The organism is Streptomyces sp. NBC_01233 (assembly GCF_035989305.1).
Lineage (GTDB): Bacteria > Actinomycetota > Actinomycetes > Streptomycetales > Streptomycetaceae > Streptomyces.
This window is the reverse complement of sequence record NZ_CP108514.1, coordinates 7,251,800-7,307,863: the sequence shown is the minus strand read 5'-3', so window position 1 is coordinate 7,307,863 and position 56,064 is coordinate 7,251,800. Positions and strand designations below refer to the sequence as shown.

Below are 56,064 nucleotides of genomic sequence, written 5' to 3'. Positions count from 1 at the left end.
GGCCTGGAGGCGGGCCTCGACGCGCTCGACGCGGTCCAGACCCACCGCACCCCGGTCCGCGAGGTCCTCTTCAAGAAGGTCCTCCCGCCCCTCCTGGCCGTGAGCCTCGTGCTCGTGGTCTGGCAGATCCTCGTCGCCGCGAAGGTCACCGAGGAGACCAAGCTGCCCCCGCTGTCCGCGGTGTGGGACAGCCTGACCGCCATGTGGCTCCAGGGCACCCTGCTGGAGGTGATCTGGACCAGCGTCTCCCGCGGCCTGCTCGGCTTCCTGCTGGCTCTGGCCATCGGCACCCCGCTCGGCCTGCTGGTCGCCCGGGTGAAGTTCGTGCGCGCCGCGATCGGCCCGATCCTCCAGGGCCTGCAGTCGCTGCCGTCGGTGGCCTGGGTGCCGCCGGCCGTCCTGTGGTTCGGCCTGAACGACGCGATGATGTTCACGGTCATCCTGCTGGGCGCCGTCCCGTCCATCGCCAACGGCCTGGTCTCCGGCATCGACCAGATCCCGCCGCTCTACCTGCGGGCCGGCCGCACCCTGGGCGCCACCGGGCTGCGCGGCGCCCGGCACATCGTGATGCCGGCCGCGCTGCCGGGCTACCTGGCGGGCCTGAAGCAGGGCTGGGCCTTCTCCTGGCGCTCGCTGATGGCCGCCGAGATCATCGCCTCCTCGCCCGACCTGGGGCTGGGCCTGGGCCAGCTCCTGGAGAACGGCCGCAACAACATCGACCTGCCCGGCGTGTTCCTCGCGATCATCCTGATCCTGGTGGTCGGCATCGCCATCGACCTGCTGATCTTCAGCCCGGTCGAGCGATGGGTGCTGCGCAGCCGCGGCCTGCTGGTCAAGAGCTGAGTCCGATGTCCCGCGCACCCGCACTCCTGGTCATCGCCCACGGCAGCCGCGACCCGCGGCACGCGGCGACCGTGCACGCCCTCGTCGGGCGGGCGCGGACGCTGCGGCCCGGGCTGCGGGTGGAGACGGCCTTCCTCGACTTCACCACCCCGTCGGTGGGCCAGGCCCTGTCCTCGCTCTACCTGTCGGGCGTACGGGAGGTCGTCGCCCTCCCGCTTCTCCTCACCCGGGCCTTCCACGCGAAGTCCGACATCCCGGCGGCACTGGCCGAGTCGTCGGCCCGCCTGCCGGGGCTGTCGGTGCGGGTGGCCGATGTCCTCGGCCCCTCCCCGCTCCTGCTCTCGGCCCTCGAACGCCGACTAGCCGAAGCCGGCCTCACCCCGGCGGACCGTGCCACCACCGCGGTGGTGCTCGCTTCCGCCGGCTCCACAGACCCGGAGGCGATCGCAGCGATCGCTGAAACCGCGCGGGAGTGGCGGCACACCGGTTGGTGCGCCGTGCGGCCTGCGTTCGCCTCCGGAGCCTTTCCCCCGGGGTTCTCCCGCACCGAAGACGCCGTACGGGCCCTGCGCGCCGAGGGCTTCGCCCGGGTGGCGGTGGCCCCGTACGTCATCGCCCCCGGACGGCTCCCGGACCGCATCGCGGCGGGAGCCGGGGCCGCGGGCGCGGACGTGGTGGCGGGCGTCCTGGGCGCGTCCCCCGAACTGGCCCGCCTCCTCCTCCACCGCTACGACGCCTCGGCCGCGGCCACCCGGGCCGGGCTCCCGGCCCTGACGGCCTGACCCCGGGCCTCCGCCCCGCGCCTCAATGGCCGGCGGGGCTCAAAGCCCCGGGGCTCCGCCCCAGACCCCGCGGCTCAAACGCCGGCGAGGCTGGAATTGCCGCTCCGCGTCAACCCAGCCCACCGGGCGGCACCTTCCAGCACATCCCAACCAACTCCGGCCCCACCACACCGTCCAGCCCTGCCGCACCATCCAGCCCCTCCGGCGTTCGAGGAGCGGGCCCGGGGCGAAGCCCCAGGGGCTTTGAGGCTCGTCGGCGATTGAGGCGGCTAGGCGCGGGCGGTGGCCTCGTCGGCCAGGGTGGTGAGGTCCTCGATGGACATCGCGCCCGGCGGGAGGCCCTCACGGGCGAAGATGTTCGCCGCGTGCCGCAGGACGTCGTTGACGGGGGTCGCGATCCCGTGCAGCCGGCCCAGCAGGGAGATCTCCCCGTTGAGATAGTCCGCCTCCACCGAGCCCGTCCCCCGCGCCAGGCTCTGCCAGGACGACCCGCCCCGGACCCCGGGCGGCTGGTTCACCTTCCCGTCCCGTGCCAGCGACTGCTCCGCGTCCGAGGCGTACGCGATGCCCGCCGCCCCGAAGACGGCCTTCGCCTCGCGCACCGCCCGCAGCAGCAGCGCCGCCTTCGCCGGGTCCGGCTCCGGGCCGGTCGTCGCCTGGAGGGCGTTGCCCAGGTTGCCCAGCAGCTTCGCGTACTTCCACCGCATCACGTCCTCGACCACCGGCGCCTCGAAGCCGGCCTTCCCGAGGTCCGCCGCGACGGCCCGGCACAGGGCGTCCGCGCCGCCCGCCGCCCGGCCCACGTGCAGGATGCCGGTCAGCGGCGCGCACAGCGCCGAGACCACGCCCGGCTCCAGGAAGGTCGCGGGCAGCCATACGCACACCCCGTACACGCGCGCGAAGCGCCGTAGCGCCAGCCGCTCGCTCTCCACTCCGTTCTGCGCGCACAGCACCGGCAGCCGCTGCGCCGCCGTGCCGCCGCCCGCGACCTCCGCGTCGCCCCACGCGTCGAGCGCGGCGACCGCGTGCTGGGTCTTCACCGCCAGCAACAGCACGTCGTCGGGGCGCAGTTCGCCGATCTCGTCCGGTCCGGTGACCACGGGCAGCCGGTCGACCCGCTCCCCGTCGGCCGTGGTCAGGCGCAGCCCGTCGGCCCGCAGGGCCTCCGCGTGCTCGCCGCGCGCGACGAGGACGACCTCGCCGCCCGCCTCCGCGAGCCGTCCGCCGATGGTGGCGCCCACGGCGCCCGCGCCGATGATGATGTAACGCATGCCACGAGCCTGGCACATCCGGGCCCCCGGGTTACCGTCGGGGCATGGTGAAAGAGGGGATCGATCTCGGCGGGGAGCTGCCCGTACGGCGGCTCGGCTTCGGTACGGGCGGCCTGGTCGGCCCCGGCTACTGGGGCCCGCGCGGCGAGCGGGCCGAGGCCCGGGCCCTGCTGCGCACGGCGGTGGAGCGCGGGGTCACCCTCGGCGACGATCCACCTCACGGCGCGGGAGCTGCTGGACGCGCTCGGCTGAGGGCTCCCGCCCTGCCTCGGTCTCGGTCTCGGTCTCGGTCTCAGCCTTCGGTCAGCTCCACGAGTTTGGCGACGGTGTTCCAGTTTCGGGTGGTCACGTCGATGCCCTTGACGACGGCGGGCTTGGCGAGGGACTCGGCCAGTTTGGAGCGGCCCAGGCCGTTGGGGGCGTAGAGGTAGAGGACGCGGTCGCCGAGCCGGTACTCCTCGGGAAGGTACGAGGCCTCGTCGAGCGCGGCGAAGCGCTCCGCGCCCGGCTGTTCGGAGAAGAAGGTCGCGTGGAGCTGTCTGCCCTCCAGCTCCGCGGCCGGGAAGGGGCAGGCGTCGGCGACGGCGCGCAGGTACGCCCCGTCCACCACCAGGCAGGCCACCCGGAAGCCGAAGCGGGCCTCGATGGCCGCCTCCAGTTCCCGGGCGAGCGCCGCCGGGTCCCTCTTCTCACTGCTGAAGACGGCGTTCCCGCTCTGCAGGTACGTCTGTACGTCGCCGTGGCCGAGCTCCTCCAGCACGGAGCGCAGCTCCGCCATCGGGACCTTCTTGCTCCCGCCGACGTTGATGCCGCGCAGCAGCGCCGCGTACTTCGTGGTCGTGGCCTTCTTCGTCATGGCGGCACCTTAGGGGGTGCCTACGACAGTTCGGCCTCGACGAGGTCGGCGGCCTGCCGTGTGCCTCCTTCGGCGGCCATCCCGGCGCGCACGGCCTCGGCGCGGGCGGCGACCTCGGGGTCGGCGACCAGGGCGAGGACCGCTTCCCGCAGGGCCGCGGCGTCCGCGTCCGCCATCGGTACCTGCCGGGCCACGCCGAGCGAGACCAGCATGTCGGCGTTGGCGAACTGGTCTACGGCCTGCGGGACGGCGACCATCGGGGTGGCGGTGGCGAGACCTTCCTGGCTGCCGCCGGCGCCCGCGTGGGTGATGAAGGCGTCGGCCTGTCGCAGGATGTCCAGCTGGGGAACCCAGCGGTGGACCTCGACGTTGGCGGGGACCTCTCCGAGGTCGGCCTCGGCGGTGAACTTGCCGATCTGGAGGACCACGTGCCAGTCCGGCAGGTCCGCGAAGGCGTCGATGCAGGCGCGGTAGAAGGCGGGCTGCTTGGTGAAGGCGGAGCCGAGCGAGACCAGCACGACCTTCTTGCCCTCGGCGGTCGCGGGCCTGTGCCAGCTGCCCTGGGTCGCGCTGCGGTCGCCCTGGCAGGCGCCGACGAAGGTGTAGACGGACTCGTCGACGCGGTCGGCGTGGGGCTGGAGCGCCCGGGGAATCAGGACGAGGCTGCGGCGCGGCCTGCCCTGGAAGCGGTCGACCTGGTCGCCGAGGCCGTTCTCGGTGAGCCAGGCCGCGAAGTCGGCGTAGTACGCCCGGCCGCGCTCGGAGGCCTTCAGCTCGGCGAACATCGGCTCGGCGACCTCCTGCTCGTACCCCTCCCAGGCGACGAGGTTCGGGGAGAGGGAGACGGCGGGGACGCCCCAACGGTGGGCGAGCACGGGTGCCGGGTAGGAGGTGATGTCGTGGAGGACGAGGTCCGGCTCGTCGCCCTCGAAGGCGGCGGCGAGCTGCGGGAGCGCCTGGACGGCGTCCTTCAGGAAGGGCTCCAGGTTGTCGATGAGCTCGGTGCCCCAGGCCTCCGGCTCGTCGTCGGTGGGGAGGGTCGAGGTGTAGATCACGGGTGTGGCGCCGGTCTCCGCGATCTTCTCGGCGAAGGCGGCGGGGACGGCGTAGCTGACGCGGTGGCCGCGGGCAACGAGTTCCCGGATCACTTCGATGCTCGGATTCACGTGGCCGTGGGCGGCGATGGAGAACATGGCGATGTGTGCGGGCTTGGCCGGCTTGGCTGAGGTCATGATCAGACGATAACGAGACGATACGTCTCGTGCAACTCTGATTCAGGCCGTCGTCCCGTCCGACCCGCCGGAACCGCGGGTGGGCGCGGTGATGCGCTCGACGTCGTTGGTCAGCGAGTCCAGCCAGGCCAGGGCGGCATAGAACCGCGGCAGAGCAACCCCGGCCCCCGCGCCGCCGGCGACCGGGCCGGGTGCGGGTGCGGGTGCCGCCTCCGGGCCGGATCCGGGCGCGGGCGCCGGGCCGGGGGTGGGCCCCGGGCCTGGTGCGGGGCTCGGACCGGACGGGGACGGGTGCCCCGGGCCGGGGGCGGGCGGTCCGTTCGACGGTGGGGCGGCTGTCGGCCGGTCCACCGGCACCGGATGATGCGTGCCCACCGGCAGGTCCGTGTCCGCCGGACGGATCGTGTCCGCCGGACGGATCGTGTCCGCCGGACGGATCGTGTCCGCCGGACGGATCGTGCCCGGAGGCGGCCCGGCCGTGGCCGGCGGCCGGTCCCTGTCCGCTGCCACGTCCGTGCCCGCCGGCAGGTCCGCGTGCGCCGGACGGTTCGTGTGCGGTGGTGGGGATGTGGTGGATGCCAGGGACGAGGTGGCGCGCAGGCCGGTGGCCACCTGCGTTGACCGGGCTCGGAGGCGTGTCTGCTGGGACGGCTCCAGGGGTGGGCCTCCGCGGGCGTGGAGGCGGCGCGAACCCCACAGCACGTGGTGGCCCGTCATCAGGGCCGCCTGCCAGTCCGCGGGGACGCCGACGGGGGCCCTCGGCTCGCTCTGGCGCTGCGAGAACGCCGACTCCGCCAGCAGCAGCGCGCGCTGGAGCGGCCCGTCGTCGGGGAGGTGTCCCGGCCCGCCGGCCGCGACGGCGGCGGCGGTGCTCTTGACCGTGTCGGCCGCCTCCGCCAGCAGCAGGGCGACCGCCCGGTGCAGCTCCACCTGCGCCCCCCGCGGCCAGGCGAGCAGTCCGAACACGATGCCGATCAGGCTGCCGATGACCACGTCCAGCATCCTGATCTCGGCCAGCCGCCAGGTCACCGGCGCCAGTTGCGCGAAGACGAAGGACACGACGAGCGTGAACATGCCCTGGGCCCAGCCCACACCGCGCACCGGCCCGACCCGGAAGGCCACGAACATGACGAACGGCAGGGCGACGGCGTAGACGGCGCTGTTCCCCCCGATCAGGGCCAGCAGGCCGCCGGTGGTGAGGGCGCCGAGCAGTGTGCCGGTGAGTGCCTGGCCCACGGTCGCCCGTGTCTGGGAGACCGTGGTCCGGGTCAGGCTGAGCACGGCGAGCATCGCCCAGAAGCCGTGGGGCAGGGAGTCGATGCCCGCGATCGTACGGGCGGCCGCGAGCGCGAGACTGAGCCGGACGGCGTTCTGGAAGTGCACCGACCGCGGCCCTGCGTGGGCGGCCAGCCGGTGCCACCACAGGCTGGGCGCGCGCCGGCCGGCGTACCAGAAGCGGCCCGCGTCGGTCTCGGCCGGGAGTCGCGCGCGGCGGCCCCGTACCGCCAGTTCGGCCGCCGTGGTGAAGGCGACGGCGGCGTCCGCCACCTCCAGCAGCGCGGCCCGCCGCACGCCCAGCGCCTCGCCCGCCGGCTGCTCGTCCACCGCCACGGCCCGTTCCCGTACGCCCCGCAGGGCGCCGGCCGCGTCGGTGGAGTCGCCGGTGCCGCGCAGCAGGGCCGCGCACTCGGCGGCGGCCGCGCCGACCGCTGCCGGCACCCCGGGCGCCTGCTCCGGCGGCGTGCGCTGCGGGGGCGGCGCGGGCAGGTTCACCATGCGGTTCAGGAGCGTGCGGGCGGCCAGGCCCGCATGCGCGAGCCCGCGGTCCCGCAGCCCCGGCCCGGCGGGGCGCTCGGCCTCGGGGAGCCGGAAGGGCCGCAGCGACTCCCCGGCCGCCCGGGCCGCCTGCGCCCCGGCGGCGGACAGCCTGTACGGGGCGCGGCCCAGCTCGCCGGCGCAGCGGGCGGCGGTTTCGGCGGCGTCGGCGGCCAGCTGCCGGTAGGTGGGGCCGCGGAGCTCGGGCAGTACGTAGGCCTCGGCGAGGATCAGCAGTACGAGGCCGCAGGTCAGCCCCATCAGCCGCTCGTCGAGGGTGTCCGGGGCGTAGGGCGGGAAGCACGGCAGGATGTAGAGCAGCTGGAGTCCGGGCGCGGCGCCCGACGCCCGGGGCCCGGCCACGGCCACGAAGGCGAGGAAGAAGCCGATGACCAGCATGCCGGCCACGGCGCTCCAGGTGTGCACCGCGAGGTAGGTGCCGATCGTGACCAGCACCCAGGCCACCGGCATCGTCCGGGCGATGACCTGCGCCCGCTGGGGGCCGGTGCCGGGGATGTGCGAGAGGGCGGCCATCGACACGACCCCGAAGAGGGCGTACGTCGCCGCTACGGGCTGGTCCAGCCCGTACAGGAAGAGGAAGAACCCGGCGCACGCGGCGAGGGTCGTGCGGGCGGCGCGCCGCGCCACGCCGCTGGGGCCGCGGGCGGCGCCTGCGTCACGGTCGGCGCCCATGCCTCCAGCATCGGGCCGCCCTCCCGAAGCCACCACCCACGGGGGCCGGTGGCGGGCGGTGGTAGAACTCGGATACGTCGTGATCACGCCGGTCCGCCGGAGCCGGGACGCGATCGGGAACAGGACCAGGGAGCGGGAAACCAACGGCATGGACGAAGCGCAGGCCAGGCGGACGCTGAAGGCGGCGGGCCTCACGCAGGCGACCCGGGGGGCGGCCCGCGAGCCGGACCTCCTCGCCTTCGGCGAGAACGCCGTCTTCGCCGTCGGCGACCTGGTGGTGAAGGTGGGCCGGGAGGCGGCGCTGCTGGCGCGGGCCGAGCGGGAACTCGCGGTGGCCGGCTGGTTCGCGGCGGCCGGGATCCCGGCGGTCCGCGCGGCCGAGCCGGAGCCGCGGCTGGTGGATGGGCATCCGCTGACGCTGTGGCACCGGCTCCCGGACGCGGTCCGGCCGGCGAACGCCACGGACCTGGCCGTGCTGCTGCGCGCCGTCCACGCCCTGACCGCACCGCCGTTCGCCCTGCCCGCGCGGGACCTGCTGGGCGGGGTCGAGCGCTGGCTGCGGCTGGCGGGGGACGCGATCGACCCGGCGGACGCGGCGTACCTGCGGGCCCGCCGGGACGCCTACGCCGGTGAGGTGGCGGCCCTGACCCCGCACCTCCCGCCGGGCCCGGTCCACGGCGACGCCCTGCCCCGCAACGTCCACGTGGGCCCGGACGGCCCGGCCCTGGTCGACCTGGAGACCGTCTCGAACGATCTGCGCGAGCACGACCTGGTGGTGATGGCCCTCTCGCGCGACCGGTACGGCATGCCCGCCGAGGAGTACGGGGCGTTCGTCTCGGCGTACGGGTGGGACGTCCGCGACTGGGCGGGCTGCGCGGTCCTGCGCGGGGCCCGGGAGACGGCCAGCTGCGCCTGGGTCGCCCAGCACGCCCCGAGCAACCCGGGGGCGCGGGCCGAGTTCCGCCGCCGCGTGAGGTCCCTCAGGGACGGCGATCCCCAGATGCGCTGGCATTCGTTCTAGGACCAGGATGGCAAGTGAACACGCAGGTACACCTACCCGTCACCGTCCATCGGGCCCGCCTCGGCCCGAAGGAGTTCCACGTCATCCGCCCGGCGCGGCCGCCGCGGCGCGCGCTGCTGCTGGACGAGGGCCCGTACCTGAACGCCTACGTCGACCAGGAGGCCGCGCGGCTCCTGGCCGGGCTGTGGAGCCTGGCCGCCACGTCGCCGCGCTCACTGGTCCATGTGCCGCTGCGCCCCACCGGCCCCGGCTCCCCGGAACCGGGATCACGCCCCCTCGACCTCGTCCTGCTGCACCACTCGCTCCAGTTCGCGCCCTCACGCTGGAAGGAACTGCGGGGCCGCCTCGGCCCGGGCCGCCTCCAGAGCGTCAGCGCGCCCGCATCGGAACCGGAGATCGACTACGAGGCCCTGCACCACGCCGAGAACCGCGACCACTTCCACCAGCACCTCCACGCCGAGACGCTCTTCCTGACGGGCAGCGCGAAGGTGTTCCGCGAGACGGCGGGCCCTTTCCGAGAGGTCGCCCGGCACGGTCCTGCCCATGTCCGCGACGCCACGCGCCGCGGCCACTACTGCGCCCGCCTCCGCTCCGGCGACACCCGCGCACGGGAGATCCACATCGAGTACGCCGACTCCTGGCCGGACGTGCCCGCGTGAACGGGTTCGCGTTCACGTTCGCGTTCGCGTTCGGGCGAGGCCGTCGGCCGGTCTAGCTCGCCCTGTGCGGGACCACCGGCCACGCCGGCTCGACTATCGCCTCGGGGTCCGAGGTGCGGCGGAGGTAGCTCTGCAGCGACTGCGCCTGCTGGGCGGCCGCGCGGATCTGGAGCTCGTGCAGGTCCGCCAGCTCGATCGAGCCTATGGACGCGTGCTGCGCGCCCACCCGGCGCGCCGCGCGCGCCGCCGCGAGGGCGTCCGCGGCCGCGTTGTGCGCGTCGTCGAGGGTCACGCCGTAGTGCTCGCAGAGGGCCTGGAGGGTCCGCCTGCCCTTCCTGTACCGGTCCGCGTGCTTGTCGAGGACCAGCGGGTCGATGACGTGCGCGGGCCTGCCCCGCAGCCGGTCGGCCAGCGGTGCGATCCCGTGCCGGCGGCACTCGCGGTCCAGCAGCGACAGGTCGTAGCGGGCGTTCATCACCACGAGCGGAGTGCCCGAGCTCAGCCCGTCGGCGAGGGTCTGCGTGATCTCCGCGATCGCCGGTGCGGCCGGCGCGCCCTCCGTGCGGGCGTGCTCCGTGGAGATGCCGTGGATCGCCGACGCCTGCTCCGGGATGGCCACGCCGGGGTCGACCAGCCACGTGCGGGTCCGCGCGACCCGGCCGTCCGGCTCCATGGCCACCACCGCGGCGGTGACGATGCGGTCCGACTCGATGTCGGTCCCGGTCGTCTCCAGGTCGAAGGCCACCATCGGCCCGCTGATCCAGCTCATCGCCGGGCCCCCCGTGATTCCCCCGGCCCCGCGCCGGTCCTCTCCAGATCCCCCATGCCGTGCCCCTCCCCCTACACCTTCGGTCAACGGCTTTCAGCCTGCCACGGGGCACTGACAAGTCCGACGACACCCCCCTCAGGGGCTGTCCGGTCCTCAGGGGGCGTCCGGTCCTCAGGGCGTCCGGTCCTCAGGACACGGGGCGGGAGTCCTCCCACATCGACTCGAACTCCTCCCGGTACGTCGCGAACAGCCCGTGGTCCGCGTCCTTCGGCACGCCGCGCCCGCCGCCCCGCAGGACGAGGACGGGGGATTCCATCCCGCGCGCCCGCCGCAGGTACGACTGGACCACCGCGATGCCCGAGGAGTTCCCCTCCACCAGGTAGGCGGTGAAGCGCGGGGTCTCGTCGAAGACGTGGATCTCGAAGCGCGAGGGGTCCCGCAGGCCGGCCCGGACCCGGCGGACGTGCAGGATGTTCATCTCCACCGAGCGGCTCAGCTCGCCCTTGCGCAGCCCCAGCTCCCGCTCGCGCCGCTTGACCGCGCTGCTCGCCGGGTTCAGGAACAGCAGCCGCACCCGGCAGCCGGCCTCCGTCAGCCGGACGAGTCTTCGGCCCGAGAAGTTCTGGACCAGCAGGTTGAGCCCTATGCCGATGGCGTCGAGCCGCCGCGCACCCCCGAAGAGGTCCTCCGCGGGGAGCTGCCGCTGCAGGCGCACCCGGTCCGGGTGGACCGAGATGACGTCCGCGTACCGGTCGCCCACCAGGTCCTCGACGGCGTCGATCGGCAGGCGGTCCGCCGAGGGGCTGCCGGCGCCGCCGCCCAGGACCTCCAGGAGACGCGCCGAGGCCCGTTCCGCCTGTTCCAGCACGGGCCGTGACAGCGCCCGGTTGCGGGAGACGACGTTGCGGGTGACCTCCAGCTCGTCCAGGGCCAGCTCGATCTCGCGCCGGTCGTCGAAGTACGGTTCGAAGCACGGCCAGTGCTGGACCATCAGCTCCCGCAGCTGGGGCAGGGTCAGGAAGCTCAGCACGTTGTCGTCGGCCGAGTCGAGCAGGTAGCCCTTGCGCCGGCTGACCTCGCGCACGGCCACGGCCCGCTGCACCCACTCCTGCCCGGCGGGTCCGGCGGCCGCGACCACCCAGTCGTCCCCGCCGTGCACCGGCTCGTAGATCGGCCGGAGCACCGCCCCGACGACCGAGCGCAGCCGCTGTTCGATCAGGTTGAGCCAGATGTATGCCCGGCCGGCCCGCTGGGCCCGGGTGCGGACCTCGCTCCAGGCCTCCGCGCTCCAGTCCAGTTCGGCGCCGGCGGATCCCGGCCCGCCCGCGCTCCCGGCCTCCGCCGGTCCGCCCGCCAGGGAGACCGCTCCGGCCGCGATCCCCGCCGGTGCCCCGCCGGGGACACCACCTGGGGCGTCCGCCGGGCCACCCTCGTGACTGCTGTCACCAGGGGGCAGCTCCAGACCTCCCGAGCTCACCCGTGCACCGCCTTCTGCGTCTGGACGCCCGTCTCCAGTGATCACGGAAGGGTACTCCGCGCGCGCGGCCCGGTGCAGCCCGATGGTCCCCGCAACGGTCGTCCGTTGACCCATTATCGGATGCGCAGACAGTCCGCTGACCCGCATATCAGCTCTGCGGGTCACCCGGTAGGACCCCTCCCAAGTCCGCGCGTGGGGGCCCTCTTTCGGGGAAGATCGGAACAGTGACGTGGTCCACGCCGGATCAGCCGGGACATCCGACAACGCGGGAAGAGTCGTTATCTATGCAGGTCTGGCCGGGACAGGCGTATCCGCTCGGCGCCACTTACGACGGCGCCGGCACCAACTTCGCGGTCTACTCCGAGGCCGCCCGACGCATCGAGCTGTGCCTCCTCCACGACGACGGCTCGGAGTCCGCCGTGGAACTGCGCGAGACGGACGCCTTCGTCCGCCACGCGTACCTGCCCGGCGTCATGCCGGGCCAGCGCTACGGTTTCCGCGTGCACGGCCCGTACGAGCCCGAGCGGGGCCGGCGCTGCAACGCGGCGAAGCTGCTGCTGGACCCGTACGCGCGGGCCATCAGCGGCCGCGTGACGTGGAGCGAGGCGGTGTACGGATACCACTTCGGCCGGCCCGACTCGCGCAACGACCTGGACTCCGCCCCGCACACCATGAGCTCGGTCGTGGTGAACCCGTACTTCGACTGGGCCAACGACCGGCCGCCGCGCCACGAGTACCACCACACCGTGCTGTACGAGGCCCACGTCAAGGGTTTGACGATGCGCCATCCGGACCTGCCGGAGGAGCTGCGCGGCACGTACGGGGCGCTCGCGCACCCGGCGGTCATCGGCCACCTGGCCAAGCTCGGCGTGACGGCGCTGGAGCTGATGCCGGTGCACCAGTTCGTCAACGACCACCGGCTGGTCAACGACGGGCTGAGCAACTACTGGGGCTACAACACCATCGGCTTCTTCGCCCCGCACAACGGCTACGCCTCGGGTGACCGCGGCCAGCAGGTGCTGGAGTTCAAGTCGGCGGTGCGGGCCCTGCACGAGGCGGGGATCGAGGTGATCCTCGACGTGGTCTACAACCACACCGCGGAGGGGAACCACCTGGGCCCGACGCTGTCCTTCCGCGGGCTCGACAACGCCTCGTACTACCGGCTGGCGGACGATCCGCGGCACTACATGGACACCACCGGCACGGGGAACTCGCTGCTGATGCGCTCCCCGCACGTGCTCCAGCTGATCATGGACTCGCTTCGCTACTGGGTCACCGAGATGCACGTGGACGGTTTCCGCTTCGACCTGGCGGCGACACTGGCCCGCCAGTTCCACGAGGTGGACCGGCTGTCCTCGTTCTTCGACCTGGTCCAGCAGGATCCGGTGGTCAGCCAGGTGAAGCTGATCGCGGAGCCCTGGGACCTGGGCGAGGGCGGCTACCAGGTGGGCAACTTCCCGCCGCTGTGGACCGAGTGGAACGGCAAGTACCGGGACACCGTACGGGACCTCTGGCGCGGGCAGCCGCGCACGCTCGCGGAGTTCGCCGGGCGGCTGACCGGCTCCTCGGACCTGTACCAGGACGACGGGCGGCGGCCGCTGGCGTCGATCAACTTCACCACCTGCCACGACGGTTTCACCCTGAACGACCTGGTCTCGTACAACGAGAAGCACAACGAGGCCAACAGGGAGGGCAATCGCGACGGCGAGACCCACAACCGGTCCTGGAACTGCGGGGTGGAGGGGCCGAGCGAGGATCCGGAGGTCGTGGAGCTGCGCGAGCGCCAGATGCGCAACTTCACGGCCACCCTGATGCTGTCGCAGGGGGTGCCGATGCTCAGCCACGGCGACGAGTTCGGCCGTACCCAGGGCGGCAACAACAACGCGTACTGCCAGGACAACGAGTTGTCGTGGGTGCGCTGGCCGGAGCCGGGCAAACCGCCGCCGTCGCTGCTGGAGTTCACCCGGCGGATGGTGTGGCTGCGCCGCGACCACCCGGTCTTCCGGCGGCGGCGGTTCTTCCACGGCCGGCCGGTGGAGGGCACGCACGACGAGCTCTCCGACATCGCCTGGTTCACCCCGCACGGAGAGGTGATGCGGGCGCGCGACTGGCAGGCGCAGCACGCGCGGGCGCTGACCGTCTTCCTCAACGGGGAGGCGATCTCCGAGCCCGGCACCCGCGGGGAGCGGATCACCGACGACTCGTTCCTGCTGATGTTCAATTCGGGTGCGGATCCGCAGGACTTCACCATTCCGGCGGGGCACGGCGCGCAGTGGCACCTGGTGGTGGACACCGCGCGGGCGGACGTGCTGCCACCCGGCACCGGGCCGCAGTACGCGGCCGGCGACCGGGTGGCGCTGACGGGGCGGTCTCTGGTGGTGCTTCAGCGCCCGGCGTAGGCGGCACCGTTCTCGCCGGACACCGGCGAGGCGGTCCGCGGGCCGGGAACGAAGGCGGCGGTGTGCGTACGGGCGGCGGGCACCCGGGTGACGAGGGCGAGGGCCAGGCAGAGCGCGGCGGCCCCGACGGCCACGGCGAAGGCCCCGGCGGGGCCGTACCACTCGGCGAGGCGTCCGCAGACGACGAGCGCGGTGGCCTGGCCGGCCACCAGGCAGCTGGCGGCGAAGGCCATCGCCGTGGAGAGCCGGGCCGGTTCCACGGCCCGCTCGGTGAGCGCGAATGCGGTGATCAGGTGGGGCGCGTAGGCCGCCCCGAGCACGGTGACGACGGCGTACAGCGGCCACAGGCCGTCGGTGAACAGCAGGGGCACCGAGAGCACCAGGGCCGCTCCGGTCGCCACCCGCCAGCGCAGCCGCAGTCCGAAGCGGGCGGGCAGCGCGCCGAGCGAGAGGCCGACGGCGGCGCTGACGACTCCCATCGCGGAGTAGACGACGGCGGCCTGGTCCGGGACGCCGAGGCGGATCGTCAGTGCGGTGATGCCGGCCTGGCAGGCGCCGAACATCGCGCCCTGGAGGGCGAGGGAGCCGCGTACGGCGTAGACCACGCCGGGCGGCCGGACCCGGCTGCCCGTACCGCGGCCTCGCGCGGGGGACCCGGCCGTGACGGCGGCGGTCGGGTGCAGCGCGTAGACGGTGCCGAAGACGGCGACGAGGCCGGCCGCGCCGCCGAGGGCGACCGCCGGGTGCGCGAGGAGCGCGGCGAGCCCGACCAGGGCGGGTCCGAAGACGAAGGAGACCTCGTCCAGGGTGCCTTCGAGGGCGTGGACGGCGCCCACGACGCTCTCGTCGGCCTTGGCCCGGCGGGCCAGGGCCACGGAGCGGGTCCGGGCGAGCGGACCGATCAGCGGTACGGAGGCGCCGGTGAGGGCGCCGATCGCGGCGAGCGGCACGGTGGCCAGGTGGGTGAGGGCGCCCGTGACCAGGGCGGCGGTGGCCACCGCGTTGACGGCGGCGGCGGTCAGGATGACGGACCGCTGCCCGTGCCGGTCGGCGAGCCGGCCGAGAACGGGTCCGAAGAGGACCTGGCCGGGGGAGAGGGCGCCGCCGACCACGCCGGCGGTCGCGAGCGAGCCGCTGGTCTGGGCGACCAGCAGGAAGCTTCCGAACTGGGACATCGCGACGGGCAGTCGGGCAAGGAAAGAGACGAGGGGAAGTAGGGGCCCGGTCAGGGCGATGACTCTTCGATAGGTGTTGACGGTTCCAACCACTTGATCGACATTAACCCGGCGCAGTCACTCGGATGCATGGGGTAATGGCACGGAATCCGGCAGGTTGGGTACGTACGTTCTCATGAGCCAGCCGCAACCGGTCACCGAATCGGAATCTGACGTTCCGACACCTGTCACTCCGGCGTCGACCTATCGTCTCCAGCTGCGCCCGGAGTTCCCCTTCGCGGCGGCCGAGGCAGCCGTACCGTACATCGCCTCGCTCGGCGTGTCACACCTGCACCTCTCCCCCGTCCTGGAGGCGGTACCCGGCTCCGCGCACGGGTACGACGTCACCGACCACTCCCGCGTACGGGCCGAGCTCGGCGGTGAGCCGGGCCTGCGCGCCCTGGCCCGGGCCGCCCGGGCGCACGGGCTCGGCCTGGTCCTCGACATCGTGCCCAACCACATGGCGGTACCGACGCCGCTGCGGCTGAACCGGCCCCTGTGGGAGGTGCTCCGGGACGGACCCGGCTCGCCGTACGCCCGCTGGTTCGACATCGACTGGGAGGCCGGCGGCGGGCAGGTGCTGCTGCCGGTGCTCGCCGGGCCGCTGGAGTCCTGCGAGCTGACGGCCGACGGCGACGTACTGCGCCACGGCGAGCAGGAGTTCCCGCTGCGGCCGGGCACCGCCGGGCTGGAGCTGCCCGAGCTGCTCGCCGCCCAGTGGTACCGGCCCGCTTGGTGGCGGGAGGCCCGGACCTCGCTCAACTACCGGCGCTTCTTCACCATTTCGGACCTGATCGGGGTCCGTGTGGAGGACCCCGAGGTGTTCACCGCCACCCATGCGAAGGTGCTGGAGCTGCTCCGGGACGGGGTCGCGCAGGGACTGCGGATCGACCACGTGGACGGACTGGCGGACCCGGAGGAGTACCTGAGGCGGCTGCGGGCGGCGGCCGGGGACGACTGCTGGGTGGTCGTCGAGAAGATCCTCGCCCGCCACGAGCGGCTGCCGCCCGCGTGGCCGGTGGCGGGGACCACCGGGTACGACGCACTGCACCGGGTGGACGGGGTGTTCACCGATCCGGCGGGGGCCACGGAGCTGGCGGCCCGGTACGGGCGGTTCACCGCGCTGCCGCAGTGGCCGGAGGTGTCCCAGGCCTGCGCCCGGGAGGTCCTGACCGGTGACCTGGCCGCCGAACTGCGGGCCCTGGAGCGCCAGTCCGGTCCGGAACTGTCCGAAGCCGTACGGGAGTTGCTCATCGCCTTTCCGGTCTACCGGCCCTATCCCGGCGAGCCGGAGCCGCCGCCGCAGGCACTGGAGCAGGCGGCCGCGGTGGCCGGTCCGGGCCCGGTGGCCGGCGTACGGGAACTGCTGCTGAGCGATCCGGCGTTCGCGGCCCGCTTCGCGCAGACCTCGGCGGCGCTGCGCGCCAAGTCGCTGGAGGACCGGGCCTTCTACCGGTACGCGCCGCTGCTGTCGGCGACCGAGGTCGGCGGGGAGCCGGGGCAACCGGCGGTGTCGGCCGAGGAGTTCCACGCGTACTGCGCCGCCCAGGACCTGGAGTGGCCCGCGGCCGGGACCGTGCTGTCCACGCACGACACCAAGCGCAGCGCGGACGTCCGGGCCCGGATCGCGACCCTGTCGCAGGCGCCGGAGCTGATGGGCCGGCCCGCCGGCCCCGACCCCCAGCTGGCCTGGGTGGCCCGGCAGACCGCACTCGGGCTCGGCCCGGTCCCCGACGCCGCGCCCCGGCTGTCCGAGGCGCTGCTCAAGGCGGTCCGCGAGGCCGCCCTGCGCACCAGCTGGACCGAGCCTGACGAGGAGTACGAGGCGGGCGTGGCCGGGTACGTCCGGGCCCCGCACGACCTCCCGGAGGAGCTGGCGGAGGCCGCCCGCGCCAACCTCCTCGGCATGGCACTGCTGCACCTGGCGATGCCGGGGGTCCCGGAGGTCTACCAGGGCGCCGAGACCGAGTACCGGGCCCTCGTCGACCCCGACAACCGGCGTCCGGCGCACTTCCCCCGCCGGGAACTGGCCCGGCTGGACGCGGGAGCCGCCCCGGACGGCCCCGCCGAGGAGAAGCTGGCCCTGACGGCCGCCCTGCTGCGGCTGCGCCGGGACCGGCCGGAGCTCTTCCGGGGCTATGCCCCCGTTCCGGCGCTGGGCCCGGCGGCCGGCCACCTGGTGGCGTTCACGAGGGCCCCGGGCCTGCTGGCGGCGGCCACCCGGCTGTCCCACCGGCTGGCCGCGTCCGGCGGCTGGCGCGGCACCCGACTGCCCCTGCCACCCGGCACGTGGACCCCCGTCCTCCCGCCGCGCCCCGACTCCAACTCCCGTACCTCGCACAGCGGTTCGGTCGACATGGCCGACCTGCTGGACGGCCGCCCGGTGGGCGTCTGGCTCCGCCGGTGATCCCTCGGCGAAGACCGGCGAGGGCTCCGGGCGCGATGCCGGCCGGACCGGTCCTGCCGCTCACTCCGGCCGGGCACTCGCGGCCGGAGCTGCCGCGGCCCGGGACCCGAACAGTTCCGCGAAGGCCTCCGCCGCACCGGTCAGCGGGACCCTGGAGAAGACCGCCGGTGACCGGTGCCACGGCGGGTCCGGGGAGAGCAGCACGCAGTCCTCGCCGACCGCGCCCCGGACCATGTGGGCCGGGGCCATGACGACGCCCACCCCGGCGGCCGCCATCCGTACGGCCGTCGAGGTGCGCTCCGTACGCAGCACCGTGCGCGGGGTGAAGCCGACCGCGCCGCACGCCCGGTCCAGTACGAGGGCGCCGTCGACCAGCGGTTCCATCGCACAGCGGATCCAGTCGCGGTCGGCGAGTTCGGCGAGGCGGACGGCTCCCCGCCCGGCCAGCGGATCGTCGAAGGGGACGACGATGACCAGCTCCTCGCGGCCGATCCGCAGCAGCGGCCCCATCCACTGCGCGGGCTCCGGGCCCACCGCGAGGTCGGCGGTCGCCGAGACCCTGGCCGGGGTGGCGAGCGCACCGGTGGACTACGCGGCGGTGCCGCGGGTGACGTACTCGGCGCCGCAGACCGCCGCCGTCGGGCTGACGGAGGCGCAGGCCCGCGAGGCGGCGTACGACGTGGTGGTGAACACCATGCCGCTGACCGCCGTGGCGAAGGGCATGGTGCACGGCCAGGGCGGCACGGTGAAGGTGGTCGCGGAGCGGGGCGGTCGGGTGCTCGGCGTGCATCTGGTGGGGGCCGCACGTGTCGGAGATGATCGCGGAGAGCCGGCTGATCGTGGGCTGGGACGCCGAGCCGTCCGACGTGGCCCGCCACATCCACGCCCACCCGACGCTGTCGGAGGCCGTGGGCGAAGCCTTCCTGTCCCTGGCGGGACGCGGCCTGCACCAGCAGTAGCCCCGGGCCCCGCCGCAGCCGGGCCCTGCGCGGGTACGGGCCCAGCCCGGCGGGCATGGCATCACTTGTGACTCTCCTCCGTGACATGTGCTACCCCACGCCGCACGAACTCGGGTTGGCCGCCCGCGCGCTGGCGGACGAACACCCCGGCGAGGTCCGGCTCCGCCAGGCCGGCACCTCCCGGGCCGGGCAGCCGCTCTGGGTCCTGTCCGTCGCAGCCGTCGGCCCGGTCACCCTCGCCCGCACCCCCACCCGCAACGTCCTCGTCGTCGCCGGGGCGCACGCCAACGAGCCGGTCGGCGGCGCCACCGTCCTCTCGCTCGCCCGGCGCCTCCTGCACGAGCCCGCGCCGCGGTCCGGCTGCGGCTGGCACTTCCTGCTCTGCGCGGACCCGGACGGCGCGGACCTGCACCGCACGCCCCGCCCGTACTCGCTCCTGGACTACCACCGGAGCTTCTTCCGGCCGCCCGGCCCCGAACAGCCCGAGTGGGCACCGTCTTTACTGCCCCCGGACCGGCTGCCGCCCGAGACCCTGGCCCTGACCGCGCTCATCGACGAGCTGCGGCCCGTACTCCAGGTCTCGCTGCACGCCACCGATCTCGGCGGCTCCTGGGTCCAGCTCACCCGGGACATTCCCGGCCTCGCCGAGCCGTTCGCCAAATCGGCCGCCGAGCTGCGCATCCCGGTGGAGAACGGGGCCTCGGACGCCGCCGGATGGCCCTCCCCCGGGCCCGGGATCTTCGTGATCCCGCAGCCGGGGAGCGAGGCCGCCGGGGCCTTCCACCCGGAGGACACCCGGCTCAGCACCTGGTACCACGCCCACCGGTACGCCGGCACCACCGCGATCGTCGAAGTCCCCATGTGGGCCTCCGACCTGGTGGACGACCCGGCTCCGCACCCCGACCCGCGCGGCGCCCTGCGGATGCTGGCCGGACGGCTCAGGACGGACGCCGCGCTCGTCGCCGGGGTGCGGGACATGATCCGCCCGGGTCCACCGCCGTACGAGGACCGGGCCTCGGCTGCGCTGCTGCGCGCCGTGGACTGGACGCTCGCTCTGATCCCCCGGATCGCCGTCGAGTGGGCCGGCGCCGGGGCCCCCACGGAGGCCACGGCGGCGTACATCGCCAGCATCGACGCCTTCGGGCGGCGGCTGTCGCTGCGTGCCGCCGCGATGCTGCTGCGGGTGCTGCGCGCGCAGGGGCATCCGGCGGCGCCCGGGCTGGACCGGCTGGTCACCGGGTGGTGCGAGGACTTCGCGGCCCGCTTCCGGGCCCGCTGGGTCCCGGTGGCCACCCAGGTGGAACACCAGTCCCGGACCGTCCTGGCCACCTACGAGCGCCTCCTGGCCGCCGACCGGTCCCCGTAGGCGATCAGGAGGGTTCGGGCCGTCAGGCAGTGGGCTCCACGGGCAGGGCGTACCGGCGCTTCGGGAAGCCGGTGGCGCCGAGCCGGTCGTAGAAGCGGATCGCGCCCTCGTTCCAGTCGGGGGTCTGCCACTGGACCTGTTCGAGGCCGAGGTCGCGGGCCAGTTCCCGCACCCCGTCCATCAGTGCGGCGCCGAGACCGTGGCCGCGCGCCTCCTGCGCCAGGTAGAGGCAGTCCATGTGCAGGTAGTGGCGGGCGTCCCAGAACGCGAACTCGGCGGAGCAGGCCGCGTATCCGGCGACCGCTCCGTCGGGGGTCTCGGCGAGCAGTACCCAAAGCCGGGCGTCCTCGGCGAACAGCTGCGGGCCGAGCCGCTCGGCGAGGTCCGGCGGGCGCGGCGCCGACCTCTCGTACGCGACGTGCTCGTGGACGAGCTCGACCAGGCGGGGGAGGTCCCCGACGCGTGCACGGCGGATGACAGACATGTGTTCCATGCCCGTCATCCTGTGTGGTGGCTCCCGCCGACGGTCCGGCGGGTGCCGGTCCCGCGGTCCCCAGCTCGCGGTCCCTAGCTCGCAGAGAGCCGGAAGGTCATCTTCCCGAAGCTGACCTGGTCCCCGGCGCGGACCACGGCGGAGCCGGTCACCCGGCGCCCGTTGACCGAGGTCCCGTTGGTGGAGCCGAGGTCCTTGAGCACCCACATCCCGTCGCGCAGGCTCAGCTCCGCGTGCGCCCGGGAGACGGTCTCGTGGCTGAGCCGCAGTCCGTTGCCGGGGTCGCGGCCGATCCGCAGGACGGCCGCGCTCGGATGCGGGAGCAGCAGCTTGGGCAGTTTCTCGGCGGCCCAGGCGTGCCGGATGCCGACGGAGACGGCCGAGACCCGGCCGACCCAGCCGAACAGCCGACGGCTCCACGGGCTTTCGGCGGCGTCCCTGGCCTGGAGGTCGGCCGTGAGGACGGCGAGGTCCTCGGAGCGGCGGGCGACCAGGGCGAGTTCCATCCGGCGCAGAAAGGTGTCGTGGGACAGCTTGCCGAGGGCAGCGCCCTCTCTGAGCTGGCCCAGCGCCCGGTCGCGCTCGGCGTCGGACAGCCGCGGCGCGGGGAAGGCGGGGATCTCGAAACTCGACGTCACAGGGTGATTGTCGGCCCGTCGGGGCCGGAGTGTCCAGAACTCCCCCGCCACGCCCGGAATGATGGGCAGGATACGCATGCCGGCCACCGCCGCTGACGAGGGGACCGTCCGTTGCAGTTCGAGGTGTGGGCACCGCAGACAGGTCATGTCGCCATGCGACTCGACGGGGCGACGTACGCGATGGAGCGCGATCCGGACCGGGCCGGCTGGTGGACCGTGCAGGCCCCGGGCGGCGAAGGGAGCCGCTACGGATTCCTGTTGGACGACGACACGCTCCCGCGGCCCGATCCGCGCGGGCGGCGGCTGCCGGACGGCCCCGACGGGCTGTCGGCCGTGGTCGACTTCGAGGCCCTGGTCCAGGCCGTGGCCCCGCCGGTCCCGCCGCCGCACACCCGCCTCCAGGACGCGGTCCTGTACGAGCTGCACATCGGCACCTTCACGCCCGAGGGGACCTTCGACGCGGCCGCCGCCCGCCTCGGGCACCTCACCGCCCTCGGCGTCACGCACGTGGAGCTGATGCCGGTCTGCTCCTTCCCCGGCCGGCACGGCTGGGGGTACGACGGGGTGGCGCCCTGGGCCGTGCACGAGCCGTACGGCGGCCCGGCCGGGCTGGTCCGCTTCGTGGAGTCGGCCCACGCCGCCGGACTGGGCGTGGTGCTGGACGTGGTCCACAACCACCTCGGCCCCTCCGGCAACCACCTGCCCGCCTTCGGCCCGTACTTCACCGACACCCACCACACGCCGTGGGGCGCGGCGGTGAACCTGGACGCGCCCGGCTCCGACGAGGTGCGCGCGTACCTCGTCGGCAGCGCGCTGGCCTGGCTGCGCGACTACGGCATCGACGGACTGCGGCTGGACGCCGTGCACGCGCTCGCGGACGGGCGGGCGCTGACCTTCCTGGAGGAACTGTCCGAGGCCGTCGACGGGCTGGCCTCGGACACCGGTCGGCCGCTGTTCCTGATCGCCGAGTCGGACCGGTGCGACCCGCGCACCACCACCCCGCGCTCCGCCGGCGGCCTGGGCCTGCACGCCCAGTGGAACGACGACTTCCACCACGCCCTGCACTGTGCGCTGACCGGTGAATCCCAGGCGTACTACGCGGACTTCGCCGAGGCCCCGCTGGCCGCCCTCGCCAAGACCCTGACCCGGGCCTTCTTCCACGACGGGACCTGGTCCTCCTTCCGCGGCCGCACCCACGGCCGGCCGGTGGACCGCCGCCGGATCCCGGCCCACCGCTTCCTCGGCTACACCCAGACCCACGACCAGATCGGCAACCGGGCCCTGGGCGACCGGCTCTCGGCCTCCCTCTCCCCCGGTCTGCTGGCGTGCGCCGCGACGGTGGCACTGACCGGCCCGTTCGTGCCGATGCTGTTCATGGGCGAGGAGTGGGGGGCGCGGACCCCGTGGCAGTACTTCACCGACCACCCCGACCCTGAGCTGGCCGAGGCCGTACGGAGCGGCAGGCGCAGGGAGTTCGCGGCACACGGCTGGAAGGCCGAAGAGGTTCCCGACCCGCAGGACCCGGCGACCCGCGACCGCTCCTGCCTGGACTGGTCGGAGCCCGAACAGGCCGTCCACGCCCGCCTGCTGGAGTGGTACCGCACCCTGGTCTCGCTCCGCCGCAGCCACCCCGACCTGCGCGACCCGGACCTGGCGTCGGTCCGGGTCGCCCACGACGAGGAGCGCCGCTGGATCACGTTCCGGCGGGGGGACGTACGGGTGGCCGTGAACCTCTCCCCGGAACCGGTGACGATCGCGCTGGGCCGCAACGGGGTGCGGGTGCTGGCCTCCTGGGAACCCCTCGAACACCCGGGCCCCGACGGCCGGATCCACGTACCCGGCGAATCGGCGGTCGTGCTGGGGCCGTGAACCCTCGGCCGCCGTGGCCCGCCGGGCGGGCCTACTCGACGACCGCCAGCTCGCGCGGGGCGTTGTTGAGGCGGCGCCCGCCCTCCCCGGTGACGGTCACGATGTCCTCGATGCGGACGCCGAACCGGCCCGGCAGGTAGACGCCCGGCTCCACGGAGAAGCACATGCCGGGGACCAGGAGCTGCTCCTCACCCTCGACCATGTACGGGGGCTCGTGGGTGGTGACGCCGATGCCGTGGCCGGTGCGGTGGATGAAGCGGTCCCCGTACCCGAACTCGGTGATCACCGCGCGGGCCGCCCGGTCCACCTCCTGGCAGGAGACCCCGGGGCGGACGGCCGCCACGCCCGCCTGCTGGGCCTCGCGGACGATGTCGTGGACCCGCTGCTCCTCGGCGGTGGGCTCGCCCACGTGCACGGTGCGGGAGATGTCGGAGCCGTAGCCGAACCACAGGCCGCCGAAGTCGAGGACCACCATGTCGCCGCGGCGGATGACCCGGTCGCCGGCCTCGTGGTGCGGGTTGGCCCCGTTGGGGCCGGAGCCGACGACGGTGAAGTCGGCCTGGGAGTGGCCGTGGGCGCGCAGCAGGGCGGCCAGATCGGCGGCGACGTCCGACTCCCGGCGGTCGGCGAAGGGGAGGTGGAGGATCTGCGCGTAGGCGGCGTCGGCGGCGGCTCCCGCCGCGGCGAGGCGCTCCAGCTCCCGTTCGTCCTTCACGGCGCGCAGCATGGGCAGGCAGTCGGTGAGCGGCGCGTAGGAGGTCTGCGGCAACTCCCGCTGGAGGCCGAGGAGGTGGAGGGCCCAGGTGTTGTCGCTCACCCCGAACCGCCCGGTCGGCCCCAGCAGCGGGGCGGTCACGGCGTACGGGTTCTTCCCGTCGGCCCAGTCCCGCAGGGTCAGCGCGGCGGCGCCCGGGGCCCTGGCCGCGTCGGGGGCCTCCAGCGCGGGGGCGACGAGCACCGGGTCCTGGCCGGCGGCCAGCACGAGCAGGGTGAGCCGCTCGGTCTCGGCGGTGGGCCGGTATCCGGTGAGGTGCGTGAGGTCGGGCCCGGGGGCGATCAGCAGTCCGGCCAGTCCGGCGTCGGCGGCGGTCTGCGCGGCCGCGGCCATCCGGGCGGCGTAGTCGTCGGCTGTGAAGGGAGCCGGGCCTTCGGATGTGGCGTCAGAGGTCATACGGGTGATCCTGCCGTGAGCCGGGCGGTGAGGGCGACGGCCGCGCCGGTCGGGGTGCCGGGCGTGAGCAGTTCCGTACGGTGCACCAGGCGCGGGGCGGACAGCGGTACGGCGACCCCCGCGCGGGCGGCCTCGGCGACCCGGCGGGGCAGCAGTGCGAGGCCGTGCCCGGCTGCGGCGAGGGCGCAGAGGGCGTGCAGGTCGGTGCCCTCGTAGCGGACGGAGGCGCGCGCGGTGGCGAGCGGCAGGCCCACGCCGGGGGCGTCGAGCCAGCGCGCGTCGGCGAGGTCGTCCAGGCGCAGCGCCGTCCGCCCGGCGAAGGGGTGCCCGGCGGGCAACAGCACGGCCAGCTCCTCCTCCGCCACCCCGGTCACCGTGAGCGGTGCCACGTCGGGCAGCCGCAGCGGGTCGCTGGGCGCGGCCGGGCCGTCGACGAGGCCGAGGTCGCAGCCCCCGGTGGCGACGGCGGCGGGCACCTCGGCCGGGGGCAGCACCTTCAGGGTGACGCCGGTGGCGGGCAGGGCCGCGAGCAGCCGGGGCCCGACGGCGAGCGGGGACGCGGCGAGGGTGACCCGGCCGGGCGGGGCGGCGGTCAGCCGCAGTACGTCGGCCCGTGCGGCGTCGAGCCGCAGGAGCAGCGGCCCGGCGTGTTCCAGCAGCCGCGCCCCGGCCGCGGTCGGCGCGACGGGCCGGCGGGTGAGCAGCTCGGCCCGCAGGTCCCCTTCGAGGGCGGCGATGTGCTGGGAGACGGCGGACTGGGTGTAGCCCAGCTCGCGGGCAGCGGCGGAGAAGGAGGAGAGCCGGGCCACGGCGACGAAGGTGCGGAGCAGGTGCGGGTCCATGGTCATCAGGATCACTGATGGAAGGTGCAGGAACAATCGTTGGCGCTGAACGGCAACCCGGCCGCAGGATGATCCGCATGACCACCGCACAGACCCCGCAGAGCACCCGGACCACACCGGCGGCGCGGATCGCACTCGTCGGCGACCGCTCCCCGCACGTGAAGTCCCACACCCGCATCCCGCTCCTCCTGGACGCCCTGGCCTCCCGCGACGGGCTCGTCCTCGACGCGTACTGGATCCCCACCGGCGACGCCGAGGCCGAGGCCGCCGCCGGGACCCTGGCCCGCTTCGACGCCGTGTGGGTGCTGCCGGGGAGCCCGTACGCGAGCGAGGCCGGGGCACTGGCCGCGATCCGGGTGGCCCGCGAGGAGGGCATCCCCTTCCTCGGGACGTGCGGCGGCTTCCAGCACACCCTGCTGGAGTACGCCCGGACGGTCTGCGGACTGACGGCCGTCGCGCACGCCGAGAACGACCCGGGGGCGACGGACCCGCTGATCGCGCCGCTCGCCTGTTCGCTCGTCGGGCACGAGGGCCTCGTCCGGGCCGAGCCCGGCTCGCTCGCCGAGGCCGCGCTCGGCGCGGAGCGGTCGATGGAGCGCTACCACTGCACCTACGGACCCGCGCCCCGGCACCTGCCGACGCTCATCGCCCACGGGCTGCGGCTGTCGGGGCACGACGAGGAGGGCAAGGCGCGCATCGCAGAGCTGCCCGGGCACCCGTTCTTCCTGGCCACGCTGTTCCAGCCGGAGCTGCACGGGGACGGGGCGCGGCCGCACCCGATCGTCCGGGCCCTCGCCGCGGCGGCCGTCGCGCACGCCGGCGGCCGCCGGGACGGGGTGACGGCCCGGCTCGCCGCCACCTTCGCGGTCGGCCGCTCGGCGGGATAACGCGTCGCGGGACCACCCCGCAGATCGGCTATGCTGTGCATGCACGTCGAACGGGTGGTCCGCCGCCCTTCGTGGTGGGTGTAGCTCAGTTGGTAGAGCACCTGGTTGTGGTCCAGGTGGCCGCGGGTTCAAGTCCCGTCACTCACCCTGATCCCCGGGGTACGAGGTCTCCTCGTACCCCGGGGCTTTTTGCGTCGGGCCCGCGCTCCGCGGCTGCGGCTAGTCGCGCAGGAAGGCCTCGACCTCGGTGGCGAAGGCCACGGGGGTCTCGTGCGGCGGGTAGTGCCCGGCGCCGGGGAGCGTGCGGATGCGGCAGTTCGGGTACCAGACCTGCCAGGTGGCGCGCATCACGTCGGCGGTGAGCGCGAGGTCGTACTCCCCGATCAGGACGAGCACGGGCACCGTGTTGCCCTTGACGGCGTCGGACAGGTCCAGGGACTGCCAGCTCGCGAGGTAGTCGGCGAAGGCCTCCGGGCGGGAGACCTCCAGGGAGTGGGCGACCATCCGGCCGATCCAGCGCCCGCTCGCCCGGTTGCCGGTGACGAGGTCGAGGATGGCGCGCCGGTTCTCGGGGCTCTCGGCGGCGCCGAAGAAGAGGGCGTGGGTGGCGGCGTCCATCTCGTACGGCGCGGCCGGGACCGGGTTGATCCCGACGAGCTTCTCGATCCGCTCAGGGGCGCGCACGAGCACCTGCTGGGCGGCCTTGCCCCCCATGGAGTGGCCGAGCAGGGAGAAGGTGTCCCAGCCGAGCTGGTCGGCGAGTTCGAGGACGTCGTCGGCGATCTCGGGGAGGGTGTGGCGGCCCGTCACGTCCCGGCGGTCGCCGTAGCCGCGGTAGTCGAGGAAGGCGTACGAGAACCCCACGGGGTCCAGGTGATCCAGCACGGAGCCCCAGTTGGCAGAGGTGCCGAACCAGTCGTGCAGCACGATGACGCGAACGGGTCCGGTGCCGATCCTGCGGTGGGCGATGGCCATGCGTTCTCCCTCGGTGACGGGGGCGACGAAAACGGACCCGTACGTTCTGCCCACCGGGCCTACGATCACACCGTGAAACCGACATCGCGCACGGTGCGCATCGCCGTCACGGTCTCCCGGACCGGCACCGACGACCCGCAGCACCCGCAGCACCCGCAGCACCCGAACGAGTACGAGGTCCTCGACCGGGCCGAGATCGCTCAGGTGCTCGCCCTGTGGCCGCAGCGCGAAGCGCACGACGACTTCGCGTGCATGTGCCACGGGGACGGCAGGGTCTCGCTGTACGAGGCCGGCGGTGAGCGCATCGGGTCCGCTGCGCCGACCGGTCCGCTCCAGCTCCTGTTCGATCCGCGGAACCCCGACGGGATCCCGGCCCGGCACCGGGCCCGGTGGGCGGCCGCCGCCCCGGAGGGACTGCGGGAGTACGCCGCCGACTTGGCCCGCGGCGGCGCACCCGGGCCGCCGCAGGGGGTGCCGTTGGCCGTGGTCTTCGGCTGGCTGGGCGCCGCACGGGAGGAGCCGCGCGACGCGGCGCGGCTCCTCGCGGAACGGGTCCCCGGCCGGCTGCTGGCCGGGAGGCCCACGGAGGAGCTCGCCTGGGCGGTGAGGGAGACGGACCGCACCGGGCTGGAGGGCGCCGTGCGGTTCTTCGCGAGCGAGGAGTTCACCACCCGCCACCCGAAGCGGCGCCGGATCCCGGACACCGCCCGCGACCTCCTGCTCCGGTACGCCCGCAGCCGCCGCCCCGAGGACCTCCCGGTCCTGGAGCGGCGGCTGCTGCGCACGCCGGAGGACCGCGTCAGACGGTCTTGATCGCCGGGTCGGAGACGCCCGGGGCACCCGTCTCCACGTGGCCCGCGAAGCGCCGCAGGAAGGTGGCGTCGGCGTCGGAGACGACGTTCACGTCGTACCAGCGGCCCGTGGCGCCGAGGTCCACCGTGTGGGCGACGGTGCCGCCGGCCGGGACCCTGATGATCTGGGGCGCGCCGCCGTAGATGTTGGTCACCGTGAGGTTGACGGCCGCCGTACCGGAGTTGGTCAGGGTCAGGGCCAGGTTGCCGGTGGCGGCGACGTGGCGGGCCGTGGCCTCGGGGCCGGCCTTCTTCGCCGGGCCCTTCCAGGTGCGCAGGAACCCGTTGGGGCCCCACACCGTCAGGTTGACCTGGTTGCCCGTGGAGCTGCTGGTGGACCAGGTGTCCGAGAGGGTCTTGCCCGCCTCGACCGTGTAGGGCCAGGGGCCGTCCGTACGGTTGCCCGAGGTGCTGTGGAAGTGGGCGCCGAGGGCGGGGCCGGAGGCGAAGGTGAGCGTGAACTTGCCCGTGGAGGTGGTGCGCGCGCCGTCCACGTACGGGCTGTAGCCCAGGGCTCGGGTCGGCTTGGAGCCGGCCTCCTGCTTGGGCAGGGTTCCCGTGGCCGGCGGGGTCGGGTGGTAGGACGGGTGGCGGTTCTTGTCCGGCGGGACGTACCCGGCCGTGGAGGGCAGGGCGGCGGGCGCGGCGTCGGCGCGGGTGAAGTCGAAGGCCGAGGTCAGGTCGCCGCAGACGGCGCGGCGCCACGGGGAGATGTTGGGCTCCTGCACCCCGAAGCGCTTCTCCATGAAGCGGATCACCGAGGTGTGGTCGAAGGTCTCGGAGCAGACGTAGCCGCCCTTGCTCCACGGGGAGACCACGATCATCGGGACGCGCGGACCGAGCCCGTACGGTCCGGCCGCGTAACCGCCGCCTCCGGCGTACAGGTCCTTGGACACGTCGGCCGTGGACAGGCCCCAGGCCGAGGAGGCGGGCGGGTACGGCGGGACCACGTGGTCGAAGAAGCCGTCGTTCTCGTCGTAGGTGATGAAGAGGGCGGTCTTCGCCCACACGGCCGGGTTCGCCGTCAGCGCGTCCAGGACCTGCGAGATGTACCAGGCGCCGAAGTTCGTCGGCCAGTTCGAGTGCTCGCTGAACGCCTCGGGGGCGGCGATCCACGAGACGGAGGGCAGGGTGCCGTTCACCACGTCCGCGCGCAGACGGTCGAAGTAGCCGTCGCCCGCCTTGGCGTTCGTGCCGGTGCGCGCCTTCTCGTACAGGGCGCTGCCGGGCTGGGCATTGCGGTAGGTGTTGAAGTACAGCAGCGAGTTGTCGCCGTAGTTGCCCCGGAAGGCGTCGTTGATCCAGCCCCAGGAGCCGGCCGCGTTCAGGCCGTCGCCGATGTCCTGGTAGACCTTCCAGGAGACCCCGGCGGACTCCAGGCGCTCGGGGTACGTCTTCCAGCCGTACCCGGCCTCCTGGTTGCCGAGGACCGGGCCGCCGCCCACCCCGTCGTTGCCCGTGTAACCCGTCCACATGTAGTAGCGGTTCGGGTCCGTGGCGCCGATGAAGGAGCAGTGGTAGGCGTCGCACACCGTGAAGGCGTCGGCGAGGGCGTAGTGGAACGGGATGTCGTTCCGGGTCATGTACGACATGGTCGTGGCCGTCTTGGCCGGGATCCACTTGTCGTACTTGCCGTTGTTGTACGCCTGGTGGCCGCCGGCCCAGTCGTGGTCCAGCCCCTCCAGGAACTGCATCCCGAGGTCCGCGACCTGCGGGTTGAAGGGCAGGACGTCCTTGGTCCCGTTGGGCTGGAAGAAGACGGACTTGCCGTTGTCCTGGAGGACGGGCCGCGGGTCGCCGAAGCCCCGGACTCCCTTCATCGCGCCGAAGTAGTGGTCGAAGGACCGGTTCTCCTGCATCAGGACGACGACGTGCTCGATGTCCTGGATCGTTCCGGTGGTGCCCTGCGCCGGGATGGCGGCGGCCCGCGCGATGCTGTCGTTCAGCATCGTGAGGGCGGCCGTGCCGCCGGCTATCTGCAGGAACCTGCGACGGTTGAGTTCTGCCATGGCGTGAGGACCTCTGCGGGTGAGGGCGAGTCGAGGGGCGCCCCAAGGACAGCTGCCCCGGGGTACCAGCCGGGGATACCCTCGTGACGACGCGCCGTACACCTGGAGAACGGACGAGGTTCCTCCGCCCGGGGGTCAGCCGCTGACCGCCGCCGGTGCCTGCGCCCGGGCGATGAGCCGGTCGAGCAGCGAGAGCAGGGACGCGCGCACGTCCTGGCGGGAGCGGGCGTCGAGCATGAGGACGGGCGTGTCCGGATCGCGCAGGTGCAGCGCCGCTCCGATCTCCTCCGCGGTGTACGGCTGTTCGCCGTGGAAGCAGTTCGCCCCGACCACGAACGGCAGTCCGCGGCTCTCGAAGAAGTCGACGGCGGGGAAACTGCGGTCGAGGCGCCGCGTGTCGACCAGCACGATCGCCCCGAGCGCCCCGTTCAGCAGGTCGTCCCACATGAACCAGAAGCGCTCCTGGCCCGGTGTGCCGAAGAGGTACAGGACGACTCCGGCGTCGGTGAGGGTGATCCGGCCGAAGTCCATCGCCACCGTGGTGACCGTCTTGGACTCGATGCCTTCGAGGTCGTCGACGCCGATGCCCGCGGCCGTCAGCCGTTCCTCCGTGCGCAGCGGCTCGATCTCGGAGATCGTCTCCACCAGGGTCGTCTTGCCGACCCCGAATCCACCGGCGATGAGGACCTTGACCGGGGCCGGTTCCCGGGAGGCGGGCATGTCATATCCGGGCAAGATTGTCCCTGATTCTCATGAGCAGGTGGACGTCGGTGGTCTCGGCGGCCGCCAGGGGCGGCCGGTGGTCGATCAGCCCGCGGTCGGCGAGTTCACCGAGGAGCAGCGTCATCGGGGTGAGGCGGATGTGCATCCGCGCCGCTATCTCGGCGACCGCCCGCCCGCCCGGCGGAGCGCACATGGCGAGGATCTCCTGCCACTCGGTGGGCAGCCCGCCGAGCGCTTCGTCGGTGGCCGCCGCCGTGATCGTGGTATCCATGGTGAGGACGGTCTGCGGCACGGCCGTACGTCCGTCGGTCAGGGCGTACAGCCGCGTACGGCGGCGGCTCGCGGGCTGCGACTCGTCCTGCGGCATTACGCGGACGGCACCTGACCGCGCTCGGGGGTGCCCAGCCACTCGCCGAGCGCCTGGGCGGTGCGTACCGCCTCGCCGCCCAGTTCGCCGAGGCGGGCCTTGCGGGAGGTCACCACGATGAGCGTGCTGCCCTCCCCGCACCCGACGATGCACAGGTACCTGTCGTCCATCTCCACGAGCTGGCGGATGACGCTGCCGCCGTCGATCTCCCGCGATATCGCCTTCATCGTGGAGGCGATGCCGGAGGCGGCGGCCGCCATGCGCTCGGCCTGGGGCTGGTCCAGCAGGTAGGCGCTGAGCCGGATGCCGTCGTTGGACAGGAGCACGGCTCCCTGGATGCCCGCGATCCGGCTCAGGTTGTTGTCGAGGACGCTGTAGATGGCGTCGTTGGCGGCGGTGTTCGGTGAGGTGGTCATGGCTGATCCCGTCGGAGCTCTTCTTCCACTGTCTGGGTCCCCTGTTCGTAGTCCGCCCAGGCGTCGGCCACCTCTTCGGATGTCGCGGTGTCCGGCCGGACGGGCGTTTCCGGCGCGCGGGGCGCGCGCAGCTGGTCGGCGATGTGGGTCTGCGGGACGCGCTCGGGGAGGGCCGGCCGCGCGGGGGCGTCCGCCGGAGCCGGCCGGACCGCGGGTGCGGGCACGGGAGCGGGCGTCTTCGAACGGCGGCTGGGCAGACCGGCGCCCGTGAGCAGGACCGGCTCGGGCTCGGGCGCGGGCTCGGGCGCGCGCTCGGGCTCGGGCTCGGCAGCGGGTTCGGGCTCCTCGGGGAGGTCCGGAGGGGAGACGGCCGGGGCGGTGACGGCCGGCGCCGGGGCCGGGGCGGTGACGGCCGGGGCAGTGACGGCCGGGGCCTGGGCCGAGGGGTCCGACGCGGGCCGGGCCGGGGCGGTGGCGGCCGGCGCGGGCCGGGCCGGGGCGTCCGGGGCGTGCGCCACCAGCAGGTTCCCGGGGAGGACCACCACGGCGCAGGTCCCTCCGTACACCGAGCGGCGCAGGGTGACGGTCGCCCGGAGCTGGTCGGCGAGGTGACCGACCACGAAGAGCCCGAGCCGGTGCGCGTTCTGCGCCAGGACGGAGTACGGCGGGGCCTGGTGCAGGCGCCCGTTCATCTCCTCGTAGCGCTCGGGGCTCACCCGCGGCCCGCGGTCCTCGATCTCGACCGACAGCCCGTCCGCGACCAGTTCGGCGCGGATGACGACCGTCGACCGCGGCGGGGAGAACCGGGTGGCGTTGTCCAGCAGTTCCGCGAGCAGGTGGCTGATCTGGCTGATCGCGCTCGGTTCCACGCTGGTCTCGTCCAGGGCCTGCCGCTCGATGCGCCGGAAGTCCTCGACCTCGGCGGCGGCTTCGCGCAGCAGGTCGGCGACGCGTATGGGCTCGGTGTGCGGGTCGGGGACCTCGCCGCCCGACAGGATGAGGAGGTTCTCGATCTGCCGCCGCATGCCGACCGTCAGCTGGTCGGACCGCATCAACTGGGCGAGCAGTGCCTCGTCGTGGCCGAAGGTGTCCTGGAGGTCCTCGGTGAGGCTCAGCTGGCGGCTGACCAGGTTCCCGGTGCGCGAGGCGATGCCCGAGGCGAACAGGCCGAACCCGTGGCGCTCGGCGGCGAGCAGGCGGTGTCCGTCGACCGACACGGCGACGGCCCGGGCGAACGCGTCGCTGATGCGTCCGACCTCGTCCCGGTCCCCGCTCACGGCCGGCAGGGCCTCGGGGTCCACGGTCTGTCCGCGCTGGAGCCGGTCGACGATGTCGGGGAGGGTCTCCTCGGCCACGGTCACCGTGCGTTCGTGCAGGTCGTTCAGACGGCGGAGCACCGACCGGGTGGTGAACACGACCACGATCACAACGGCCAGCAGCCCGCCGCCGCTTCCCCCGATCAGCCAGGCGACCTCGGTCTGCAGCTCCGCGGCCTTGGCCTCGCCGCGGGCGAGCACCGAGCGCGCCAGGTCGATGTTGAGCGTGGTCATCTGCGGAGAAGTTGGAGTGCGCGGACGACCAGCCGGCGACCTCGGCGGGCACCCTGATGCCCGAGACGGTGTCCTTGTGTCCGGAGAGGACCGCGTTCTCGATGCGCGTCTTCGTCTGCCAGTCCGCGGAGCCGACGACCCGCTCGTAGAACCGCTCGTCCCCCGCCGAGAGGTGGGGCACGATGGACGCCTCGTGCAGGTACCGCTGGGCTCCCAGGGAACTGACGAACTGGTCGTAGCCGGCGAAGCTCAGTTCCCCGGAGGGCCCGGCCAGGGCCAGGACGGTGTCCTCGCGCGCCACCATCTCGGTGGCCTGGAGCATCGCCACCACGGGCCGGCTCGCCTGGGCGAGTTCGGCGTCCTCCGCGTGGCTGAACTCCTGCTGGTACACCTGGATGACCTTGCCGATCACCTCGGAGTAGTAGGCGAGCGTGCTGTCGGCGGCGCCGCTGCGGGTGTCCGCGCGCTGGCGGTACGCGGCCAGTTTGTCGAGCTGCCGGGTGACCTCCCCGAAGGACCTCGAGGGATCGTCCGCCAGCCGGCGGAACTCGGCCGCCGCCAGGTCCGTGGCCCCGCGCCGGGCGCGCAGTTCGCCCTCGGCCCCGTCGTTGCCCGCCCACTGGGCGGCGGTCGCCGTCCGCTCCGCCTGCATGTCGACCATGAGCGTGTAGAGGGGGGCGCCGATCCGCTCGGCGGCCTCCACGTCGGCCCTCAGCTGTTCCGACTGTGCCAGCAACCGCTCTGCGGTCAACGTGACTTGAGTGCCCATCGCCAGGGTGGGGAGCACCGCCAGCCAGATGAGCAGGGTGCGCAGGCGCACGGTGCGCCACCGACGGGTCGTCGACTGCCCTCGTACGCCTTCGGGTTCTATGGGAGACATCGGTCCTCGGGAACGGGGGCGGCAGGGGGATGTCGGGGGTTGCCGAGCAGCCGGACGGCACGGTCCTGGGAAGGGGTCGGCCACAACCGGTCCGGCTGCGGCGGGATGTGAGGGTGCCGATCATAACCAGACACATGGAGAAAACGGATAGGTGTCTTCACCGGCCAAGCGTGCTATCGCCTCTGGATCACTGCAGGCCAGAGACCGGATCGGAATCGAACCGCGATGTCCTCGACATCATGACGGGCCCGTTCCGGCCAGCGGCGCGACCGCCCGTCCGCCGCGGGCCGACCGGCAACCGGAACGCGCGCGGGCCCCCACCGGCCTGTACGAGGTCGGTGGGGGCCCGCCGGGGTCCCGCGGTGTCAGCCCTCGTCGGAGGAGGGGGTCAGGCGCAGGGAGATGCTGTTGATGCAGTACCGCTGGTCGGTGGGGGTGGGGTAGCCCTCGCCCTCGAAGACGTGGCCGAGGTGGGAGCCGCACTTCGCGCAGCGGACCTCCGTACGGACCATGCCGTGCGAGGTGTCGGCGATCAGCTCGACCGCGTCGGTGTCCTTCGGGTCGAAGAAGGACGGCCAACCGCAGTGCGACTCGAACTTCTCCGAGGAGCGGAACAGCTCGGCCCCGCAGCCGCGGCAGGAGTAGACGCCCTCCGTCTTGGTGTCGGTGTACTCACCGCGGAAGGCGGGCTCGGTGCCCGCGAGGCGCAGCACCTGGTACTCGGACGGGCTCAGCTCCGCCTGCCACTGCTCGTCCGTCTTCTCGACCTCGTAGGACATGTCTCTCCCGCTCCCTCGTACCTTCAGCTCGACAGCCGGGCGAGGATGGCCGGACCGAGGTCCGTGACGTCTCCGGCGCCCATGGTGAGAACGAGATCACCGGGCTTGGCCATTCCCGCGATGACGTCGGCGACGGCCGCCTTGTCGTGCTCGGCGGTGACGTCGGCGCCCGCGGACCGGGCGGCCGCGATGATCAGCTCGCTGGTGATGCCGGGGATCGGGTCCTCGCGGGCCGGGTAGATGTCCAGGACCACGGAGGCGTCGGCCAGGGCCAGCGCCTGGCCCATCTCCTTGCCCAGTTCCTGGGTGCGGGAGAAGAGGTGGGGCTGGAAGACCACCAGGATCCGGGAGTCCCCGGCGGCGCCCCGGATGGCCTCCAGGTCGGCGGTCATCTCGGTGGGGTGGTGGGCGTAGGAGTCGATGACCTGGACGCCCGCGGCCTCGCCCTTGAGCTGGAGGCGGCGCTTGACGCCGGTGTACTTGCCGAGGGCGGAGGCCAGGTTGTGCGCCGGGATGCCGAGGGCCACGCCGGCGGCGAGGGCCGCGACGGCGTTGTGCGCGTAGTGGCGGCCGGGCACCGAGACGGTGAAGGTGAGCATCCGGCCGCCCAGGACCACGGTGACCTCGCTGGTCAGGCCGCGCGGGGTGATCTTGGTGATGCGGATGTCGGCGTCCTCCTCCTCGCCGTACGTGACGACGGTGAGGCCCTCCTGGCCCGCGACGCGGCGGGCGATCTCGGCGGCGCCCTCCTGGCCGTGGGCGACGACCAGGGTGCCGCCGGGCACGATCTTGCCGACGAAGGTCTCGAAGGACTCGTAGATCTCCTCGATCGACGCGTAGTTCGCGTGGTGGTCGAGCTCCGCGTTGAGGATGATCGCGACCTGCGGGCTGTACTTGTGGAAGGTGCGGTCGCTTTCGTCCGCCTCGGCCACGAAGATGTCGCCCTCGCCGTGGTGGGCGTTGGAGCCGGGGGCGTCCAGGTCGCCGCCGATGGCGTACGAGGGGTCCAGGCCCAGGGCCGAGAGGGACACCGCCAGCATCGAGGTGGTGGTGGTCTTGCCGTGCGTACCGGCGACGGCGATCGGGCGCAGCCCGTCCATCAGGCCGGCGAGGGCGTCGGAGCGGTGCACGACGGGGATGCCGAGCTCGGCGGCGCGGGCCAGCTCGGGGTTGTCGGCGCGGATGGCGCTGGAGACGACCACGGAGGTGGAGTCGTCGGCGAGGTGGCCGGCCGCGTGCCCGATGTGGACCGTGGCGCCGTGGGCGCGCAGTGCCTCGGCGGTCTCGGAGTCGCGGGAGTCGCTGCCGGCGACCTGCGCTCCGCGCTGGGCCAGGATCTTCGCGATGCCGGACATCCCGGCGCCGCCGATGCCGATGAAGTGGGGCCGTTCCATGGCGGTCGGCAGGCCGGGCTTCATTCAGGTCGCTCCAGGATCGAGGGGTGGTGCTTTCGAGCTCTGACGGGCCAAGCCTATTCGTTGTGGGCGAAGAGCTTGAGCACCGGAACGCCGACCTTGTGGCGGGCCCGGGAGGCCCAGTCGCGGTGGAAGAACTCCTCCACGAAGTGCGGGGCGGTCAGGACGATCACCTCGTCGGCGCCGGTCTCGTCCACGACGGCCTTCAGTTTGTCGAGCGGGTGGTCGTCGATGATCTGCCCGGTGGCCTTGGCGCCCTTCTGCCGCAGGGCGTTCAGGGAGTGCGCGAGCGCGTGCGCCGCGGGGCCGCGGGCGGCTTCGCCCTCGGGTTCGTCGCCCTCGCGGATGGCCTCGGGGAGCTCACCGAGCGCGACGTCGTCGATGGCGCGCAGCAGTCGGTCCTGGTCGCCCCGGGGTTGCATGAGGACGACGAAGGAGACCTGGTCGTCGCCGTGCAGGGTCGTGACGAAGTCCACGTCCACCGTGGTCAGCGGCTGCTCGATCATCAATACGCTCGTGAACACGGACGCCCTCTCCTTCATGGGCCGAGGCCGGCTGGCCGGCCCCTGCGGAAACCATCCTGCCCCGCTGTCGCACGGGGCCTTGCGCAGACATGTCTGCCCAGTTATGTGCCCAGCGGGGGCAAAGCGGAACGACAAATTCCGCCCCTTGTCAGATCCGACGGTAGCTCGTGAAGAGGAACCCGGCCTCTTCCAGTACGGAGGCGGGCGCGAGCCGGTGCGGAACCGTGACGGAGGGTCCCCCGGAGATCCGCTGGGCGTCACCGGCGGCGAGCATCGGGGAGATCGTCAGGCACAGCTCGTCCAGGGCGTCGGCGGCCACGAACTGGCCCAGCAGCCGGGGCCCGCCCTCGGTGAGCTGGCGGCGCAGCCCCCGCCCGGCCAGCTCCCGTACCGCACGGGCCGGGTCCACGGCCGCGCCGTCCCCGGCCACCACGACCTCGGCCCCGGCCTTGACCGCCTCGGCCACCCGGTCGGCGGGCGCGGCGGCACCGGTGACCACCAGGGTCGGCACCAGCGGGGAGGTGAACAGGGGCAGGGAGAAGTCCAGGTCCATGCGCGCGGTGAGCACGGCGATCGCGGGGGCCGGGCCCTGTCCGGCGGCCTCGCGGCGGGCGGCGAAGGCCTCCCGGGCACGTGCCGGGCGGTAGCCCTCCTGGCGAACCGTTTCCGCCCCGACGACCACCACATCGGCCAGCGCCCGCAGGGTGCCGAAGATCTTCATGTCGGTCTCGCCGGAGATGGGCTGCGAGCGGCCGTCGTGCTGGGCAGCCCCGTCCAGGGTGGAGACCATGTTCGCCCGCAGCCAGTGTCCGTCCGGCCCCAGGGCGGGGTACGCGTAGGCGTCCGCGAGCTCGTCGAGCGACCACTCCCGGTCGGCCCGGTCCCGGGGCGAGTCTGGTGTCTGATCGGTCACAGGGAACAGGCGTCGCATCCGGGCAGTGTGCCACGCCCCGTAGAGTTAAGGGCTGTGTCGACATCACTCTCCACCTCCGGTTACACCTCCGGCCGGCCTCCGATAGCCGACGCTGGGCCCCAGGCCCTGTGCGCGCGCGAGCCGCGGGTGCCCGCCGAACGACTGGTGGCCGAGATGGTGCCGCCGCCGCGGTTCGACTCGGTCCGCTTCGACACGTACGACCCGGACCCGGCCCAGCTGAGCCAGTCCGAGGCGGTCACCGTGCTGAGCGGCTTCGCCGCCGGTCTGGGCGGGGCGCACGCGAGCGGCGCCGGCAAGAAGCGCTGGTTCTCCAAGAAGCCGGCGGCCCCCTCCGGTCCGCGCGGGGTCTACCTCGACGGCGGGTACGGCGTCGGCAAGACCCACCTGCTCGCCTCCCTGTGGCACGCCACCCCGGCCGAGCCCGCGCTCAAGGCCTTCGGCACCTTCGTGGAGCTGACCAACCTGGTCGGCGCGCTCGGCTTCCAGCAGACCGTGCAGACCCTGGGCGGGCACCGGCTGCTGTGCATCGACGAGTTCGAGCTGGACGACCCGGGCGACACCGTGCTGGTGTCCTCGCTGCTCAGCCGCCTCGTCGAGCAGGGCGTGGCGCTGGCCGCCACCTCCAACACGCTGCCCGGCAAGCTCGGCGAGGGCCGGTTCGCCGCCGCCGACTTCCTGCGGGAGATCCAGGGTCTGTCGGCGCGCTTCCGGCCGCTGCGGATCGACGGCCAGGACTACCGCCACCGCGGCCTGCCCGAGGCACCGGCCCCCTTCTCCGACGAGCAGGTCGCCAAGGCCGCGTACGCGACCCCGGGCGCGAGCCTGGACGACTTCCCCGGCCTGCTGGAACACCTGGCCCGGGTGCACCCGAGCCGCTACGGAGCGCTCACCGACGGGATCACGGCCGTCTGCCTGACCGATGTCGGTCCGGTGCCGGACCAGTCGACGGCGCTGCGGCTCGTGGTGCTGGCCGACCGCCTCTACGACCGCGAGGTCCCGGTCCTTGCCTCCGGGGTCCCCTTCGACCGGCTCTTCAGCGACGACATGCTGAACGGCGGTTATCGGAAGAAGTACTTCCGCGCCATATCGCGGCTCACCGCGCTGGCGCGCGACGCGAAACCCCTGGTGTCCCAGTAGGTTTGGGGATGCCGGACGCCCTCACCGGTGTCCGGCCTTTTCCACTTCTGCGAAGGGATCACCCATGGCCACCACGCGTCACGCGCACACCGTCTGGGAAGGCAACCTGCTCAAGGGGTCGGGCGTCGTCACCCTCGACTCGTCCGGCCAGGGCTCGTTCGACGTCTCCTGGCCCTCTCGCGCCGAGGCCGCGAACGGGAAGACCAGCCCGGAGGAGCTGATCGCGGCCGCGCACTCCAGCTGCTACTCGATGGCCCTCTCGCACGGCCTGGACGGCGCCGGGACCCCGCCCACCCGGTTGGAGACCAAGGCGGACGTGACCTTCCAGCCGGGCGAGGGCATCACCGGCATCCACCTGACCGTGCGCGCCGAGGTCCCCGGGCTGGACGCCGAGGCCTTCGCCGCGGCCGCCGAGGACGCCAAGAAGAACTGCCCGGTCAGCCAGGCCCTGACGGGTACGACGATCACCCTGAGCGCCGAGCTCGTCTGACGCTCCCGCTGTGGCGGGACACGAACGGGAGCGTGGGCCGCGGCTGCGGCCCACGCTCCCGTCACGCCGTCGCCAACTGCGGGATCAGGCGCATCGCGTTGCCGTGGTAGATCCCCTGCAGCTGCTCCGGGGTGAAGGCCGGGTCCGCGTCGAGAGCGGGGAGCGCCAGCTCCGTGACCGTGTCGGCGGGGGCGGCGGGCCAGTCGGTGCCGAAGAGGACGTGGTCGGCCGGCACGTGCTCCAGCAGGGTCGCCGCGGGCGCCATGGGGCCGGCCGTGTCGTAGTAGAAGCGGCTCAGGTGGTCGCGGACGGCGGCCGGATCGACGCGCGGTTCGCAGAACCGTCCGAGGGCCTGCAGGCGCGTGGCGATGTACGGGAGGAAGCCGCCGGCGTGCGGCAGGACGACGGAGATGTCCGGGAAGCGGTCCAGCGTCCGCCTGCTGATCATGTTCACGGCGGCGCGCGTGGTGTCCAGCAGGAAGTCGCACATGAAGTTCGGAATGCCCGGAACCGCGGACGCACCGGGCGGGCAGCCGGGCAGGTTGTGCGGGTGGGTGTCCACGACGGCGGAGAACTCGTTCAGCTCGTGGAACAGCCGGTCGTAGGACGGGTCCCCGAGGTAGACGCCCCCGTAGTTGGCCGTCACGTTCACGCCGACGGCGCCGAGCTGCCCGAGACCGCGGCGCACGGCCCAGGACGACGCGTCCTGGTCGTCCAGGAACAGGGGCACGTAGTACGAGAACCTGCCCGGATGCGAGGTCGCCACCTCGATCATCGACTGCAGCGTGATGTTCACGGCCTCGCGCAGCTGCGCCGACGACTGGTAGCGCGCCGGCAGCATCGGCTTGAGGACGGCGGTCGTGATGCCCGCGCCGTCCATGAAGCGGATCGCGTCCCCGATGTCGAGCCGCGTCCACGGAGGCAGCTGTTCCTGCGTGATCAGCCCGTGGTGCACGGCCCATTCGCGCCATTGCGGAGCGCAGTAGTGATGATGCATGTCGATCTTCGAATGGACCGCGCGGGCCGTGTCCGGGCCCTGTGCGGAGGGACCCCGCGCGACGCGGATGACTTCGCTGGTGCCCACCGCGGCAATGCGCAGTTCGTCCGCCGGGGTGCCCAGGAGGCGCAGCGCGGGGGTACTCACGGAATCCGTCATGGTGATCCACCGCCCATCGGGTCTGGGTTACTTTCCGGAGGCCACGGAGGCCAGGGTCGGCTCGCCGGGCTCCCCGTCCGGGCGCGAGGGCTCCAGGACGAGCCGGAGGTGTTCGAGCCCCCGGAACGCCGCCACCGGTCCCTTGAGCCACGCCCGCTCGGTCTCCCGCGCGTCCGCGAGCTCCATGTCCGGGAACTCCCGCAGGAGACAGGCGAGCGCGATCTCGAGTTCGAGCCGCGCCAGCGGCGCCCCCAGGCAGTAGTGGGTCCCGTGGCCGAAGCCCAGGTGCGTCCCCTGGAGTCCCTCGCGCGTCACGTCCAGGTCGTCCGGGGAGTCGAACTTCTCGGGGTCCCGGTTGGCCGAGGAGATCGCGATCTGCACCAGGGCGCCCTCGGGGATCAACGTGTCCCGGATCCGGGCGTCCTGCGCCGCGTACCGGAAGGTCGACGTCTCCACCGAACCCTCGAAGCGCAGCATCTCCTCGACCGCCCGCGGAATCAGCCGGGGGTCCTCGCGGAGCTTCGCCGCCTGGTCGGGGTGGAGCAGCAGGTTGAGGACGGAGTTCCCGATCTGGTAGGCGGTGGTCTTGTGGCCGGCGAAGAACAGCACCCACAGCGACGCGACCAGTTCGGGGTCCTCCAGCCGTTCCTCCGCCTGGATGAGGTCGCTGAGGAAGGAATCCGACGGGTGCTCGCGCGTGTCCGCGATCAGCCGCTCCAGCCGGTGCTGCAGCCGCTCCTCGGCCGCCTGCAGCTCCGCCCTCCTGCCGGGATCGAACCGGGAGCGCGTCACCTCGGCGAACTGCTCCAGGATCTCCGGGCGGTCCTCCTGCGGGATGCCCATCAGTTCGCACAGGACCGCGATGGGCAGCGGGAACGCGAACGAGGCCATCAGGTCGACCGTGCCGGCCTTCCGGCATGCGCCGAGGATGTCCTCGGCGATCTCGGTGATCCTCGGGCGCATCTCCTCCACCCGCCGGGGGGTGAAGGCGCTCCGCAGGATGCGGCGCAGCCGCGTGTGCCGCGGCGGGTCCGAGAAGAGCACGTTGTCGTCGAGCGCGTCGAAGAAGCTGCCGTACACGGCGTGGTAGGTGTCGATGGCGCCGCGCATGTTCTTGCTGAAGCGCGGGTCCGAGAGGGCGTCGCGGGCGTCGTCGTGGCGGGTGATGAGGTACGTGTCGACCCCGTGGGGCGGAGTCAGCCGGCACACCGGGGCCTGCTCGCGCAGGGCGGCGTACATGGGGTGCGGGCACTGCCGGTATTCCGGCGCGCCCCTGGACACGGCCGAGACGATGTCCTGCAGCTCTCCGCCGCCGTTCGGTGCCGCATCCTGCTGCGCCATGTTCCGCACCCTCCATCGCACTCGCTCGCACTCGCCTTCTGCGGACACACGGGTTCCCCGTGCGGGTGCGCCGCGAAACGGCGCCGTTCCCGTTCGAGTGAGGCGGCGGGGCCGGGTACGAGGTCGTCCGCGTGCGGGCCCCGGCCGCCCCTCAGCCGATCGGCGGTCGGCCGTCCGGGGCCGGGTGTGTGGCGGGCGCGGTGGCCCGGGGAAGGGGTAGGTGGTCTCTCGCCAGCCCGTCGCAAGGAGCCCGCGCATGGCCCGCAGTCTCGCCCTGGCCCTCACCGCAGCCGCCTCGCTCACCGTGGCGGCGCTCGCCGCTCCCGCCGCCTCGTCCGCCGCTGTGCCCCGTCCCGACGCCGACCGGGGCGTGGGCCGGGCGGTGGCCGACCGGGCCGTCGTGTACAAGGCGACGGCCAAGTACCAGGTGCACGCCAACGCGGTGGCGGCCGGCTACAGGCCGGACAAGTACTGCGTCTTCGACAGGGCGGGGGGAACGGGCGCGCTCGGCTACCCGCACTTCAACCACGCGTACGACAACTCCGTCGACCCGGCGAAGCCCGCCGCGCTGTACTACGAGGACGACGGGCGCGGCGGCAAACGCCTCGTCGGGGTCCAGTGGCTGGTCTACGACCGCGACCAGAAGCTGACCACGGACGACGACCGCCCCACGCTGTTCGGCGTCCCCTTCAAGGGCCCCAAGCCCGGCAACTTCCCCGGCCAGCCGGTCCACTACGCCCTGCAGCTGTGGCTCTGGAAGGAGAACCCCGGCGGCCTGTTCCAGACCTTCAACCCGGCGGTGACCTGCCTTCCGGGCACCACCCGCCCCTGACGACGCCCCTGACGCCGTTCCTGAACACCGCTGTCCAACACCGCTGCCGAACACCGCCCGGAGCCGCCGATGTCCGTCACCCGACGCAGCCTGCTCGCCGCCGGCGCGATCGCCTTCAGCGGGACGCTCGGCGCGCTGTTCGCCGGCGGCTCCCCCGCCCCGGCCCGGGCCGCCGGCGCCGGGCGGGGGTACGGGCCGCTGCTCCCCGACCCGCGCGGGCTGCTCGACCTGCCCGCGGGGTTCGGCTACCGGGTGCTCTCGCGCGCCGGCACTCCCCTGCGCTCCGGCGAGGGCGCCGTTCCGGCGAACTGCGACGGCATGGCCGCCTTCGACGCGGGCGGCGGCCGCGTGCGGCTGGTCCGCAACCACGAGAACCGCACCACCGCGGCCCTGCGCGTCCCGGCCGTGCCGGGACTGACGTACGACCCCGCGGCCCTGGGCGGCTGCACGGCCCTGGAACTCGACCCGGCCGGGAGGGTCACCGGCGAGCGGGTCGTCCTCGCCGGCACCGCCGTCAACTGCGCGGGCGGCCGGACCCCCTGGAACACCTGGCTGAGCTGCGAGGAGACCGAGGACCGCGCGGGCACCTCCGGCTACACCGAGGACCACGGCTACGTGTTCGAGGTGGACCCCGCCGACCCTCACCGCTCGGGGGCGGTCCCGCTCACCGCGATGGGCCGCTTCGCGCACGAGGCCGTCGCCGTGGACCCGTACCGCGGGGTCGTCTACGAGACGGAGGACGCCTTCATCAAGCCCTTCGGGCTGTTCTACCGCTTCCTGCCGGCGCGGCCGCTCGGGGGGCCCGGCTCGCTGCGGGCGGGGGGCGCCCTGGAGGCCCTGCGCGTGCCGGGGATCGCGGACCTCGCCGTGGTGGACGAGCCCGGGGCGGAGTTCCCGGTGGAGTGGGTGCCCGTACCGGACCCCTCCGCGGCCGGGACCCCGATCCGGCTCCAGGACTTCGGGCCGGGCGGGATCACCCACGCGCAGAAGCTGGAGGGTTGCTACTGGGGCGGCTCGGGCGTCCACTTCGTCTCCAGCTACGCCCGCACGGGCGAGGGCGCTGGCGCCGACCACCACGGGCAGGTGTGGTTCTACGATCCTCGCCGGGCCCGGCTCCGGCTGGACGTGCTCTTCGGCCCGGCCGCCGACGTCGCGCTGCCCGGGGACTCCCCCGACAACATCTGCCTGGCCCCGGACGGCGGCCTGATGGTGTGCGAGGACGGCGGCGGGGCCCAGTACGTCTTCGGCGTGACGGTGGGCGGCGAGGTCTACCCGGTGGCCCGCAACGCCGAGGACATCGGGCGGCCGGGGGCCCCGGAGTGGGGGGAGTTCGCCGGGGTCACCTTCTCCCCCGACGGGCGCACGCTGTACGTCAACGCCTACGCCCCGGGCACCACCTTCGCGGTGACGGGCCCCTGGCACCGCTGACCGGGGGTCCCGAGGGGTGAGTGGGAGTGCCGCAGACGGTCACTTGTCACATAGTCATATAGTTTGCGTGCGTGACCCTTTCTGTGCGCAAGGTGGCGGCCTCGGCCGCTCTCAGTGCCGCCCTCACCGCCTCCCTCGCGGGATGCGGGGGCGGCTCCGGCACCACGGACGCCGGCCGCGAAGCCCGCTTGGGCACGCCGGCGGCGTCCGCCCCCGCGGCCTCCGCCCCCGCCCCCGGCACCGCCTCCCAGAGCCCTTCCCCCGACGCCCCGCAGGCCGGCCCGCCCGCCAAGGCCCCGACCCTGGCCCCCGGCCCGAACGGACTGACCCCCGTCTTCGAGCGCGCGAAGCAGCAGACGGACAAGACCGTGGCGCTGACCTTCGACGCCGACATGACCTCCGACCAGGGGCCGCGCGCCGCGGACGGGGAGCACTTCGACAATCCCGCGCTGATCTCGACCCTGCGCACGCTCAAGGTGCCCTCGACGATCTTCATGACGGGCCGCTGGGCCGAGGAGTACCCGGACCAGACGAAGTCCATCGGCACCGACCCGAACTTCGAGCTCGCGAACCACTCGTACAGCCACCACGCCTTCAAGTCCCCCTGCTACGGGCTGCCGGCGCTCGACGGCGCCGCCGCCCGCGCCGACGTGGACCGCGCCTTCGCCGCCTTCCGGCAGGCGGGGGCCGTCAACACCGTGCCGTACTTCCGCTTCCCCGGCGGCTGCTACGACGACCAGGCGCTGCGGGCCCTGTCCACGGCCAAGGTCACGGCCGTCCAGTGGGACGTGGTCAGCGGGGACGCCTTCGCGAAGGACCCGGACGCGGTGGCCGAACAGGTGCTCGCCGGGGTGAAGCCCGGCTCGGTGGTGGTCATGCACTGCACGCGCAGCGCCGCCCCGGTCACCGAGGAGGCCGTCCGGAAGATCGTCCCGGAGCTGCGCAAGCGCGGCTACCGGTTCGTGAAGGTCTCCGAGCTCGTCGGGAAGTGACCGGCGGCCGGGCCCTTCAGCCGGAACAGGCGGTGCGCTGCGCGTCCTGCCACTCGCACACCGGGCAGAGCACCACGCCCGGGGTGGCGACCCCGTACTCGGTGGGCTTGCCGCACTCCAGGCAGTCCGCGTACGGCGGCCCGTCCACCCGCCCGGCCGGGGCGGCGGGGGCGGGGCAGTACGACGGGGTCTCGTACGGGGTCTCGTCCGACCGGTCCATGCGTACGAGCCTACCGGCGGACGGCTCGCGGACAAGTGCCGCCCGAGCACTGGTAGGAAAGTTTCCTTCCTGTTTAGTGTCCCGGGCGGCGGCTTGGCGCGGTGCCCACCCCCACGGGCATGACGCGCTCAGTGAGAGCTCTGACCCGGCCGCCGTGGCGCCGCCCCCTGCCCGCGGGCGGGTGCGGCGCTCCGCGCCAGTGTCCAGCTCTCGCCGCCCCTCAAGGCAGGGAGTTCCAGGTATGCGCCTGAACGCCTCCGCTCACCCCCGTCTGTTACGCAGCAGACTTCGCCCCCTCCTCACCGCCCTCACCGGCCTCGCCGCACTCACGCTCGTCGGCGGGTTCCTCCTGGCCTGGCCCGGACGGGCCGGGGCCGCCGCCGACCCCCTCATATCCCGCGGGAAGCCCGCCACCGCCTCCTCCACCGAGTCCTCCTCGCTGGGCGCGAAGAACGCCTTCGACGGCGACCCGGCCACCCGCTGGGCCAGCGCCGAGGGCAAGGACCCGCAGTGGATCCGGGTCGACCTCGGCGCCGGGGCCACCGTCTCGCGGGTACGGCTCACCTGGGAGGCGGCCTACGCCAAGGCGTACCGCGTCGAGGTCTCCGCCGACGGCGCCGCCTGGACCGCGCTCGCCACCGAGACCGCCGGCAACGGCGGCACCGACGACTGGACCGGCCTGTCCGGCAAGGGCCGCTACCTGCGCGTCCAGGGCACCGCGCGCGGCACCTCGTACGGCTACTCGCTCTTCGAGGCCGAGGTGTACGGCACCGTCGGGGACGGGCCGCCGCCGGGCGGCTCCTTCACGGTCGTCGCCGCCGGTGACATCGCCGCGCAGTGCACGGCGTCCGACAGCGGCTGCGCGCACCCCAAGACGGCCGCGCTCGCCCAGCGGATCGACCCGAAGTTCTACCTGACGATGGGCGACAACCAGTACGACGACGCCCGGCTCTCCGACTACCGCGCCTACTACGACAAGAGCTGGGGTGCCTTCAAGGCCCGGACCCGGCCGGTGCCGGGCAATCACGAGACGTACGACCCGGCCGGCCCGCTCGCCGGCTACAAGTCGTACTTCGGCAGCATCGCCTACCCGCAGGGCAAGAGCTACTACAGCTTCGACGAGGGCAACTGGCACTTCGTCGCCCTCGACTCCAACTCCTTCGACCAGGCCGCCCAGCTCAACTGGCTGAAGGCCGACCTCGCCGCCAACACCAGGCCGTGCGTCGCCGCCTACTGGCACCACCCGCTGTACTCCTCCGGCGGGCACGGCAACGACCCCGTCTCCAAGCCGGTCTGGAAGATCCTCTACGCCGCCAGGGCCGACCTCGTCCTGAACGGGCACGACCACCACTACGAGCGGTTCGCCCCGCAGGACCCCGAGGGCCGGGCCACCGCCGACGGGATCGTGGAGATCGTCGGCGGGATGGGCGGCGCCGAGCCCTACCCGATCGAGGAGGTCCAGCCCAACAGCCAGAAGCGGATCAGCGGACCGTACGGCGTGGTGAAGCTGGACTTCACCGACTCCGGCTACGGGTGGTCCTACGTGGCCACCGACGGCCAGGTCAAGGACACGAGCCCGAAGTACAGCTGCCACTGATGTACCTGGCCGCCAACGGCCGCCCGGACGCGCCGCCCCGCCCCCCAGGGGCCCGGCGGCGCGTCCCCGCCGCCGTCCTCGCGCTCGGCGCGGTCAGCCTCGTCACCGACGTCTCCTCGGAGATGGTCACGGCGGTACTGCCGCTCTACCTCGCCCTGGGCCTGGGCCTGACCCCCCTCCAGTTCGGCTTCCTGGACGGCATGTTCAACGGGGCCACCGCCCTGGTCCGGCTGCTCGGCGGGCGGCTCGCCGACCGGCGCGGCCACCACAAGCGGGTCGCCGGCGCCGGCTACCTGCTCTCCGCGCTCTCCCGGCTCGGACTCCTCCTCGCCGGGGGCGCCACGGGTGGGATCGCCGCCGCGCTCGCCGCCGACCGGCTGGGCAAGGGCATCCGTACCGCCCCGCGCGACGCCCTCATCTCGCTCAGCGGGCCCCCGGAGAGCCTCGGCCGGTCCTTCGGCGTGCACCGCGCCATGGACACCACGGGCGCCCTGCTCGGACCGCTCGCCGCGTTCGCCGTGCTGTGGGCGACCGCCGACGCCTACGACGCGGTGTTCGCCGTCAGTTTCTGCACCGGCCTGCTCGGCGTGCTGCTGCTCGTCGTGTACGTCCCGGCGACGCCCGGGCCGGCCGCCGCTCCCCCGGCGAAAAGCCTCCCGCCCCGGCGCTCGGTCCTGCGCGATCCCGGGTTCCGCCGGGTGCTCTGCGCCTCGGCCCTGCTCGGCGCCACCACCATCGGCGACGCCTTCCTCTACCTGCTGCTCCTGCGCGGACTCGACCTGCCGCCCGCCCTGTTCACCCTGCTGCCGCTCGGGGCCGCCGCCGTCTACCTGCTGCTCGCCGTCCCCGCGGGCCGGATCGCCGACCGGACCGGGCGCCGGACGGCCTTCCTGCTCGGACACTGCGCCCTGCTCGGCGCGTACGCCCTGCTGCTCACCCCCGTCTCCCCGCCGACCGTCGTGGGGGTGCTCGCCCTGCTGGGGATCTTCTACGCGGCCACCGACGGGGTCCTGATGGCGCTCGCGGCTCCCGCACTGCCCGCGGCCGGCCGGGCGGGCGGGCTCGCGGTGCTGCAGACCGGCCAGGCGCTGGCCCGGCTGCTGGGCGCCGCCGGCTTCGGGGCGGCCTGGACCCTCTGGGGGCAGCGGCCCGCCCTCTGGGCCGCCGCCCCCGCGCTGGCCGGGGCGCTCGCGGCCGCCTCGCGCATCCTGCCCACCACTCCCCCGACCGCCCCGGAGGGCCCGTGAATCCCCCGTCCCGCCGACTGCGCCTCGTCCTCGTCATCACCGCGGTGCTGCTGCTGGCGGGCGGCTCGCTGGGGTACGTACTGCACGCACGGCACCGCGAACGGCCGCCCGCACAGCAGGCCGACGCCTCCTTCGGGGTCGAGGAGCCGGGCCTCTACTTCCGGGACACGGCCGGCGGGCGGATCGCGCGCCAGGGCGGCCCGGGCCTGCCGCGGGTGACCGGCGGCCCGTCCTGCGACCGCTTCCACACCGCCGGGGACCACGCCCTGTGCCTGCGCAAGCTGCCCGGGGTGCCGGCCCGCACCGAGGCCCTCGTACTCGACCGGCGCATGCGGGAGGTCCGCACGGTGACCGTGCCCGGCATCCCGAACCGGGCCCGCGTCTCGGCCTCGGGCCAGGTCCTGTCCTGGACCACGTTCACGACGGGCGACTCCTACAACACCGCCGCGTTCTCCACCCGGACGGCGATCCTCGACCTGCGCACCGGCTATCTGATCAAGTCGATCGAGCAGATCCCGCTGACCCTGGACGGGGCCCGCCACCACGACTCGGACGTCAACTACTGGGGCGTGACCTTCGCCGCCGACGACAACCGCTTCTACGCCACCATCTCCACCCGGGGCGCCACCCACCTCGTCGAGGGCGACCTGCGCGCCTGGTCGGCGAAGGCACTGCGGGAGAACGCCGAATGCCCCTCGCTGTCCCCGGACGGCGCCCGCGTCGCCTTCAAGAAGAAGGTCTCCGACGACCCCCGGGCACCTTGGCGGCTGTACGTCCTCGACCTGTCGACGATGCGCGAACACCCGCTGGCCGAGCCCCGCAGCGTCGACGACCAGGCCGCGTGGCTGGACGACGCGACCCTGGCCTACGCCCTGCCGGGCCAGGACGGCCGCGCGAGCGACATCTGGTCGGCGCCGGCGGACGGCACGGGCGAGCCCCGCCTCCTCGTCCCGGGCGGTTCCTCGCCCGCCGACGTGGGCTAGGGGGTGCCTTGCCGCCTGTCGGCAAGGCACCCCCTAGCTAGGTCCTGTCGTACGTCAGACGACGGGGGTGTCCGGGAGGGGCGAGAACCCGGTGCCGCACGCCGCCACGATGTTCGCCGGCGTGAAAGGCGTGTTGTCGGAGGTGCACCGGGCCTCGTGCAGCACCCCGTCCTGGGCCAGCAGGGTGATGTAGAGGATGCCGGGGTTCGACTCGGTGACCGAGGCCGCGCTGTCCACGACGCACCTCGGCGCGTTGGCGAGGAGGCCGAGGTTGACCCACACGCCCGGGTTCCGGCTGTCGTTGAGGAATGAGTGTCCTTGTGCGTCGGTCGCGACACGGAAGATCACGCCGGACGGGAAGTTGACGTAGTCCGGAGCGGCAGAGCTGACGTCGCGGGCACCGCACTTCCTGCCCTGCTCCGACACGGCGCTGTTGGGGTCCGGGGCGCTTCCCGGGCCGTCATCGGCGACCGCGGACGGGACCATGAGCGCCCCGAGCAGTACCGCTCCCGATACGACCGACATGCCCCGCGCGGCCCAAGCCAGCTTCCTCATGTGCTTCCTTTCCTGGAGGGGAGGCCCTCCGTGACATGCACGGAGCGGCCACATCTACGGGAAGAGGCATCCCCGCCCGCGACGGGACCATCACTGAAGGTTACATATCATCACTCTTTGGAACCGTGGGAGGGCTCGAATGGCGGCGACCCGGTACCCGTCCGCCCGGCGGCCGCCGATGGGTGTCCACGAGACACCCCTAGATCCGGCGCGCGGCGGCCAGGCAGGCCGCCGTGCCCGCCCCGGCGGCCAGCAGCAGCGCGCCCGCCAGGTCCGTGAGCGGCAGTGGCACCGTCCCCGAGCGCCCCGCCGTGACCAGGGCGGACACTGCACTGCGGGCCGGGGAGACCGCGATGACCAGGGCGAGCAGGGAGCCGAGGGCCCCGGCCAGGACGGCGGGGCCCCGGCGCCGGACCAGCGGCCGGCTGGACAGGGCGCCCACGGCCGCGCCGGTCAGTGCGCAGGCCGCCATCGCGAGGGCCCCGGCGAAGCCGGCCGCGCCGGGCTCGGCGCCGGCCCGGTCGCCGGTCGGCAGTGCCACTGCGGCGGCCGCGGCTCCGGCGAGCAGCGCCCCGGCCGTCGCGGTGAGCAGGGCCGCCGCGTGCACCCGTACGGGACCGGCCGCGGCGGCCGTGCAGTCGCGGGCCGCGTCGGGTTCGACGGTCACGCAGATCCGGACCAGCCAGGCGGTGGCCGGGACCAGGCCGGCGGCCGCGAAGCCGAGGGAGTCCGGCACCGGGTCGCCCGGCCGGATGCCGACGGCCACGAAGGCGGCGTAGGTGATGAGGGGCGCGAGCCAGCGCTGGGAGCGCAGCAGCAGGGCGCCCTGGTAACGGAGCAGGGCGGTCACGGAAGTTCCTCCACGGCGCGGATGTGCCAGGGCGGCCGGGCGGTGAGCAGGTCGCGCAGGACCGCGTCGGAGCGTTCGGCTTCCACGGTGAGCAGCACTCCCCCGCCGACTGCCGGCGAAGCGGCGAGGTCCGGGGGCAGTGCCCGGCCGGGCGGTCCGACCGCGTGGATCCGTACGCGGGGTCCGGCCGCCGCGGACACCGGTACGAGTGCCCCGCCCTCGAGCCGGTGGTGGGCGTCGGCCGCGCCCGCGAGCCGCCGCGGGTCGTGGTCGACGAACACCACCGCGCCTTTGGCGGCGGTGCGTTCGGCGACGGCGAGGTCCAGCTCGGCGCGGGCCGCGGCGTCCAGCCCGGTCCATGCCTCGTCGAGGACGAGCAACTCCGGCTCGGCGAGCAGGGCCTGGGCGACGGCCACCTTCTGGCTGGTCCCCTTGGACAGTTCGGCCATCGGGGTGCGGGCGTGCCCGGCAGCGCCGAACCGCTCCAGCCAGTGCGCCACCCGCCGGGCCGCCCCGGCCCGCCCGAGCCCGTGCACCCGGCCCAGGTGGGTCAGGTAGGACGCGGCCGTGAGCGGCAGCGCCGCCGGGAAGCGCTCGGGCACGTAGGCCGTGCGGCGCGGGCGGCCGTCGACGCGCCCCTCGGTCGGGGTGTCGATCCCGGCGACGAGCCGCAGCAGGGTGGACTTGCCGCCGCCGTTGCCGCCTTCGATCCGGACCAGCGTGCCGGGCGGCAGCTCCAGCGAGACCCCCCGCAGCACCCAGGGCCCGCGACGCCCGTAACGCCGGCCCACACCGGTGAGGTTCAGTGCGCCGCCGCCGTCTCGGTGACCTCGCTCGGGCGGACGATGACGAAGCCCTCGCCGCGCAGCATCAGCTGGACGGCCTCGCCGGAGCCGCCGCGGATCATCGAGCCGATCGACTGGGAGCGGTGCAGGCCGGTCTCCAGCTGGGCGCTCCAGCCGACCACGGCGTCCGTGTCGACGTAGACCGGGACCTGGGCGGTGACCGGGATGATGATCGGGTTGCCGTCGCAGATCACGGCGAGCTTGCCGGTGCCGGTGAAGAGGCTGTTGAAGAGGCCGCCGCCGGTCATGCCGGCGCCCTTCACCATCTTGATCTCGTAGGACAGGGTCGGGTCGAAGCAGAGCACGTTGCGGCCGTTGACGGTGAGGGCGTCGCCCGGCTCGAAGTCGATGATGAAGCAGTTGGCCGCCTGGTGGGCGAACCAGGCCTCGCCCTGGCCCCGTACGGACATGAGCGCCAGGCCCTCGCCCGTCACGGCGCGCTTGAGCATGCCGCCTATGCCCTGGCCCTTGCGCTCGAACTGGAGGTTGCCGCGGAAGGCGACCATCGAGCCCTGACGGGCCAGCACTTCACCGTTGACGTTGCACTTGACAGACTTGGCGTTCTGCAGGCTCATGCCAGGGGTGACGGCGGCCTGGGCCAGGTTCTCGGACGCGAAAAGATCACTTATCACTGCGCTTTAACCTCGTCTCTTTAGACGGTAGAAGAGGAGTGCAACTAGCTTTCTATTCAATCTACTTGAGTGCGTCTCATTGCCTATGGTGTAGGCATGTTGCTGACCTGCTTCACCCGGGACGGCTGGGAGTCCTGGGACCTGGGCCGGGAGCCCCTCATTCGCCAGGACATGCCGGTCCTGATTGATGACGACCTTCGATTCGAAGACGAGCACGGCCCCCGCCCCACCGTCGCGGTGAACGCCTGGCTCCGCGAACTCCCCATCAGCGGGGTGCCGGCCGCGAAGTCCTGGCGCTCGTACGCGCAGGCCATGCGATCTTGGCTGGAGTTCCTGGCCTCCCGCTCCATGCATCCCTTCGCGGAGCGCGCAGACCTGCGGGCCGCACTGGGCGCCTTCGCGGAGTACCGGCTGGCCGGCCCAGTCGAAGCCCGGTGGGACGGCGCCACCTGGAACCACCGCGTCAACGTGATGTCCCGCTTCTACTCCTGGGCCGTCGACAACGACCACTGCACGAAGGTCCCGTTCACGTACGCCATGGGCACCCGCTACAGCAGGGAGGCCGGCGCGATAGAGGCACGCCGCAACACCGCCACCGTCCGCCGCGCGAAGCCCCACGTGACGATGAAGTACTTGGAGCCGGAGTTCCGGGACACCTTCCTCCGGGCCCTGGCCGGGTTGGACCCGGACGGCGTCCCGGACGACTCCTTCCGCGGCCGAGAACTGGCCCGCAACGCCGCCGTGGGCGGCCTGGTCACAGCCAGCGGCCTGCGCGCACAGGAGTTCACCTACCTGCTGACCTACGAACTTCCCTCCCTGCCCGCACGACGGACCCCGGTCCCGGTCTGGTTCCCGCTTGCCGAATCCACGACCAAGGGACAAAAGGCACGCGCCACCTGGACCAGCCACCAGGCCCTGGCCGATGTCCACCAGTACGTCGAGCTGGACCGAGACGCCGCCGTGACCCGCGGCCCCCACCGGCCTCCGGCCCGCCTCGGGTCGCCGCTGTTCATCGAAGCACCCGACCACGAAGGCGCCCGGATCAACGGCCACCGCACCCGGTGGCGGCACCTCTTACCGGCCGAACGCCTCCGCCTGGTCAACCCCGACGGCACGTCACCAATGGTCGCTGTACAGTCCACCGGCCGCCCCTTCGTGGACTGGGACACCGTCCTCCGGCGCACCTCCCAGCGCATCCGGGAACGCTACGAACCCCGATTCCCCACGGTCCACGCCCACACGCTCCGCCACACCTTCGCGATGGAGACCCTGGAGGCCCTGGTCCAGGGCTACTACCAGCGGGCCGCCGCGCTGATCACCGAAACCGGCGGAGACGGCGGCCTGGCCCTCTACCTCACGAAGACGGACCCGCTGATGATCCTTCGGGATCTCCTCGGCCACTCCTCCGTCACGACCACGGAAATCTACCTCCGGCGCCTGGACGTCCAGCGGATCTACCGCGACGCCTACACCGCCGCCGGGCGCACGAACCATGACGCCGAGGCAGAGGCTGCCGCAGAGTTCGGAGAGGACACCTGATGCCCGCCTACCTGCACCACGACCCCGTGCGGGTCGAATTCGTCTTTCCCGACGGGACCCGGTACACGGCACGCTTCGACGGGACCGCGAACGACCAGCTGGCCGCCGAGCCGGCCGCCGCCTTCCCCGCCCTGGTCCACCCCCACGGAAGGATCGGCACCCGGAAGACGGCACTGCACTACGCCTCCTACCTCCGGGGCATGGTCCGTTGGCTGGCGGCGGAAGGGTTCACGGGCGGCCTGTCCCAGCTGACCCGCCCCCTTCTGTTCCGGTTCTGGATGGCTGTCACCGTCCAACACGCAGACCTGTCGCGCTCCCTGCTCCGCGCCGCCCACCAGGTCAGCGGCACCCTGCCGCCGGATGTCGTCCCGTACCTGGACGGGAAGCTGATCAAGGCCCGCCGTCGGCCGGATCCTCTCCCCCCGTACACGGAGGGAGAGTGGCAGCGCATCACCGAAGCCCTGCAGCAAGTGGTCGAAGAGAGCTGGGCCGACCACCGCCGGGCCCTGGTCGAGGCCGCTAGAGGCGAGGATCCGCGAGTGGCCGGCCTCACCCCGCCCAACATCGCCCGGGAACTCCTCCAGCACGGGCCCATGTCCAGCAAAGCGTTCGCCGGGCACATCGGATGGCACCGGCACCGGGTTGATGCGGCCAAGACGCTGGCCCCCGTACGAGAGGCGCCCTGTATCCGGCGGCCGCCACCGCCGCCGCGTACCGCCTTCTCCTCGGCGTCTACAGCGGGGTGGTACCAGACGGCCTGTCCGGCCTTGGAATCAGTGACGTGACGTGGGCCGGAGACTCCTCCATTCTCCTGGACTACGTGAAGGGCCGGCGCGGTCCGGAGTCGGTCAAGCTCACCGGCCGAGCGGTCCGCCTGATCGAACGATGGCTGGAACACTCGGCCCTCCTGCGCAAGCACGCCCGCCCCGAAGTCCGCGACGAACTCTGGCTCCGGCTCCGGGCGAATCGCTTCAAGGCCGAGTCAGGCGGCCACGGGTACGTCGTCAGCGGACCCGACCCGGACGGGACCAACCTGCGGGCCAAGGACACCGGGCTGGTGGCCCGCATGGGACTGTTGGACGACACCGGAAAGCCGTTGCAGCTTCACCCGTCACGTATCCGGACAACCTACTTGAACACCCTGAGCCGCAAGGGATGGACGGGGAATACGGCCATCGACCCCAACCACTCCGCCGCCGTGGAGGGGGACCGATACCTGACCGCGCAGACCCCGGCTCAGATGGACGCAGTAGAAGCGATCATCGAGGAGAGCCAGGCGGACATCCTCCGGCGTGCCCTCCCCCCAACGGTTCTCACCCAGGAAGCGGCCGCCCGCGCGGCCGCCGACCTCCCCGCGGAGGCGGCCCGGCTCGGCCTCACTGACGGTGCCCTGTCCGAACTACTGACCGGGGAACGCGACGTGTTCACCGCGTCGTGCAAAGACCCCCTGTCCGGCCTCCACGGGCCCGCAGGAAAGCCCTGTCCGGCCCGGCCGTGGGTGTGCCTCCTGTGCCCTCTCGCCGTGTTCATGCCCCGCCACGCGGCCAACCTGCTGCGGCTCCGCGCGTTCTTCGCCCGGCAGTACCGGCAGATGACCACCGCCGAATTCGTCGCGGTGTTCGGCCCGTACGCCGACCACCTGGACCGGGAGGTCCTGCCCGCGTTTCCGCCCGCCGTGCTGGAGGCCGCGGCGGCCGCCGTGGCCGACACCGACGACCAGATTCCCGTCCGCCCTGAGGAGATGACCGTATGACGACGCCCAGCATTCTTGCGGCCGCCAGCCGCCGGTCCCCGTTCTCAGGACTGGACGTCTGTACGGTTGCCCAGCTGGAGATGCCACCCGGGAACTGCGGCCCCCTGTTCGATGACGACCTATGGGATATGACGGGACTGGCCCGGGCCCCGAAGTCACTCACCCTCACCGCCCTGCGCTGGGACTTCCGCCGGATCGTGAACCCGGCGTGGAGGACCGTAGCGAAGGAGATGATCCTGGCCCTCCTGGCACCGCAGGATGAGCACGTGACCGTGCTGCCGCACGCGTTCCGCAAGCCCAAAGCGGTCAGCGCGGTGTACGGACAGATCAGCAGTATGGCCCTCTGGCTGAACTGGCTTCATACGGAAGGCGTCCGCACCCTGGCTGACGTCGACCAAAACCTTTGCGACCGTTACATGGCCTTCGCCTCCCGCAGCACCAGGCACGGCAGGACCATCCAGCCCTCCACGCTCTTGAACCTTCTCCTGTCTGTGCAGTACCTGGCCTTCTACAACGGTCTGTTCACCCACGACGCCTACGCCCCCGGATTCACCCCCTGGGCGGGCCGGTCCGTATTCGAGGTGGCCGGCGCGAAGAAGCAGGCTGGGAACCTCTCCGGGCCGGTCCCGGACCACGTCTTCCAGCCGATGATGGCGGCCGCCCTGTGGGTGGTCGAAACCCTCGGCCCCTACGTCGCGGAGGAGATCGAGCGCGCGCAGGCCCGGAAGGAGTCCCGCCCCACCATCGGCATCCGGTACTCCCTCTCCAAGCGGGACAGGGACAGGTTCGCGGAGCACCTGAATGCGTGCGTGCGTGACGGTGTGCCGCTTCCCCAGCTGGACAGGGGGTCGATCACTCAGCGGGTCCGGAGCGGGGTCTGGTCGCTTTCGGACCCGCTTCTGGAAGTAAACCTGGACCAGCTGGGGAGGGATGCCGGGGTCAGCAAAGAGATTCAGATCGGGCCCCTGGAGGTGCTCCGCCCGCTGATCGAAGAGGCCGCGGCGAAGGTAGGCGTGGCGGCCGTCCACGGTCGCGGTGCCGCCCTGGTCCAGCGGGCGGACGGGAACGGCGCGGCGCCGTGGACGCTGCCACTCAACTACCGGCAACTTCGAACCCTCGGCAGTCTCGTACAGGGGGCCTGCCTGGTCGTCACGGCGGCCCTTAGCGGGATGCGGGCCAGTGAGCTGGCAGAGCTGTCCACGGACTCATGTCTCCCGCCCACCCCCGCGTACAGCGGCGCCATGCGCTACCGGCTGGCGTCCCGACTGATCAAGGGCCAGGAGTTCGGCGGCGTCCCGGAGGAGTGGGTGGTGATCGAAGAAGCCTGGCGGGCTGTCGGCCTGGCCGCACGGATCGCCCAGCGGGACGGATCCTTGAACGG

General features: G+C 73.3%; 49 protein-coding genes, 1 tRNA gene and 4 pseudogenes (2 of these 54 only partly in view). 24 read left to right on the top strand and 30 right to left on the bottom strand.

What is annotated here, in order from left to right; all coding sequences use genetic code 11:
• Both OG332_RS34275 and OG332_RS34270 read left to right on the top strand, forming a co-directional pair.
• On the top strand, window positions 1-843 hold the 3' portion of the coding sequence (locus tag OG332_RS34275; RefSeq protein ID WP_327417081.1) for an ABC transporter permease. 54 nt of this gene lie to the left of the window's left edge; only the last 843 of its 897 coding nucleotides appear in the window; the start codon falls outside the window, past its left edge; it ends in the stop codon at window positions 841-843.
• A 5-nt stretch (window positions 844-848) separates the two neighbouring features.
• Window positions 849-1,625, top strand: coding sequence for a sirohydrochlorin chelatase (locus tag OG332_RS34270; protein WP_327417080.1), 777 nt, complete (start codon window positions 849-851; stop codon window positions 1,623-1,625).
• Window positions 1,626-1,894: 269 nt separating this feature from the next.
• Here the strand turns inward: OG332_RS34270 and OG332_RS34265 are convergent, their stop codons facing one another.
• From OG332_RS34265 to OG332_RS34250, 4 genes and pseudogenes are all read right to left on the bottom strand, one after another.
• The gene (locus OG332_RS34265; protein ID WP_327417079.1) at window positions 1,895-2,896 is read right to left on the bottom strand and encodes a ketopantoate reductase family protein; all 1,002 of its coding nucleotides are present in this window, start codon (window positions 2,894-2,896) and stop codon (window positions 1,895-1,897) included.
• Between the two features lie 292 nt (window positions 2,897-3,188).
• Entirely contained in the window at window positions 3,189-3,752 is a 564-nt protein-coding gene (locus tag OG332_RS34260; protein WP_327417078.1) for a DUF1697 domain-containing protein, read from the bottom strand.
• A gap of 20 nt (window positions 3,753-3,772) precedes the next feature.
• A pseudogene (gene mgt / locus OG332_RS34255) lies at window positions 3,773-5,019 on the bottom strand (macrolide-inactivating glycosyltransferase).
• Between the two features lie 7 nt (window positions 5,020-5,026).
• Window positions 5,027-7,492 carry an FUSC family protein gene (locus tag OG332_RS34250; RefSeq protein WP_327417076.1) on the bottom strand — a complete coding sequence of 822 codons (2,466 nt, stop codon included), beginning with the start codon at window positions 7,490-7,492 and terminating at the stop codon, window positions 5,027-5,029.
• A 148-nt stretch (window positions 7,493-7,640) separates the two neighbouring features.
• Here OG332_RS34250 and OG332_RS34245 point away from each other — a divergent pair, with 148 nt between their 5' ends.
• Both OG332_RS34245 and OG332_RS34240 read left to right on the top strand, forming a co-directional pair.
• The gene (locus OG332_RS34245) at window positions 7,641-8,513 is read left to right on the top strand and encodes a phosphotransferase enzyme family protein (protein ID WP_327417075.1); all 873 of its coding nucleotides are present in this window, start codon (window positions 7,641-7,643) and stop codon (window positions 8,511-8,513) included.
• A gap of 14 nt (window positions 8,514-8,527) precedes the next feature.
• The gene (locus tag OG332_RS34240) at window positions 8,528-9,172 is read left to right on the top strand and encodes a hypothetical protein (protein ID WP_327417074.1); all 645 of its coding nucleotides are present in this window, start codon (window positions 8,528-8,530) and stop codon (window positions 9,170-9,172) included.
• Window positions 9,173-9,224: 52 nt separating this feature from the next.
• On the opposite strand, the gene OG332_RS34235 is transcribed toward OG332_RS34240, so the two are convergent.
• Window positions 9,225-9,941, bottom strand: a complete 717-nt coding sequence (locus tag OG332_RS34235; RefSeq protein WP_327417073.1) for an exonuclease domain-containing protein — start codon at window positions 9,939-9,941, stop codon at window positions 9,225-9,227.
• Window positions 9,942-10,128: 187 nt separating this feature from the next.
• Window positions 10,129-11,418, bottom strand: a complete 1,290-nt coding sequence (locus tag OG332_RS34230; protein WP_327417072.1) for an SAV2148 family HEPN domain-containing protein — start codon at window positions 11,416-11,418, stop codon at window positions 10,129-10,131.
• 284 nt (window positions 11,419-11,702) lie between these two features.
• Between OG332_RS34230 and glgX the strand changes: the two genes are divergently transcribed.
• Window positions 11,703-13,817, top strand: coding sequence for a glycogen debranching protein GlgX (glgX, locus tag OG332_RS34225; protein ID WP_327417071.1), 2,115 nt, complete (start codon window positions 11,703-11,705; stop codon window positions 13,815-13,817).
• On the opposite strand, the gene OG332_RS34220 is transcribed toward glgX, so the two are convergent.
• Window positions 13,802-14,992 (bottom strand): MFS transporter, encoded by a 1,191-nt coding sequence (locus OG332_RS34220; protein ID WP_442816254.1) that lies wholly within the window; start codon window positions 14,990-14,992, stop codon window positions 13,802-13,804. The two genes, glgX and OG332_RS34220, sit on opposite strands and share 16 nt — an antisense overlap.
• 175 nt (window positions 14,993-15,167) lie before the next feature.
• Here OG332_RS34220 and treY point away from each other — a divergent pair, with 175 nt between their 5' ends.
• Window positions 15,168-17,438, top strand: coding sequence for a malto-oligosyltrehalose synthase (treY, locus tag OG332_RS34215; protein WP_327417069.1), 2,271 nt, complete (start codon window positions 15,168-15,170; stop codon window positions 17,436-17,438).
• Window positions 17,439-17,498: 60 nt separating this feature from the next.
• On the opposite strand, the pseudogene OG332_RS34210 reads toward treY, so the two are convergent.
• Window positions 17,499-17,987: pseudogene (locus OG332_RS34210) on the bottom strand (LysR family transcriptional regulator substrate-binding protein); the annotation flags it as partial.
• On the opposite strand from OG332_RS34210, the pseudogene OG332_RS34205 reads away from it, so the two are divergent.
• Together OG332_RS34205 and OG332_RS34200 are read left to right on the top strand one after the other, a co-directional pair.
• Window positions 17,986-18,397: pseudogene (locus OG332_RS34205) on the top strand (dihydrolipoyl dehydrogenase); the annotation flags it as partial. The pseudogenes OG332_RS34210 and OG332_RS34205 overlap by 2 nt on opposite strands.
• A gap of 85 nt (window positions 18,398-18,482) precedes the next feature.
• Window positions 18,483-19,763, top strand: a complete 1,281-nt coding sequence (locus OG332_RS34200; protein ID WP_327417068.1) for a M14 family zinc carboxypeptidase — start codon at window positions 18,483-18,485, stop codon at window positions 19,761-19,763.
• Window positions 19,764-19,785: 22 nt separating this feature from the next.
• Here the strand turns inward: OG332_RS34200 and OG332_RS34195 are convergent, their stop codons facing one another.
• Window positions 19,786-20,256: a GNAT family N-acetyltransferase gene (locus OG332_RS34195; RefSeq protein ID WP_327417067.1), complete on the bottom strand. Its 471-nt coding sequence runs from the start codon at window positions 20,254-20,256 to the stop codon at window positions 19,786-19,788.
• 74 nt (window positions 20,257-20,330) lie between these two features.
• Window positions 20,331-20,894: a DUF1707 and FHA domain-containing protein gene (locus tag OG332_RS34190; RefSeq protein WP_327417066.1), complete on the bottom strand. Its 564-nt coding sequence runs from the start codon at window positions 20,892-20,894 to the stop codon at window positions 20,331-20,333.
• A gap of 111 nt (window positions 20,895-21,005) precedes the next feature.
• Between OG332_RS34190 and treZ the strand changes: the two genes are divergently transcribed.
• Window positions 21,006-22,763 carry a malto-oligosyltrehalose trehalohydrolase gene (treZ, locus tag OG332_RS34185; protein WP_327417065.1) on the top strand — a complete coding sequence of 586 codons (1,758 nt, stop codon included), beginning with the start codon at window positions 21,006-21,008 and terminating at the stop codon, window positions 22,761-22,763.
• Window positions 22,764-22,794: 31 nt separating this feature from the next.
• On the opposite strand, the gene OG332_RS34180 is transcribed toward treZ, so the two are convergent.
• Both OG332_RS34180 and OG332_RS34175 read right to left on the bottom strand, forming a co-directional pair.
• Entirely contained in the window at window positions 22,795-23,934 is a 1,140-nt protein-coding gene (locus OG332_RS34180) for an aminopeptidase P family protein (RefSeq protein WP_327417064.1), read from the bottom strand.
• Window positions 23,931-24,776, bottom strand: a complete 846-nt coding sequence (locus tag OG332_RS34175) for a LysR family transcriptional regulator (protein ID WP_327419472.1) — start codon at window positions 24,774-24,776, stop codon at window positions 23,931-23,933. The genes OG332_RS34180 and OG332_RS34175 overlap by 4 nt, the downstream gene beginning before the upstream one ends.
• A 77-nt stretch (window positions 24,777-24,853) precedes the next feature.
• On the opposite strand from OG332_RS34175, the gene OG332_RS34170 reads away from it, so the two are divergent.
• Both OG332_RS34170 and OG332_RS34165 read left to right on the top strand, forming a co-directional pair.
• Window positions 24,854-25,663: a CTP synthase C-terminal region-related (seleno)protein gene (locus tag OG332_RS34170; RefSeq protein ID WP_327417063.1), complete on the top strand. Its 810-nt coding sequence runs from the start codon at window positions 24,854-24,856 to the stop codon at window positions 25,661-25,663.
• Window positions 25,664-25,737: 74 nt separating this feature from the next.
• Window positions 25,738-25,810 (top strand) — tRNA-His (locus OG332_RS34165).
• A gap of 72 nt (window positions 25,811-25,882) precedes the next feature.
• Here the strand turns inward: OG332_RS34165 and OG332_RS34160 are convergent.
• Window positions 25,883-26,638 carry an alpha/beta fold hydrolase gene (locus OG332_RS34160; RefSeq protein ID WP_327417062.1) on the bottom strand — a complete coding sequence of 252 codons (756 nt, stop codon included), beginning with the start codon at window positions 26,636-26,638 and terminating at the stop codon, window positions 25,883-25,885.
• Between the two features lie 72 nt (window positions 26,639-26,710).
• Between OG332_RS34160 and OG332_RS34155 the strand changes: the two genes are divergently transcribed.
• Window positions 26,711-27,451 (top strand): hypothetical protein, encoded by a 741-nt coding sequence (locus tag OG332_RS34155; RefSeq protein WP_327417061.1) that lies wholly within the window; start codon window positions 26,711-26,713, stop codon window positions 27,449-27,451.
• Here OG332_RS34155 and OG332_RS34150 read toward each other — a convergent pair.
• The 10 genes and pseudogenes from OG332_RS34150 to OG332_RS34105 form a co-directional block, all read right to left on the bottom strand.
• Window positions 27,438-29,498 (bottom strand): phosphocholine-specific phospholipase C, encoded by a 2,061-nt coding sequence (locus OG332_RS34150; protein WP_327417060.1) that lies wholly within the window; start codon window positions 29,496-29,498, stop codon window positions 27,438-27,440. The genes OG332_RS34155 and OG332_RS34150 overlap by 14 nt on opposite strands.
• A 135-nt stretch (window positions 29,499-29,633) precedes the next feature.
• Window positions 29,634-30,218: a GTP-binding protein gene (locus tag OG332_RS34145; protein WP_327417059.1), complete on the bottom strand. Its 585-nt coding sequence runs from the start codon at window positions 30,216-30,218 to the stop codon at window positions 29,634-29,636.
• 1 nt (window position 30,219) lies between these two features.
• Complete coding sequence (locus tag OG332_RS34140; protein ID WP_327417058.1) at window positions 30,220-30,588, bottom strand: DUF742 domain-containing protein; 369 nt, start codon at window positions 30,586-30,588, stop codon at window positions 30,220-30,222.
• Window positions 30,588-31,004, bottom strand: coding sequence for a roadblock/LC7 domain-containing protein (locus OG332_RS34135; protein WP_327419471.1), 417 nt, complete (start codon window positions 31,002-31,004; stop codon window positions 30,588-30,590). Before OG332_RS34135 ends, OG332_RS34140 begins: the two co-directional genes overlap by 1 nt.
• On the bottom strand, window positions 31,001-32,554 hold the full coding sequence (locus tag OG332_RS34130; protein ID WP_327417057.1) for a sensor histidine kinase: 1,554 nt from the start codon (window positions 32,552-32,554) through the stop codon (window positions 31,001-31,003). The genes OG332_RS34135 and OG332_RS34130 overlap by 4 nt, the downstream gene beginning before the upstream one ends.
• Window positions 32,555-32,627: 73 nt before the next feature.
• A pseudogene (locus tag OG332_RS34125) lies at window positions 32,628-33,206 on the bottom strand (nitrate- and nitrite sensing domain-containing protein); the annotation flags it as partial.
• Window positions 33,207-33,799: 593 nt separating this feature from the next.
• Window positions 33,800-34,213, bottom strand: a complete 414-nt coding sequence (gene msrB, locus OG332_RS34120; protein WP_327417056.1) for a peptide-methionine (R)-S-oxide reductase MsrB — start codon at window positions 34,211-34,213, stop codon at window positions 33,800-33,802.
• 23 nt (window positions 34,214-34,236) lie between these two features.
• Window positions 34,237-35,631 carry a UDP-N-acetylmuramate--L-alanine ligase gene (murC, locus tag OG332_RS34115; protein ID WP_327417055.1) on the bottom strand — a complete coding sequence of 465 codons (1,395 nt, stop codon included), beginning with the start codon at window positions 35,629-35,631 and terminating at the stop codon, window positions 34,237-34,239.
• 53 nt (window positions 35,632-35,684) lie between these two features.
• On the bottom strand, window positions 35,685-36,152 hold the full coding sequence (locus tag OG332_RS34110; protein ID WP_327417054.1) for an indole-3-glycerol phosphate synthase: 468 nt from the start codon (window positions 36,150-36,152) through the stop codon (window positions 35,685-35,687).
• Between the two features lie 148 nt (window positions 36,153-36,300).
• On the bottom strand, window positions 36,301-37,083 hold the full coding sequence (locus OG332_RS34105; RefSeq protein WP_327417053.1) for a pyrimidine reductase family protein: 783 nt from the start codon (window positions 37,081-37,083) through the stop codon (window positions 36,301-36,303).
• 84 nt (window positions 37,084-37,167) lie between these two features.
• On the opposite strand from OG332_RS34105, the gene zapE reads away from it, so the two are divergent.
• On the top strand, window positions 37,168-38,223 hold the full coding sequence (gene zapE, locus OG332_RS34100) for a cell division protein ZapE (protein ID WP_442816391.1): 1,056 nt from the start codon (window positions 37,168-37,170) through the stop codon (window positions 38,221-38,223).
• Between the two features lie 64 nt (window positions 38,224-38,287).
• Complete coding sequence (locus OG332_RS34095) at window positions 38,288-38,713, top strand: OsmC family peroxiredoxin (RefSeq protein ID WP_327417051.1); 426 nt, start codon at window positions 38,288-38,290, stop codon at window positions 38,711-38,713.
• Between the two features lie 61 nt (window positions 38,714-38,774).
• Here the strand turns inward: OG332_RS34095 and OG332_RS34090 are convergent, their stop codons facing one another.
• Both OG332_RS34090 and OG332_RS34085 read right to left on the bottom strand, forming a co-directional pair.
• Window positions 38,775-39,857, bottom strand: a complete 1,083-nt coding sequence (locus OG332_RS34090) for an amidohydrolase family protein (RefSeq protein ID WP_327417050.1) — start codon at window positions 39,855-39,857, stop codon at window positions 38,775-38,777.
• A gap of 39 nt (window positions 39,858-39,896) precedes the next feature.
• Entirely contained in the window at window positions 39,897-41,210 is a 1,314-nt protein-coding gene (locus OG332_RS34085) for a cytochrome P450 family protein (RefSeq protein ID WP_327417049.1), read from the bottom strand.
• Between the two features lie 256 nt (window positions 41,211-41,466).
• Between OG332_RS34085 and OG332_RS34080 the strand changes: the two genes are divergently transcribed.
• From OG332_RS34080 to OG332_RS34070, 3 genes are all read left to right on the top strand, one after another.
• Window positions 41,467-42,042 (top strand): hypothetical protein, encoded by a 576-nt coding sequence (locus tag OG332_RS34080; protein WP_327417048.1) that lies wholly within the window; start codon window positions 41,467-41,469, stop codon window positions 42,040-42,042.
• A 69-nt stretch (window positions 42,043-42,111) separates the two neighbouring features.
• Window positions 42,112-43,470, top strand: coding sequence for an alkaline phosphatase PhoX (locus OG332_RS34075; RefSeq protein WP_327417047.1), 1,359 nt, complete (start codon window positions 42,112-42,114; stop codon window positions 43,468-43,470).
• A gap of 71 nt (window positions 43,471-43,541) precedes the next feature.
• On the top strand, window positions 43,542-44,462 hold the full coding sequence (locus OG332_RS34070; protein ID WP_327417046.1) for a polysaccharide deacetylase family protein: 921 nt from the start codon (window positions 43,542-43,544) through the stop codon (window positions 44,460-44,462).
• A 16-nt stretch (window positions 44,463-44,478) separates the two neighbouring features.
• Here OG332_RS34070 and OG332_RS34065 read toward each other — a convergent pair whose 3' ends face one another.
• Window positions 44,479-44,682, bottom strand: coding sequence for a hypothetical protein (locus OG332_RS34065; RefSeq protein WP_327417045.1), 204 nt, complete (start codon window positions 44,680-44,682; stop codon window positions 44,479-44,481).
• A 241-nt stretch (window positions 44,683-44,923) separates the two neighbouring features.
• On the opposite strand from OG332_RS34065, the gene OG332_RS34060 reads away from it, so the two are divergent.
• Genes OG332_RS34060 through OG332_RS34050 form a run of 3 tightly spaced genes read left to right on the top strand, consistent with a single transcriptional unit; the run spans window position 44,924 to window position 48,509 of the window.
• A complete protein-coding gene (locus OG332_RS34060; protein WP_327417044.1) occupies window positions 44,924-46,279 on the top strand; it encodes a discoidin domain-containing protein in 1,356 nt (451 codons plus the stop codon).
• On the top strand, window positions 46,279-47,526 hold the full coding sequence (locus OG332_RS34055; protein WP_327417043.1) for an MFS transporter: 1,248 nt from the start codon (window positions 46,279-46,281) through the stop codon (window positions 47,524-47,526). Before OG332_RS34060 ends, OG332_RS34055 begins: the two co-directional genes overlap by 1 nt.
• On the top strand, window positions 47,523-48,509 hold the full coding sequence (locus tag OG332_RS34050) for a TolB family protein (RefSeq protein ID WP_327417042.1): 987 nt from the start codon (window positions 47,523-47,525) through the stop codon (window positions 48,507-48,509). Before OG332_RS34055 ends, OG332_RS34050 begins: the two co-directional genes overlap by 4 nt.
• A gap of 54 nt (window positions 48,510-48,563) precedes the next feature.
• On the opposite strand, the gene OG332_RS34045 is transcribed toward OG332_RS34050, so the two are convergent.
• The 4 genes from OG332_RS34045 to OG332_RS34030 all read right to left on the bottom strand — a co-directional run bounded on the left by OG332_RS34045 (window position 48,564) and on the right by OG332_RS34030 (window position 51,334).
• On the bottom strand, window positions 48,564-49,064 hold the full coding sequence (locus OG332_RS34045) for a hypothetical protein (protein WP_327417041.1): 501 nt from the start codon (window positions 49,062-49,064) through the stop codon (window positions 48,564-48,566).
• Window positions 49,065-49,263: 199 nt separating this feature from the next.
• Window positions 49,264-49,914 (bottom strand): ABC transporter, encoded by a 651-nt coding sequence (locus OG332_RS34040; protein ID WP_327417040.1) that lies wholly within the window; start codon window positions 49,912-49,914, stop codon window positions 49,264-49,266.
• Entirely contained in the window at window positions 49,911-50,720 is an 810-nt protein-coding gene (locus OG332_RS34035; RefSeq protein WP_327419470.1) for an ABC transporter ATP-binding protein, read from the bottom strand. Before OG332_RS34035 ends, OG332_RS34040 begins: the two co-directional genes overlap by 4 nt.
• The gene (locus OG332_RS34030) at window positions 50,717-51,334 is read right to left on the bottom strand and encodes an AIM24 family protein (RefSeq protein ID WP_442816390.1); all 618 of its coding nucleotides are present in this window, start codon (window positions 51,332-51,334) and stop codon (window positions 50,717-50,719) included. The genes OG332_RS34035 and OG332_RS34030 overlap by 4 nt, the downstream gene beginning before the upstream one ends.
• Window positions 51,335-51,487: 153 nt before the next feature.
• Between OG332_RS34030 and OG332_RS34025 the strand changes: the two genes are divergently transcribed.
• The 4 genes in view from OG332_RS34025 to OG332_RS34010 are tightly spaced (each overlapping or abutting the next) and all read left to right on the top strand, a layout consistent with a single transcriptional unit that may run on beyond the window.
• Window positions 51,488-52,930, top strand: coding sequence for a site-specific integrase (locus OG332_RS34025; protein WP_327417038.1), 1,443 nt, complete (start codon window positions 51,488-51,490; stop codon window positions 52,928-52,930).
• Window positions 52,930-53,715, top strand: coding sequence for a hypothetical protein (locus OG332_RS34020; RefSeq protein ID WP_327417037.1), 786 nt, complete (start codon window positions 52,930-52,932; stop codon window positions 53,713-53,715). Before OG332_RS34025 ends, OG332_RS34020 begins: the two co-directional genes overlap by 1 nt.
• The gene (locus tag OG332_RS34015) at window positions 53,712-54,683 is read left to right on the top strand and encodes a hypothetical protein (protein ID WP_327417036.1); all 972 of its coding nucleotides are present in this window, start codon (window positions 53,712-53,714) and stop codon (window positions 54,681-54,683) included. Before OG332_RS34020 ends, OG332_RS34015 begins: the two co-directional genes overlap by 4 nt.
• A protein-coding gene (locus OG332_RS34010) for a hypothetical protein (RefSeq protein WP_327417035.1) crosses the window boundary here: on the top strand, window positions 54,680-56,064 show its 5' portion. It continues 334 nt past the right edge of the window; only the first 1,385 of its 1,719 coding nucleotides appear in the window; it begins with the start codon at window positions 54,680-54,682; its stop codon lies off the right edge, out of view. The genes OG332_RS34015 and OG332_RS34010 overlap by 4 nt, the downstream gene beginning before the upstream one ends.

Bases quoted from the DNA above. Each gene is read 5' to 3' on its own strand.
- OG332_RS34270 (WP_327417080.1), top strand. From the start codon at position 849: ATGTCCCGCGCACCCGCACTCCTGGTCATCGCCCACGGCAGCCGCGAC.
- OG332_RS34265 (WP_327417079.1), bottom strand. From the start codon at position 2,896: ATGCGTTACATCATCATCGGCGCGGGCGCCGTGGGCGCCACCATCGGC.
- OG332_RS34260 (WP_327417078.1), bottom strand. From the start codon at position 3,752: ATGACGAAGAAGGCCACGACCACGAAGTACGCGGCGCTGCTGCGCGGC.
- OG332_RS34250 (WP_327417076.1), bottom strand. From the start codon at position 7,492: ATGGGCGCCGACCGTGACGCAGGCGCCGCCCGCGGCCCCAGCGGCGTG.
- OG332_RS34245 (WP_327417075.1), top strand. From the start codon at position 7,641: ATGGACGAAGCGCAGGCCAGGCGGACGCTGAAGGCGGCGGGCCTCACG.
- OG332_RS34235 (WP_327417073.1), bottom strand. From the start codon at position 9,941: ATGAGCTGGATCAGCGGGCCGATGGTGGCCTTCGACCTGGAGACGACC.
- glgX (WP_327417071.1), top strand. From the start codon at position 11,703: ATGCAGGTCTGGCCGGGACAGGCGTATCCGCTCGGCGCCACTTACGAC.
- OG332_RS34220 (WP_442816254.1), bottom strand. From the start codon at position 14,992: ATGTCCCAGTTCGGAAGCTTCCTGCTGGTCGCCCAGACCAGCGGCTCG.
- treY (WP_327417069.1), top strand. From the start codon at position 15,168: ATGAGCCAGCCGCAACCGGTCACCGAATCGGAATCTGACGTTCCGACA.
- OG332_RS34200 (WP_327417068.1), top strand. From the start codon at position 18,483: ATGTGCTACCCCACGCCGCACGAACTCGGGTTGGCCGCCCGCGCGCTG.
- OG332_RS34195 (WP_327417067.1), bottom strand. From the start codon at position 20,256: ATGGAACACATGTCTGTCATCCGCCGTGCACGCGTCGGGGACCTCCCC.
- OG332_RS34180 (WP_327417064.1), bottom strand. From the start codon at position 23,934: ATGACCTCTGACGCCACATCCGAAGGCCCGGCTCCCTTCACAGCCGAC.
- OG332_RS34175 (WP_327419472.1), bottom strand. From the start codon at position 24,776: ATGGACCCGCACCTGCTCCGCACCTTCGTCGCCGTGGCCCGGCTCTCC.
- OG332_RS34170 (WP_327417063.1), top strand. From the start codon at position 24,854: ATGACCACCGCACAGACCCCGCAGAGCACCCGGACCACACCGGCGGCG.
- OG332_RS34160 (WP_327417062.1), bottom strand. From the start codon at position 26,638: ATGGCCATCGCCCACCGCAGGATCGGCACCGGACCCGTTCGCGTCATC.
- OG332_RS34150 (WP_327417060.1), bottom strand. From the start codon at position 29,498: ATGGCAGAACTCAACCGTCGCAGGTTCCTGCAGATAGCCGGCGGCACG.
- OG332_RS34145 (WP_327417059.1), bottom strand. From the start codon at position 30,218: ATGCCCGCCTCCCGGGAACCGGCCCCGGTCAAGGTCCTCATCGCCGGT.
- OG332_RS34140 (WP_327417058.1), bottom strand. From the start codon at position 30,588: ATGCCGCAGGACGAGTCGCAGCCCGCGAGCCGCCGCCGTACGCGGCTG.
- OG332_RS34135 (WP_327419471.1), bottom strand. From the start codon at position 31,004: ATGACCACCTCACCGAACACCGCCGCCAACGACGCCATCTACAGCGTC.
- OG332_RS34130 (WP_327417057.1), bottom strand. From the start codon at position 32,554: ATGACCACGCTCAACATCGACCTGGCGCGCTCGGTGCTCGCCCGCGGC.
- msrB (WP_327417056.1), bottom strand. From the start codon at position 34,213: ATGTCCTACGAGGTCGAGAAGACGGACGAGCAGTGGCAGGCGGAGCTG.
- murC (WP_327417055.1), bottom strand. From the start codon at position 35,631: ATGAAGCCCGGCCTGCCGACCGCCATGGAACGGCCCCACTTCATCGGC.
- OG332_RS34105 (WP_327417053.1), bottom strand. From the start codon at position 37,083: ATGCGACGCCTGTTCCCTGTGACCGATCAGACACCAGACTCGCCCCGG.
- OG332_RS34095 (WP_327417051.1), top strand. From the start codon at position 38,288: ATGGCCACCACGCGTCACGCGCACACCGTCTGGGAAGGCAACCTGCTC.
- OG332_RS34085 (WP_327417049.1), bottom strand. From the start codon at position 41,210: ATGGCGCAGCAGGATGCGGCACCGAACGGCGGCGGAGAGCTGCAGGAC.
- OG332_RS34080 (WP_327417048.1), top strand. From the start codon at position 41,467: ATGGCCCGCAGTCTCGCCCTGGCCCTCACCGCAGCCGCCTCGCTCACC.
- OG332_RS34075 (WP_327417047.1), top strand. From the start codon at position 42,112: ATGTCCGTCACCCGACGCAGCCTGCTCGCCGCCGGCGCGATCGCCTTC.
- OG332_RS34065 (WP_327417045.1), bottom strand. From the start codon at position 44,682: ATGGACCGGTCGGACGAGACCCCGTACGAGACCCCGTCGTACTGCCCC.
- OG332_RS34060 (WP_327417044.1), top strand. From the start codon at position 44,924: ATGCGCCTGAACGCCTCCGCTCACCCCCGTCTGTTACGCAGCAGACTT.
- OG332_RS34055 (WP_327417043.1), top strand. From the start codon at position 46,279: ATGTACCTGGCCGCCAACGGCCGCCCGGACGCGCCGCCCCGCCCCCCA.
- OG332_RS34045 (WP_327417041.1), bottom strand. From the start codon at position 49,064: ATGAGGAAGCTGGCTTGGGCCGCGCGGGGCATGTCGGTCGTATCGGGA.
- OG332_RS34030 (WP_442816390.1), bottom strand. From the start codon at position 51,334: ATGAGCCTGCAGAACGCCAAGTCTGTCAAGTGCAACGTCAACGGTGAA.
- OG332_RS34025 (WP_327417038.1), top strand. From the start codon at position 51,488: ATGTTGCTGACCTGCTTCACCCGGGACGGCTGGGAGTCCTGGGACCTG.
- OG332_RS34020 (WP_327417037.1), top strand. From the start codon at position 52,930: ATGCCCGCCTACCTGCACCACGACCCCGTGCGGGTCGAATTCGTCTTT.